This is a genomic window from Micromonospora sp. KC721, assembly GCF_004348355.1.
Taxonomy (GTDB): domain Bacteria; phylum Actinomycetota; class Actinomycetes; order Mycobacteriales; family Micromonosporaceae; genus Micromonospora.
Genome location: NZ_SMJY01000015.1, coordinates 1 through 54,767, shown reverse-complemented (window position 1 = coordinate 54,767; position 54,767 = coordinate 1). Strand labels below are relative to the sequence as shown.

At 70.3% G+C, this 54,767-nt stretch carries 53 protein-coding genes, 1 tRNA gene and 2 pseudogenes; 28 read left to right on the top strand and 28 right to left on the bottom strand.

The window, feature by feature from the left end:
* The 5 genes from E1182_RS04940 to E1182_RS04920 form a co-directional block, all read right to left on the bottom strand.
* Positions 1-1,057, bottom strand: a 1,057-nt coding sequence (locus tag E1182_RS04940; RefSeq protein ID WP_132261429.1) for an NAD-dependent epimerase/dehydratase family protein, incomplete at its 3' end; no start/stop codon positions are given.
* A 45-nt stretch (positions 1,058-1,102) separates the two neighbouring features.
* Positions 1,103-1,402, bottom strand: a complete 300-nt coding sequence (locus E1182_RS04935) for a hypothetical protein (protein WP_132261428.1) — start codon at positions 1,400-1,402, stop codon at positions 1,103-1,105.
* Positions 1,403-1,573: 171 nt separating this feature from the next.
* Positions 1,574-2,149, bottom strand: a complete 576-nt coding sequence (locus E1182_RS04930; protein ID WP_132261427.1) for a hypothetical protein — start codon at positions 2,147-2,149, stop codon at positions 1,574-1,576.
* Positions 2,149-3,288 carry a PEP/pyruvate-binding domain-containing protein gene (locus tag E1182_RS04925; RefSeq protein WP_243706036.1) on the bottom strand — a complete coding sequence of 380 codons (1,140 nt, stop codon included), beginning with the start codon at positions 3,286-3,288 and terminating at the stop codon, positions 2,149-2,151. Before E1182_RS04925 ends, E1182_RS04930 begins: the two co-directional genes overlap by 1 nt.
* A complete protein-coding gene (locus E1182_RS04920; RefSeq protein WP_132261426.1) occupies positions 3,285-3,674 on the bottom strand; it encodes a hypothetical protein in 390 nt (129 codons plus the stop codon). The genes E1182_RS04925 and E1182_RS04920 overlap by 4 nt, the downstream gene beginning before the upstream one ends.
* Before the next feature lie 79 nt (positions 3,675-3,753).
* Between E1182_RS04920 and E1182_RS04915 the strand changes: the two genes are divergently transcribed.
* Positions 3,754-4,269, top strand: coding sequence for an HAD domain-containing protein (locus E1182_RS04915; protein ID WP_132261425.1), 516 nt, complete (start codon positions 3,754-3,756; stop codon positions 4,267-4,269).
* 223 nt (positions 4,270-4,492) lie between these two features.
* Here E1182_RS04915 and E1182_RS04910 read toward each other — a convergent pair whose 3' ends face one another.
* Positions 4,493-4,705 (bottom strand): DUF397 domain-containing protein, encoded by a 213-nt coding sequence (locus E1182_RS04910; RefSeq protein ID WP_132261424.1) that lies wholly within the window; start codon positions 4,703-4,705, stop codon positions 4,493-4,495.
* Between the two features lie 75 nt (positions 4,706-4,780).
* On the opposite strand from E1182_RS04910, the gene E1182_RS04905 reads away from it, so the two are divergent.
* Complete coding sequence (locus E1182_RS04905) at positions 4,781-5,074, top strand: hypothetical protein (RefSeq protein WP_132261423.1); 294 nt, start codon at positions 4,781-4,783, stop codon at positions 5,072-5,074.
* 177 nt (positions 5,075-5,251) lie between these two features.
* Here the strand turns inward: E1182_RS04905 and E1182_RS04900 are convergent.
* The 6 genes and pseudogenes from E1182_RS04900 to E1182_RS30880 form a co-directional block, all read right to left on the bottom strand.
* A pseudogene (locus E1182_RS04900) lies at positions 5,252-5,422 on the bottom strand (NADAR domain-containing protein); the annotation flags it as partial.
* A 153-nt stretch (positions 5,423-5,575) separates the two neighbouring features.
* Positions 5,576-7,744 carry a VCBS repeat-containing protein gene (locus E1182_RS04895; protein ID WP_132261422.1) on the bottom strand — a complete coding sequence of 723 codons (2,169 nt, stop codon included), beginning with the start codon at positions 7,742-7,744 and terminating at the stop codon, positions 5,576-5,578.
* Between the two features lie 110 nt (positions 7,745-7,854).
* Positions 7,855-8,430: a peptidase inhibitor family I36 protein gene (locus E1182_RS04890; protein WP_165942517.1), complete on the bottom strand. Its 576-nt coding sequence runs from the start codon at positions 8,428-8,430 to the stop codon at positions 7,855-7,857.
* Between the two features lie 8 nt (positions 8,431-8,438).
* Positions 8,439-9,041, bottom strand: a complete 603-nt coding sequence (locus E1182_RS04885; protein ID WP_165942516.1) for a peptidase inhibitor family I36 protein — start codon at positions 9,039-9,041, stop codon at positions 8,439-8,441.
* A gap of 240 nt (positions 9,042-9,281) precedes the next feature.
* Positions 9,282-9,611 carry a hypothetical protein gene (locus E1182_RS04880; protein ID WP_132261419.1) on the bottom strand — a complete coding sequence of 110 codons (330 nt, stop codon included), beginning with the start codon at positions 9,609-9,611 and terminating at the stop codon, positions 9,282-9,284.
* Positions 9,604-13,536, bottom strand: coding sequence for a hypothetical protein (locus tag E1182_RS30880; protein WP_165942515.1), 3,933 nt, complete (start codon positions 13,534-13,536; stop codon positions 9,604-9,606). Before E1182_RS30880 ends, E1182_RS04880 begins: the two co-directional genes overlap by 8 nt.
* 176 nt (positions 13,537-13,712) lie before the next feature.
* Here E1182_RS30880 and E1182_RS04870 point away from each other — a divergent pair, with 176 nt between their 5' ends.
* Positions 13,713-14,795 carry a hypothetical protein gene (locus E1182_RS04870; RefSeq protein WP_132261418.1) on the top strand — a complete coding sequence of 361 codons (1,083 nt, stop codon included), beginning with the start codon at positions 13,713-13,715 and terminating at the stop codon, positions 14,793-14,795.
* A 66-nt stretch (positions 14,796-14,861) separates the two neighbouring features.
* Here E1182_RS04870 and E1182_RS04865 read toward each other — a convergent pair whose 3' ends face one another.
* Positions 14,862-17,033 carry a VCBS repeat-containing protein gene (locus tag E1182_RS04865; RefSeq protein ID WP_165942514.1) on the bottom strand — a complete coding sequence of 724 codons (2,172 nt, stop codon included), beginning with the start codon at positions 17,031-17,033 and terminating at the stop codon, positions 14,862-14,864.
* Between the two features lie 302 nt (positions 17,034-17,335).
* Positions 17,336-17,649, bottom strand: a pseudogene (locus tag E1182_RS31955) (SitI3 family protein); the annotation flags it as partial.
* 576 nt (positions 17,650-18,225) lie between these two features.
* Between E1182_RS31955 and E1182_RS04855 the strand changes: the two are divergent.
* Positions 18,226-18,297: transfer RNA gene (locus E1182_RS04855), tRNA-Lys, on the top strand.
* Between the two features lie 64 nt (positions 18,298-18,361).
* On the opposite strand, the gene E1182_RS04850 is transcribed toward E1182_RS04855, so the two are convergent.
* The 8 genes from E1182_RS04850 to E1182_RS04815 form a co-directional block, all read right to left on the bottom strand.
* The gene (locus E1182_RS04850; RefSeq protein WP_132261416.1) at positions 18,362-19,600 is read right to left on the bottom strand and encodes a site-specific integrase; all 1,239 of its coding nucleotides are present in this window, start codon (positions 19,598-19,600) and stop codon (positions 18,362-18,364) included.
* A gap of 1 nt (position 19,601) precedes the next feature.
* Positions 19,602-19,790: an AlpA family transcriptional regulator gene (locus E1182_RS04845; RefSeq protein ID WP_132261415.1), complete on the bottom strand. Its 189-nt coding sequence runs from the start codon at positions 19,788-19,790 to the stop codon at positions 19,602-19,604.
* A complete protein-coding gene (locus E1182_RS04840; RefSeq protein WP_132261433.1) occupies positions 19,787-21,082 on the bottom strand; it encodes a replication initiator in 1,296 nt (431 codons plus the stop codon). Before E1182_RS04840 ends, E1182_RS04845 begins: the two co-directional genes overlap by 4 nt.
* A gap of 137 nt (positions 21,083-21,219) precedes the next feature.
* On the bottom strand, positions 21,220-22,122 hold the full coding sequence (locus tag E1182_RS04835) for a hypothetical protein (protein WP_243706035.1): 903 nt from the start codon (positions 22,120-22,122) through the stop codon (positions 21,220-21,222).
* Between the two features lie 2 nt (positions 22,123-22,124).
* Positions 22,125-23,213: an FtsK/SpoIIIE domain-containing protein gene (locus tag E1182_RS04830; RefSeq protein WP_132261432.1), complete on the bottom strand. Its 1,089-nt coding sequence runs from the start codon at positions 23,211-23,213 to the stop codon at positions 22,125-22,127.
* A 381-nt stretch (positions 23,214-23,594) separates the two neighbouring features.
* Positions 23,595-23,831: a hypothetical protein gene (locus E1182_RS04825; protein WP_132261413.1), complete on the bottom strand. Its 237-nt coding sequence runs from the start codon at positions 23,829-23,831 to the stop codon at positions 23,595-23,597.
* Positions 23,831-24,106, bottom strand: a complete 276-nt coding sequence (locus E1182_RS04820) for a hypothetical protein (RefSeq protein WP_132261412.1) — start codon at positions 24,104-24,106, stop codon at positions 23,831-23,833. The genes E1182_RS04825 and E1182_RS04820 overlap by 1 nt, the downstream gene beginning before the upstream one ends.
* Positions 24,107-24,510: 404 nt before the next feature.
* Entirely contained in the window at positions 24,511-24,840 is a 330-nt protein-coding gene (locus E1182_RS04815; RefSeq protein WP_132261411.1) for a hypothetical protein, read from the bottom strand.
* Positions 24,841-25,088: 248 nt separating this feature from the next.
* On the opposite strand from E1182_RS04815, the gene E1182_RS04810 reads away from it, so the two are divergent.
* Both E1182_RS04810 and E1182_RS04805 read left to right on the top strand, forming a co-directional pair.
* Positions 25,089-25,928 carry an AAA family ATPase gene (locus tag E1182_RS04810; protein ID WP_132261410.1) on the top strand — a complete coding sequence of 280 codons (840 nt, stop codon included), beginning with the start codon at positions 25,089-25,091 and terminating at the stop codon, positions 25,926-25,928.
* Positions 25,925-26,470, top strand: coding sequence for a kinase (locus tag E1182_RS04805; RefSeq protein WP_132261409.1), 546 nt, complete (start codon positions 25,925-25,927; stop codon positions 26,468-26,470). Before E1182_RS04810 ends, E1182_RS04805 begins: the two co-directional genes overlap by 4 nt.
* Positions 26,471-26,865: 395 nt before the next feature.
* Here E1182_RS04805 and E1182_RS04800 read toward each other — a convergent pair whose 3' ends face one another.
* Complete coding sequence (locus tag E1182_RS04800; protein WP_132261408.1) at positions 26,866-27,888, bottom strand: kelch repeat-containing protein; 1,023 nt, start codon at positions 27,886-27,888, stop codon at positions 26,866-26,868.
* Between the two features lie 647 nt (positions 27,889-28,535).
* Between E1182_RS04800 and E1182_RS04795 the strand changes: the two genes are divergently transcribed.
* Complete coding sequence (locus E1182_RS04795; RefSeq protein WP_132261407.1) at positions 28,536-29,075, top strand: nuclear transport factor 2 family protein; 540 nt, start codon at positions 28,536-28,538, stop codon at positions 29,073-29,075.
* Between the two features lie 25 nt (positions 29,076-29,100).
* On the opposite strand, the gene E1182_RS04790 is transcribed toward E1182_RS04795, so the two are convergent.
* Positions 29,101-29,340, bottom strand: a complete 240-nt coding sequence (locus E1182_RS04790; protein ID WP_132261406.1) for a hypothetical protein — start codon at positions 29,338-29,340, stop codon at positions 29,101-29,103.
* A gap of 203 nt (positions 29,341-29,543) precedes the next feature.
* Here E1182_RS04790 and E1182_RS04785 point away from each other — a divergent pair, with 203 nt between their 5' ends.
* From E1182_RS04785 to E1182_RS04725, 10 genes are all read left to right on the top strand, one after another.
* Positions 29,544-29,801: a GntR family transcriptional regulator gene (locus tag E1182_RS04785; protein ID WP_132261405.1), complete on the top strand. Its 258-nt coding sequence runs from the start codon at positions 29,544-29,546 to the stop codon at positions 29,799-29,801.
* 293 nt (positions 29,802-30,094) lie between these two features.
* Positions 30,095-30,349: a hypothetical protein gene (locus E1182_RS04780; protein ID WP_027656217.1), complete on the top strand. Its 255-nt coding sequence runs from the start codon at positions 30,095-30,097 to the stop codon at positions 30,347-30,349.
* Positions 30,331-30,747, top strand: coding sequence for a type II toxin-antitoxin system VapC family toxin (locus tag E1182_RS04775; protein WP_132261404.1), 417 nt, complete (start codon positions 30,331-30,333; stop codon positions 30,745-30,747). Before E1182_RS04780 ends, E1182_RS04775 begins: the two co-directional genes overlap by 19 nt.
* A 335-nt stretch (positions 30,748-31,082) precedes the next feature.
* Entirely contained in the window at positions 31,083-31,922 is an 840-nt protein-coding gene (locus E1182_RS30870; RefSeq protein WP_165942513.1) for a hypothetical protein, read from the top strand.
* A 589-nt stretch (positions 31,923-32,511) separates the two neighbouring features.
* Positions 32,512-33,036 (top strand): DUF6244 family protein, encoded by a 525-nt coding sequence (locus E1182_RS04755; RefSeq protein ID WP_132261401.1) that lies wholly within the window; start codon positions 32,512-32,514, stop codon positions 33,034-33,036.
* A 235-nt stretch (positions 33,037-33,271) separates the two neighbouring features.
* Entirely contained in the window at positions 33,272-34,369 is a 1,098-nt protein-coding gene (locus E1182_RS04750) for a winged helix DNA-binding domain-containing protein (RefSeq protein WP_132261400.1), read from the top strand.
* A 76-nt stretch (positions 34,370-34,445) separates the two neighbouring features.
* Entirely contained in the window at positions 34,446-35,252 is an 807-nt protein-coding gene (locus tag E1182_RS04745; RefSeq protein WP_132261399.1) for a trypsin-like serine protease, read from the top strand.
* 135 nt (positions 35,253-35,387) lie between these two features.
* Positions 35,388-36,065, top strand: a complete 678-nt coding sequence (locus E1182_RS04740; protein WP_132261398.1) for a response regulator transcription factor — start codon at positions 35,388-35,390, stop codon at positions 36,063-36,065.
* Positions 36,066-36,070: 5 nt separating this feature from the next.
* On the top strand, positions 36,071-37,411 hold the full coding sequence (locus tag E1182_RS04735) for an ATP-binding protein (protein ID WP_132261397.1): 1,341 nt from the start codon (positions 36,071-36,073) through the stop codon (positions 37,409-37,411).
* A 164-nt stretch (positions 37,412-37,575) separates the two neighbouring features.
* On the top strand, positions 37,576-38,295 hold the full coding sequence (locus tag E1182_RS04725; protein ID WP_165942512.1) for a carbonic anhydrase: 720 nt from the start codon (positions 37,576-37,578) through the stop codon (positions 38,293-38,295).
* A gap of 111 nt (positions 38,296-38,406) precedes the next feature.
* Here E1182_RS04725 and E1182_RS04720 read toward each other — a convergent pair whose 3' ends face one another.
* On the bottom strand, positions 38,407-39,618 hold the full coding sequence (locus tag E1182_RS04720) for an MFS transporter (RefSeq protein WP_165942511.1): 1,212 nt from the start codon (positions 39,616-39,618) through the stop codon (positions 38,407-38,409).
* 143 nt (positions 39,619-39,761) lie between these two features.
* On the opposite strand from E1182_RS04720, the gene E1182_RS04715 reads away from it, so the two are divergent.
* The 4 genes from E1182_RS04715 to E1182_RS04700 all read left to right on the top strand — a co-directional run bounded on the left by E1182_RS04715 (position 39,762) and on the right by E1182_RS04700 (position 44,073).
* Complete coding sequence (locus tag E1182_RS04715; protein ID WP_165942510.1) at positions 39,762-40,907, top strand: ROK family protein; 1,146 nt, start codon at positions 39,762-39,764, stop codon at positions 40,905-40,907.
* A 223-nt stretch (positions 40,908-41,130) separates the two neighbouring features.
* Complete coding sequence (locus E1182_RS04710; RefSeq protein WP_132261392.1) at positions 41,131-41,559, top strand: hypothetical protein; 429 nt, start codon at positions 41,131-41,133, stop codon at positions 41,557-41,559.
* A 124-nt stretch (positions 41,560-41,683) separates the two neighbouring features.
* Positions 41,684-43,489: a serine/threonine-protein kinase gene (locus E1182_RS04705; RefSeq protein WP_132261391.1), complete on the top strand. Its 1,806-nt coding sequence runs from the start codon at positions 41,684-41,686 to the stop codon at positions 43,487-43,489.
* Positions 43,489-44,073: an FHA domain-containing protein gene (locus tag E1182_RS04700; protein WP_132261431.1), complete on the top strand. Its 585-nt coding sequence runs from the start codon at positions 43,489-43,491 to the stop codon at positions 44,071-44,073. The genes E1182_RS04705 and E1182_RS04700 overlap by 1 nt, the downstream gene beginning before the upstream one ends.
* 336 nt (positions 44,074-44,409) lie before the next feature.
* Here E1182_RS04700 and E1182_RS04695 read toward each other — a convergent pair whose 3' ends face one another.
* Both E1182_RS04695 and E1182_RS04690 read right to left on the bottom strand, forming a co-directional pair.
* Positions 44,410-44,895: a GNAT family N-acetyltransferase gene (locus tag E1182_RS04695; protein ID WP_132261390.1), complete on the bottom strand. Its 486-nt coding sequence runs from the start codon at positions 44,893-44,895 to the stop codon at positions 44,410-44,412.
* Between the two features lie 50 nt (positions 44,896-44,945).
* On the bottom strand, positions 44,946-47,300 hold the full coding sequence (locus tag E1182_RS04690; RefSeq protein ID WP_132261389.1) for a glycoside hydrolase family 65 protein: 2,355 nt from the start codon (positions 47,298-47,300) through the stop codon (positions 44,946-44,948).
* Between the two features lie 168 nt (positions 47,301-47,468).
* On the opposite strand from E1182_RS04690, the gene E1182_RS04685 reads away from it, so the two are divergent.
* Complete coding sequence (locus E1182_RS04685; RefSeq protein WP_132261388.1) at positions 47,469-48,089, top strand: phosphatase PAP2 family protein; 621 nt, start codon at positions 47,469-47,471, stop codon at positions 48,087-48,089.
* Here E1182_RS04685 and E1182_RS04680 read toward each other — a convergent pair whose 3' ends face one another.
* Positions 48,090-48,872: an A24 family peptidase gene (locus E1182_RS04680; protein WP_132261387.1), complete on the bottom strand. Its 783-nt coding sequence runs from the start codon at positions 48,870-48,872 to the stop codon at positions 48,090-48,092.
* Between the two features lie 435 nt (positions 48,873-49,307).
* Here E1182_RS04680 and E1182_RS04675 point away from each other — a divergent pair, with 435 nt between their 5' ends.
* The 6 genes from E1182_RS04675 to E1182_RS04650 all read left to right on the top strand — a co-directional run.
* On the top strand, positions 49,308-49,871 hold the full coding sequence (locus E1182_RS04675; protein WP_132261430.1) for a hypothetical protein: 564 nt from the start codon (positions 49,308-49,310) through the stop codon (positions 49,869-49,871).
* A complete protein-coding gene (locus E1182_RS04670; RefSeq protein WP_132261386.1) occupies positions 49,865-50,824 on the top strand; it encodes a hypothetical protein in 960 nt (319 codons plus the stop codon). Before E1182_RS04675 ends, E1182_RS04670 begins: the two co-directional genes overlap by 7 nt.
* The gene (locus tag E1182_RS04665; protein ID WP_132261385.1) at positions 50,821-51,471 is read left to right on the top strand and encodes an SAF domain-containing protein; all 651 of its coding nucleotides are present in this window, start codon (positions 50,821-50,823) and stop codon (positions 51,469-51,471) included. The genes E1182_RS04670 and E1182_RS04665 overlap by 4 nt, the downstream gene beginning before the upstream one ends.
* 2 nt (positions 51,472-51,473) lie before the next feature.
* Positions 51,474-52,274, top strand: a complete 801-nt coding sequence (locus tag E1182_RS04660) for a ParA family protein (RefSeq protein WP_132261384.1) — start codon at positions 51,474-51,476, stop codon at positions 52,272-52,274.
* A gap of 101 nt (positions 52,275-52,375) precedes the next feature.
* Positions 52,376-53,908, top strand: a complete 1,533-nt coding sequence (locus tag E1182_RS04655) for a CpaF family protein (protein WP_132261383.1) — start codon at positions 52,376-52,378, stop codon at positions 53,906-53,908.
* The coding region (locus E1182_RS04650) for a type II secretion system F family protein (RefSeq protein WP_207921269.1) at positions 53,860-54,767 on the top strand (908 nt) is incomplete at its 3' end. The genes E1182_RS04655 and E1182_RS04650, both read left to right, overlap by 49 nt.

Sequence of the window (54,767 nt, the reverse complement as noted above, 5' to 3'; positions counted from 1 at the left end):
GGCGGGACCTGAGCAGCGCCGCGGGGCGGCCGGGGAGATCGGGGGCGGCGCTCATCGGCGGCGAACCGGTGCCGGCCCGGTGCGCCATGCCGGCGAAGAGATCCTTCAGGGCGGCAACCGCGTCCACCGTCGGCCGCCAGCCGAGTTCGGACTCGGCGCGCTCACTGGACATCAGCGGCACGTTCAACGCCAGATCCACCCAACCCGTGTCGACCGGTTGCAGCCGGGCCCGCCAGGTCAGCGCGGCGGCGGCCCGCAGCACCGGGGCGGCCACCGGCACCGTCCAGCCCTTGAAGTGCCGGGCCACCAACTCCGGGGTCAGCACCGGGTCCGCGGCGACGTTGAACGCGCCGCGCGCGTCACCCAGAATCGCCCTGGCGTACGCGTCCGCGACGTCGTCGGCGTGCACCGCCTGCATCCGCAGCCGCCGGTTCGCCGGTACGACCGGGAGGCGCCCGAAACGCAGCAGCCGCACCGGAGCCAGCGGGCCGAGAAAGTAGCGGCTGATCTCGGTTCCCGCGTCCCGCTGGAAGGTCAGACCGGGGCGCAGCCGGACCACCCGCAGCCACGGATGCTCGGCCTCCAGAATGTCGAGCATCGCCTCCACCTCGGCCTTGTCCCGGCTGTACGACGACCCGGCCACCCCCGTCGCCGGCCAGCGCTCGCTGACCGGGTGGTCCTTCGGCCCGGGTGCGTACGTGCCGACCGACGAGGCGTACACCAGGGCGGGGACGCCGGCCCGGACGACGGCGTCGCTCACCGCGCGGCTGCCGCCGACGTTGGTCCGGCGCAGGATACGTTGGTCGTGGGTGGGCTGGATCTGCCAGGCCAGGTGCACCACCACGTCGGCTCGGGCGAAGATCGCGGTGAGTGTCCCGACCGCGTCCGGCGCCCCGATGTCGCAGGCGTGCCACTGGATCCCGTCGTACGGCGCACCGGCGTCCGGGCCGGGCGGTCGCCGGGCGACCCCGACCAGTTGCCCCTCCGGCTCCCGACGCAGCCGGCGCAGCAGCGCCGTCCCCACGTTGCCGGTGGCTCCCACGATCACGATCCGCATACCGGCTGCGGTACCCGCTGTGCCGGGTGCCAACCCCGGCACCGATCAGGGCCGCGGCGAGTGGCGTACCCAGGCTTTCTCCTGCCGGCGGCGACCCTGGGTGGCGGCCAGACAGCGCGGGCAGACGAAGCTCACCGGGTCGGCCTCGGTGAGCTGGTCGGTGGCGGTGTACTCGAACCGGACGTGCGGGAAGCGGCGCAACCGGGTACGACTGAGTTGGAGGCCACAGACGGTCGAGTTCTGGCCGGGCTGCCAGGCGTGCACCTCACCGCCCGGCTCCCGTACGCCGTCCGGCCCGGTCACCTCGCTCGACGCCACGACGGCCGGGGTGCTGGTCATCCTCATGCCCCCTCCGTTCCCCGCCCGGGCCCCACCACGCCTGTCGCCCCGGGCCCGACCGCCGGTATCCCCCGTTTACGCCATGCTGTGCCGTCCCGAACAGCCGACACCGCACTTCACCGCGGACGGGGGTCGATCACCTCGACCGCGACACCAGCACCATGTCCCGCGCCTCGCTCACCGGGAGAGGTTGAGCGTGGCGACCAGGTCCTCGTGCAGCTCGAACCAGACCCGGTGGCAGGAGTCGACCTCCATGCCGGTGATCCAGGCCGGGTCGTCGCAGGCCCGGGCGAGTGCCTCGGCGAACCGGCCGTGATAGCCGGTGAACCGGATCAGGTGCGCGGTCAGGCAGTCTTCGAGGTGGCGGAGCGCCTCGGCGATGTCGGCGAGCCGGCGGATGTCGGGATCCTGCCCGGCACCGAGCTGCCAGGTGGTGAAGATCTGCGCCGCCTCGGCATTCAGCGGCAGGAACCGTTCGTGGACACCGGCCACCGCGGCGCGCGCGGCGACCTCGTCGAGTTCGGCGCGGAGCCGACTCTCGTTCTGCCCCCGGCCGGCGTCGGTGAGCGACCACCCGACCAGGTCGGCGAAGGAGGACCGGGTTGCCCAACCGTGGGCCTGGGCATCGAGGAGTTCCTCGGTGGTCTGCCGGGCGTCGAGCTCGAAACGCGCCGCGACGGCCTCCGTGTCGGCGAATCCCTTGAGCCGGACCGCGTGGAGCACGAGGAGATCGGTGGGCGACTGGTGGGCCATCAGGAGGGCCTTGCGGTGATCGTGCCGCGTGCGCCGTCGATGGTGATCGGCGATCCGTCGGGAATGCGGCGCAGTGCGTCGCGGGCGCCGGCGACGGCGGGGATTCCGTACTCCCGCGCGACGATCGCCGCATGGCTGAGGATGCCACCGGTCTCGGTGACGACGCCGGCGGCGAGGCGGAACAGCGGTGTCCAGGCCGGATCGGTGGTACGGCACACCAGGATGTCGCCGCGCCGTACCCGCGAGAACCCGTCGACCGAGCGCACGAGCCGCGCCGGACCGAGCGCCTGGCCGGGACTGCTCGGTACGCCGGTGGCGAGAACGTGGCCGGAGCCCGCGTCGCCTGCCGGCGTCCGCGACGCCTGGAGTGTGGTGATGGGACGTGACTGGACAAGCCAGATCTGGCCGTCGGCTGCCGCCCATTCCACGTCCTGAGGCCGACCGAAGAGGGCCTCGCACCGGCGGCCGAGCGCGACCAACCGCTCGATCCCGCCGACGGTCAGGCAGCCCCGTACCCGGTCCGGCTCTGCGACGGGCGAGCCGACCAGACCCTGGTCGGACAGGTCGAGCCGGGTCTGTTTGGTACCGATCGTCACCCGGACCGTGTCCGCCGGTGGGGTCACGGTGACCTCGTCCGGAACCACCGTGCCGGAGACGACGGACTCACCGAGGCCCCAGGAGGCGTTGATCACGACCGTGTCGTCGCCGGTCCGCGGGTCGCGGGTGAAGAGCACGCCGGCGTGGTCGGCCTCGACGAGTTCCTGCACGATCACCGGGACCCTCGCCTCACCATCGAGGTCGAGGTGGGTCTGGTAGGCCCGTGCGCGCTGGGTGCCGGCTGAGGCGGCGCACCGCCCGATCGCGGCCAGCACATCGTCGACGACGCGGGCGCCGAGAACGGTTTCCAGCTGACCGGCGTAGGACACCGTCCCGGAATCCTCGGTCCTGCCCGACGATCTGACCGCGACCGCCCGGGCCGCCAGCCGGCGCAGGGACGCCGAAATCCGCCCCGGGTCGGTGGCCGGGTCGGTGACGACGAACCCGTCCGGTACGGGAAGGCCGGCACGCATCAGGGTGGCCAGGGCGTACGCCTTGCGACCGCAGGCGGCATCCGCCTCGATCAGCGGGACGACGCTCACGAACGCCCACCGAGCCGGGTGACAACGCGGTCGTGCCGCTGCTGCGCCGCCTGGGCCGTCCGCACGCCGAGCGCATCGGCGATCTGGGCCCAGGTCAGCCCCTCGGCGCGGGCGACGAACAACAGTCCTGCCTCAAGCTGGTCGAGTTCGCTGCGCCCGGCGGCCAGCAACGCGATCGCGGCGAGGAGGTCCTCGGGCAACTCCAGCGCACTCCGGTCGGTGTTGGCCCGCCACAATGCCTGGCGGATCAGCGTGACGGCGTCGTGCGGCTGGCCGTCGGCCAACCACGGCAGCCGTGGCAGCTCGTGGCCGCCACGTGCCATCAACCGTTTCCGGGCCTGATGCTCGGCGGCGCCCGCCGCCTGGTCCGCCGCTCCTCCGGTCATGCCACCACCATGCCTTTCAACAACCTGTTTGTCAACATCTTGTTGATGCCTGGGCGCGTTCGGGCTACCGTCGTACTCCGTGCACACCGTCCTCGTCCTCGACATCGACGGGGTCGTCTGCCCGGCGTCGGAGGTCAGTCCATTCGGCGGACTGGTGGAGGTCGGTGCCGTCCTTCGGCCGGTCCGCGTCCCGCCGGCGCTGTGCGCCGCGCTCGACCGCCTCGCCGCACTGCCTGACGTGACTCCGGTCTGGCTCACGAGTTGGCTGCCCGAGGCACGCCGGGCGATGCGACCGCCGTTCCCTGGACACGACTGGGAACAGATCGACCTGCACCCCGCCGAAGGCTGGCCGAAATGGCCGGCGCTGAATGCGTGGCTGGCGAACAACCCGCGCATCACCCGGCTCGCCTGGGTCGACGACGACCTCGATGGCCGCCCGCCGACGAGCCGCATTCGGTCCTACACGGATGAACTGGGTCGCCGCGGTATCGAGGCCCTGCTCATCGCCCCCGCCACCGAGCACGGCCTCGGCCCCCACCACATCGCCTGCCTGGAACACTGGATCGGGCGACCTCAGGCGCAATCGGAGCCGTGACTGCCCCTTGCCGGCTTCGGTCGGGCGAAGTATCCGGCGGCGATCGAGCAGGTAGTGGCGAGTTGGACTCTCGTTGCGGCTCGCACAGTGACGCGAGGGCCGGAAGCCGAGTCGAGTCGGTCGCCACGGCCAGGGCCGGCGGCTGATGAACGCGGCCCAGACCGGCAGAACCCCACGGCCACCCCGAGCCGCTCGATCATGGCTGCCAGGTTACGCACAGGCCTCACGTGCCAGGGCGGAAACCCTGGTGCTTGATCGCGCCGATGAACATCGTCCACCCGGGGGCGTCCACCACCAGGGCTGGACCGGCGGGGTCCTTGGAGTCACGGATGCCGACCGCGTGCGGGGTCAGCGCGACCTCGACGCACTGGGCGTTCTCGTTCAGGCTGCGGCTGCTCTTGCGCCACACCACGTGGTTCAGGAAGTCGCGGCTCATGCTGTCTTCCTCCGGTTATGGGTCGAGGTGAAGCATAGATTGACATCGACATACAGCGAAGGGGAGGGAGTGCGGATGGCTGAGGATGGCCGGGGGCGGAATGGAGGGTGGCTTGACAACCTGGGAACGTGGAGTGAGCAGCAGGCCGCCGACTTCGAGTTGGCGAGGGCGGTGATCGGCTCGGTGATCGCGGCCTACAGCAGTCGTTTGGGCCGTACCGAGGACCCCGCCGAGCGTGATGACCTACTAGCCGCGCAGCAGCGGTATATGCGGGAGAGACGCCTGCTGACCCTCGACGATCGAGAGCAGATCGAACGGATCCTGCGCGACTACCCAGCGGCGGCTCGAGAGGTGTCAGGGCTGCGATGACTACGAGCGCGGACAACTCGCCAGACCCATCATCGTGAATGCGGTGCGGGCGTTGAGTTCCAGCACGTACCACGGGTTCTTGTCGGTCAGGGCCGTGCCGGGGCACAGCGTCGGCCGGGCGGATGACTCGGAACTGTCGGGCACCGAGTCGCACGTGATGCGCGCGAATCTTCAGGTTCATCCCGTGGCGAGCTGGGCGCGGGCGTGCATGAGCGCGAATCCGAGCAGGTTCAAGCCGCGCCACTGGGCGGGGTTGCACGTGCGTGGATCCGTCGCGGCCAGGCCGATGCCCCAGATCCGGTCCACCGGGCTGGCCTCGGCCAGTATCCGGTTGCCGGTACGCGCCACGGCAAGCAACGCCGCGCCGACCGAAGCGACATCCGCAACGAGCGCACCCGGCCGGTACTTCTCGCCGCCGTACTGACGTCGTCGGCATCTTCGACTGCTTGGTCCGCCGCACAGCACGGCGGGCACCCCCTTTGGGGGTGCCCGCCGTGGACGTCAGCGAGCGATACGCAGGTCGGCTATCTTGTTGCTGTCGATGCCGGCTTGCTTGATGACGTTGAAGCCGCTGGCGCTGTTGAGCACGACATACGTCCGCGTCTGGTCGTCGACAATCGCGTAGTGCACCAGCAGGTCGACGTAGTCGTCGCCGTTGACGTCCGCAGGAGTCGGCAGGATGATCTTCGCCGCGCCCAGGCCGCCCTCGATCCGCCACGCCTCGCTGCGTACGACCGTGCCAGAGAGCCTCGAGAAGAGGTGCAGGCTGGCGCCGTTGTCGGAGAACTTCTCCTTCTCCTTGCGGAAGAGGGCGAGTTCGGCCACGGCGTCCTTGTTGAAATTCGCGACGACCGGCTCGGTTGTGGTGCTGACCGAGAAGTTCTTGTCGGCCCACTTCGCCACCGCAGTGCCGGGTGCTCCGGCGGCGGAGGTCAGGGCGACCCAGATCTGCATGCCCTTGGTGGCATCCTGGTTGATCGTGATCAGATCGGCCTTCTTGTCGCCGCTAATGTCACCGGCGACGAGCCGGCCGCCGACGAGCGCGTCCGGAGCGGTGATCTCCTTGGCCGCCCAGGTGCCGTTGGCCGCCGGGGTCAGCGTCAGCAGCACCGACTTGGCGGCCGCGTTCTTGCCGTAGATCGCCAGGTCGGTCCGGCCGTCGCCGTTGATGTCGCCGGCTGCGGCGGACTTCAGGTCGTAGCCCTTGCCAGCGGAGTTGGCCGGGGAGTCCCACACCAGCTTCGGCGTCGGCGCGGTGGCGTCGATGTTGCTGAAGAACTGGACCCGCCAGGAGGCGCCCGCGCCGTAGAGGACGGCCACGTCGCGCTTGCCGTCGCCGTTGAAGTCACCGTTGTACGGCCGCGACTTCTTCAAGTCCCAGCTCGAGCCGGACTTGTACACCTGCCGGTCGGTGCTCCACCAGCGGCCGAGCTGGCCACGGTTGATGACGGCCGTGGTGTTGGTGCCGGCCGCCTTCAGCAGCGTCATCTCCGTGGCGTCCGGAGGCAGCGACTCGCGCTTCTCCAGGTACGACCAGAGGGCACTGATCGAGTTGCTGGCCAGGGCAGCGGTGCCGGCCCGGGCGATGTTCTTGTAGCCGTCGCGGATGGCGGCGTCACGGACCTCGGTCACCCGGGCCTTGTAGCCGTCGATGATTTCCTTGTTCCGGCGTAGGCGGTCGAGTTCGACCTGCTCGTAGATGCCGGTGGCGATCATCGTTCGCCAGGACTCCGGAGAGCCGTTGAGGACCTCGTCGGCCAGCTTGGCATAGGTCAGCGACCAGAACGGCACGCCCTTGAGGCGGCGGGCGACGTCGCGGAGGAAAACGTCGTCGGTGCTGGCCATCCATGCCTCGTCGTCGACCTTGATGTCGACGCCGACGGCGTTTGCCGCCTTCTTGCGGTCGAAGCGGCGGTTGGACTCGGCTTTCTGCGCCTCGTCCTTGTCAGCGGCCTCGGCGATCAGACGGCGCTGGTCGGTGGCGTACTCGTTGGCCAGACCGGCGTTCAGGAAGGAGTCCAAGGCAGCGGGAGTCGTGGTGAACGCCTGCTCCGCAGCAGCGATGGTCCCGGTGAATTCGGCCTTGTTGTCCTTGAGGAACGACCACAGCGCAATGACGAAGTCGCGGTCGTTGGAGCCGACCAGGCGCGGCGTCACAGGCAGCTCGACGAGTTCGGCGGCCCGCGTGCGGCGCCGCTCGGCGACCTCGGCGTTCTGCCGGTCCCGGATCTCGTTGTGCAGGTCACGGCCGGCGGCCTCGTGGATGCCGCGCCGGATGTAGAGGCTGCACGCCACGCACGCCTGGAGGTCCGGATCCCAGTCACCGAGCGCGAGCAGCGCAGCACCCTTGACCTCGGTGCCCGGCCTGGCGAGCAGCCACAGTTCGAAGACGAAGTCCCGGTCGGCGAAGCCGAGCGGGTTGCTCGGTTGCGACAGGTCCAACCCGACGACCGGTGCCGCCCTCAGCTTCTCGTCGTCACTGGCGGCCGGGACGGTGCCGTCGTCGGAGATCGCCAGGGTGCGCGAGGTGCCGCGGCCGGTTGTGTCCTTCGCCGAGCCGGCGCTCGTCGACGGGGCGGCGGTGGGCGCGGGCAGTGGTACCGCGCTGTTCGGCTTCTTCTGCTCGGCGGCGGCCGCCAGGGCCGGAACCGTCAGGATGGTGGCCAGCAAAGCGATGACCGCAATGGCCCATCTCGTACGTAACCTGATTGTCAACGGTGTGCTCATCGGATCCCCCGAAGAAGTGCAACGAGTAATTGACGGTGGGCTGGTCGGTCGGGTCACCACGGACCGGGACACGGTCGCACCACGTTGACCATGTCGTTCCTGGGCATCCAGGCGACGCCCTGGGCCAGACCCTTGCCGGCTGCCCTGGAGCCCTCGATGAGCTCCCAGTTGTTCCGGTCCGCCGTGTCGATCGCGCCGTAGTTGTTCCACATGAAGGCCCAGGTGCCGGCCTTCTGGTTGTTGATGTAGCTGCTGACCTCGTTGCCCCAGTACCGGCCGTTGGACATCTTGAGCTGCCAGATCGGAAAGACATCGCAGTCAGTGCCGACGGTGAGTTTCTCTCCGGAGAATTCAGCGTCCGAGAAAAGGCAGAGGTGCTCATACGAGCAGAGAGTGTCGGGCACGCCGGCGGCCTTGGCGTTCGCCTTCGTCGACGACGGCAGCGACAGGGTCACGCCCTGCTCGGTGATGATCGAGTCCGGGCCGGCGAGCCGCGATCCGGGGTTGTGAGCGAGCAACCGCTGCAGGCGGTCATCGGGTGCGGCCTCAGCGGACGGCCCGACTCCGAATCCGATGGCTATCAGTGCCCCGGCCAGCAGGGCGCTGAGGGTACGACGACGAAAACGCACGGCTTCTCCTAGAGGCATTGAGCGGTAGGTATCCGGGCGGGCTTGACGACCTCGGCCCGGTCGTTCCACCCGACCGTCGGGAACTGCTGTGCCGGCTGGTCCGCGGCCACAGCGCGGGAGGAGTGCAGCAACTCCCACTTCGCCATGCCCTCCTCAGCCGGCGGGGCGCCACCCTTGTGCCAGATGTGGGTCCAGCTGCCCGCCGGCAGGCGGTTGATGACGCTGCTGACCTGGGTGCTCCACAGGCGCCCGTCGGAGAGGCTGTAGTGACGCAGCTCGTACACCGCGCACAGGCTGAACCGCAGCCGTTCGCCGCCGAAGTTCTCGTGCTCGAACAGGCACACGTCCTCGTACGAGCATTTGTCCTCGGCGACTCCTGCCATCGGGAAGGACAGGACCACCCCGTCGGGCAGCCGCACCGCGTTCGGCGCCAGCTTCCGCGCCCCCGGGTTGTGCTGCACGAGCCGGTCGAGGCGCACCGCCGCGTCCCGTGCCTCGGACAGCGGGCCAGCGGCGGTGGCGGCGTTGATCCGGACCACGGCCATCGATCCGGCCAGAACCAGGCTCGCGGCCAGGAACGTACGCAGCGCCGATAATCGGAAACGCTTCACGAAACCTCCTTCGGGCACACGGCGGCCCGACTGTCGTCTATGGAGGGGCATCACGGGAAGCCCTCACTATGAATGCCGAGAAATCGATGCGGGTGCCCGTACAGGTCGATCGTCGGCTACCTGACACTGAAGGTCGGCGTGAATGTCGGTCACGCCCGGCCTGCTGGCACGGCCGGCGTCGGTGGCGCTGGCGGCTGCGCCGGGGTGCCACCCCGGCGCAGCGTCGCCTCGCCGTTATGGTCAGCGCACGATGAGCCGCAGGTCCGCCCGGACCACCTGCTCAGGGGCGTTCCCGGCCACCACGGCCCGCAGCGCCGCCTCGTCGATCGAACCGGTGACGGTGACCAGGGCGGTCCGGCCCAGGTCGACGAAGTCCATCGGGATGCCGCCGGCGTACTCGATGGCGGAGATCGTCAGGTTCTCGGCGACCGGCCGGTCGGCGGCGGCGGGTACCAGGTCCGCCGCCTCTCCCCGCCGGACCGTCCCGGCGACGCAGCGCACCGTGGCGGTCAGCGAGCCCGACGTCAACTCGACGATCTCGTTGAGCTGCAACTGTGGCTGGTCAGCCATTGCCTGCCTCCCGGACGAAACGCTCGATCTGTTCAGGCGACAGCTTCGGCAGGTCGAGCAACGCCGGGGAGATGTCCGCCGTGGAGATTCGGATGGGCACTCGGAAGCCCATGCCTTTGAGGATCTCCCGGGCCCGCTTCAGCGGGATGATAATCGTCGACCGGCGCTCGAAGTCGGCGGCCGACATCTTGAGGCCAACCTCCGCCTCCTGCGGGATGAGTCCACGCATCTTCACGACGTCCTGCAGTTTACTGACCGGAACGATCACCACGACGCCCTGCCCGCTGAAGCGGTCGGAATCGGTGGCGAAGACCGTCGCCACGCCCGGGTCCCATGACGAGGGCAGCACCCCGCTGGCCACCGTGCCGGCACCACCCGGGAACCCGAGCGTGGTGCCGCGGAAAAGCCAGTTGCACTTCGGCTCGTCATCGTCGTCGCGCGGGCCGGGGTCGGCACACGTGAGGGTCGTCGACGGCACCTTGCACTTCTTCTTCGGTCCGGCAGCGGTCCGAACCAGGCCTGGTCCGGCAGCGCCGGCCCCGGCCATGGCGCCGACGAGGTCACCGGTGATGTCCTTGATCAGGCCCTTCTTGCAGTTGTCGATCTTATTGCTGACATTTCGGATGATCTTGCGGGCCTTCTTGACCGCGTCCCAGAACGCCTTGACCGACTTCGTCGCCTTGTAGAGCAGTTTCAGGGCCTTGAACGCCCGCACCGGACCCAGCTGCTCGGCCACCAGAATGAGGCAGGACAGAATCTTGCCGCTGAAACAGGCCTTGATGTCGTCGACGCTGAAGAAGTCGCCGATCAGCTGCGGGCCATACTGCACCAGGAACTGCGACGCGTCGCCGCGAGATGCGGCGATGAACGGCTCGATCGAGGCGAACTGCTCGGTGGTCAGGTAGTCCTTCGCGTCGGCCAGCATGGCGGGCGAGAAGTCGAAAACCCCGTCCAGGTCGGCGTTTTCCGACGCCCGAATCTCGGCCTCCAGCTGGGCTGCCTCGGCCTCGGCCTCGTCGGCGTACCGGTTGGCCTGCTCGGCGTACGTCGCGGTTTCTGTCGCGTACTTCTCGGCGTTGGCCGCTGCCGTGTCGGCCGCCGTCGCGTGCTTCTGGGCCTCGCGGGCGAACCGCTGCGCGTCGTCGGCGTCCTTCTGCGCCTTGTCCGCCATGGCCCGCGCGTCGGCGGCCAGGCTCTCGGCCTGGCTGGCGGTGAGACCGGCGATCCGCGCGTCCTCGTATGCCCGGTTGGAGGCCGATCGCGCCTCCCGGGCGTCCTGCCGGGCCTGGGCGTCGGCGTTGCGAGCGCTCGCCGCCGCGTCCCGGGCCAACCGCGCCGACTCTTTGGCCCGCAACGACGCCCGCTTGGCCCGGGCATTGTCCAGCGCCGCCGCCGCCGCGGACCCCGCCGCGTCGGCCGCCGCCTGGTACGCCTCCTTCATGTCCGCTTGCGCGGCCTCGGCCGCCTGCCGGGCCCGGACCGCGGCCGCGTCCGCCTCGGCGGCGCGGGTCTCGGCCGCTCTGGCCTGTTCCTCGCTGATCTGGATGGCGAGGTTCGACACCTGGGTGGCGAAGACTGCGTTGATGTCGGTGGCCGTGAACGGTGCCAGCAGCTCGACCGCAGTGGACGCCGGAATCAGCGCCGCCGTCGCCGACGAGCGCGCCGACGCCGCTGAGCGGTACGCGTTTTCCGACTGCACAGTGGCCGACGCGGCCTCGTTGGTCGCGGCGATGGTCTCGTCGCGGGTCCGGTCGGCCGCCCACAGGCTCTTGACCGCCTCGGTGGCGGCGCCCTGCGCGGCCCGTTCCGCGGCCTGTGCGGCCTGCGCCGCCTTGACCTCCTGGGCCGTTGCGGCGGCGGCCTCACGCTCGGCGGCACGGGCCGCCTGGCGGGTCTTCGCCGCCTCCGCCTCGGCCGCGCTGGCCGCCCGGTCGGACGCAGCAGCGGCGGCAGCGGCCCGACTCGCCGCCTGCCGAGCACGGGCCGCGGCCCGTTCGGTTTCAGTCGCCGCCGCACTCGCCCGCGACGCCGCTGTCGTAGCCGCGTCGGCGTTCGCCCTGGCCGTATCGGCATGCCGCTGGGCCGCGTCGGCCGCCTGCCGTGCTTCCAGGGCATTGGCATCGGCGTCGCGTTTGTCCTGGCCGGTCAGCCCGGCCGCTGCTGCGGCCTCCGCCGCCCGAGCCTGCGCCAGCGCCAGATCGCGTTCCTCTGCCGCGTCCCTGGCGAGGTCCCTCAGACGGCGGGCGTTCTCCGTCCGGGTGTACGCGTTGTCGCGGGCGGTGCGCGCCTTGTCCTCCGCGCTCTCCGCTCGGACACGTTCGGCGGCGGCGTTGTTTTTGTCCACTTCGGCCAGACCACGCAACCGGTGCGCCTCGTCGGCCTGGGCCTTCGTGGTGGCGTGGTGTCGCTCGGCGTTAGCCCGCTCGGCCTCGGCGATCTCCCGCTGGTCGGCGGCGATGTCGGCCTGCCGGATCGCCTCGTTGCGGTGGTTCCGCGCTCTGGCGGCGTGTTCCCACGCCTCCGCGGTCCGGGCGGCCGCCGCCCGGCGGTGCGCGTCTGCCCGCTCGGCAGCCTTCTCGGCGGCGTCCGCCTGCTTCTTCGCCACCGCCGCCAGCTTCGCGGCCGCGTCCTTGTGTTGGATCGCCTGCAGCTTCCACCGGCGCGCCTGCTCGGCGCGCTTGGCGGCCTCCTCGGCATTTCCGAGCGCCTTGTGGGTGGCGATCGTGGCGTCGATCGCGTGCACCGCGGTCTGCGTCGCCTGGTGCGCCGCTTCGGCCGACAACGACAGGCCCGCAGCCATGTCGGCCCACTCCGTGCCGTAGGGCAGCTTCGCCTCGTTGACCAGGACGTTCGCCGCGTCCTGCGCGACGGCGGCGGCGTTCCTGGCCTCCGTGGCGAAGTTCCGGGCGTCCGTGAGGTTCACCGCGGCCGCCGTCTTGACCGCTTCCAGGTCGCGCAGCGGGCCCCGGGCCTCGAGGATCTGCGCCGCCCGCCGGCCGTTGATCGCACCGCTGGTCATCGCGTTCGCGGACTGCTGCAACGCCTTCACACCGGCGCCGTGGGCCTGAATCAGCCGCGCCCGCGCCTCGTTGGCCTTGCGGGAGCGCACCGCCAGATCGGCGGCCTCCTCGATCGCCTTCAGCTCGGCCTCACGGGCCGCGGTCAGCTCCTCACGCAGCTCCGCGTCCAGGATCCCGGCCTCCGCCAAACCCCACTCGAAGAACTCCGTGACCGCCGCGTCCCCGCCGGCCAGAGCGTCAACCGCGGCGGCGTGCACGTTGGGGCTCTCCGCCTCGTCGGTGGAGTCGATGATCAGCTGCACGCGGCCGCGCAGCTCCGCGGCACGATCCGCCTGCTGCTTGGTCAGCTCAGCGTCGCGCTCGCGGGCGATCTGTCCGCCGTACGCCTTGAACGCCTCACGGTCACGCGGCTTCGCCGTGGCCGCCAGGACCCGCTCGACCTCGGCGTTGAACGTCGGACCGCCCGTACCCCGTAGGGCCCGGATCTCGGCAATCAGCGCCTGGTCGGCCCTCTCCCGGCGCTGCGCCGCCTTCTTGACCGCCTGGGTGTAGCCACCGTTGGGAGCCAGGAACGCGACGATGGCGGCGTCACCGGCCGCCAACGCGGCGGCCGCCGCCTCCCGCACCTCCGGGTCGGCGTGTGCCTCGGCGTACCAGCACATCAACTGGTATGTGGCGTCGTCGGTGCTGCCCGACCGCGCTGTCCTCGGCGCGAACGTCGGGTACTTGAACAAATCGTTCAGCGACTGCCCGGCAGGCTTGGCCGGTGCCGGTGCCGGTGCCGGTGCCGGTGCCGGTGCCGGTGGGGCCGGGGGTGCGGCGATGGCGCCGTCCGGTGTCAGGCCGACCAGCACGGCTGCCGCCATCGTGGTGACCACGAGGCGGCGCAGACGTCTTTTCAACAATGCGGCTCCAGTCCGTCATCGGACCCCCGTCCGGTCCGCGAGCCGCCTCAACATACGACATGATCTATGCGCAGCCGAGATTCGGACGAGTCGGAACAACGACACACGTCAGTGTCGAGTTTTGACCGATGCCACGATGGACGGTCTGAATTTCACGGAAACGGGGAGAGAAAAGCATGATCCGCACCTGGCTGGCCGGCACTCTGGTCGCCGCTACCGCTGTCACGGGCGTCGCCCTGGGCACGCCCGCGTCCGCCGCCGACGCCCGTATCGATCCCTGCGAGTTCGCGAACGGGACGTTGACCAACCTGCTGACGCCGCGGTCGCTGGCCACCCACCTCGCGGTCGCCTCGCCCTACGGCGCGGTGCGCGCCGCGGCCCTGACCGCCCTCAACTCGCCGCGTGGCGAGATCGCGGTGAAGGAGTTCATCCCGGCTGGCTGGTGCCAGGCAACGACGCGCGCCGAGCAGGACGCCGCGATGAACGACCACATCATCGCGCGGGTGCTGGCCACGCACGCGTACGAGACGTCGCCGTGGGTCTGGAGCGCCGCGAACGCCGCCAAAACGGCCTCCGCCGCGGAGAAGGAGTACTTCGTGCGCTTCGGGTTGGAGGAGGCGCGGGCGGCCGACCAACGCGCGCGGGACGAGGACGGCGCGCACGCCGCCGCGCTCAGGCAGTACGACCGCGACTACGTTGCCACCCTCCGGGACACCGCGCAGGGTGAGCAGGTACGGCTCGCCGCGGCCTGGGCTCTACGGCCGGGGGCCACCGACAGCGACATCGTCGAGTTCTACACGTACGCGTGGGCGCGGTTCGGCAAGCTCGACGTGGAGCGGTTCCAGTTGACCACGGCCGACCAGGAGATGCGCTGGTTCGCCGCGGTGGACCGGCTCAAGCAGTCCGCCCTGGAGGCCCAGGCGGCCGCCGAGACGGCCAGCGGTGAGGCGCAGAAGGCGTTGCAGCAGCAGGCGGCCGACGCGTGGGGGCAGGTGGCCGCAGGGGCCGCGCCGTCGGCGTCTGGCTGGTTGGCGGCCAAGCAGACCGCCGACGCGCAGGCGCGGCAGTGGGCGGCGGTCTACCAGTTGGCGCTGCGGCAGTCCGGTCCGAACTGGAAGGCGATGACCAAGCCGGCACGGGCCAACCGGGACTCGTGGGAGCGGGACGCCCGTAACGCCCGCGACCGGGCGGCGTACTGGCAGCAGGTGGTCACCGACGCGCTCGCCGCGGAGGAGCACATCCGGCCCGACGAAATCTAGGCCGGACCACCGAAAAGGGCCGGGTCTCCACGAAGGTGACCCGGCCCTTTCCGTGCTTCCCGAGCGTTAGCGCGAGAGCCGGGTGTTGGCCATCCGCCAGGTGCCCTTCGCCGAGGTCCACGGCTGGACCGCCGGGTCGAAGCCGCCGGACTTGGCCCGGACCGCCCAGACCGATGCCTTCGCGACGTCGTCGCGGCGCATCAGCGCCAGGTCGGTACGCGCGTCGCCGTTGACGTCGGTGGCAACCGGGAACAGCGCGTCGAACGTCCAGCCGGACGGTGAGGTCCATTTCTCCGCGAAGCTGACCGTTCCCGAGGCGATGCTGTCGTGTAGCCACACCGCTACGGTCGTGGCTGACTTCTTGCGGAACATGGCCACCTCGGCCCGGTTGTCCCGGTCGAAGTCGCCCATCACCGGGGTGCCGGCTTCAGCCAGCTTCACCGACGTGCTCGACCAGCGCTCCACCGGCGTCCCGAGACCGGTGTCCGCGCCCAGGGCCAGCCACATCTGGGCTCCCTTGGTGGCGTGCTGGACGAACGTCACCAGGTCACCCTTGCGGTCACCGTTCACATCGCCGGCCACCGCCCGGCCCGTCACCAGTGCGGCCGGCGCGGTGGCAGTCGTCTGCCGGAACGCCCCGCCCGCCTCGCCGTACAGCGTGATGAGGACCGGCTTCTTGGCCGCGTCGGTGCCGTAGACCACGATGTCGGTGCGGCCGTCGCCGTTGACGTCGGTGGCGACCGGTGTCTGTAGGGTGTGGCCGGTGGTCGAGGTGGCTGGCTTGAGTTCCCAGACGGTGCGCGGCGCGCCCGTGAAGGCGTCGACGTTGCCGAACACCTCGAGCCGGTAGTTGAAGTTGCCTACCTTGTAGAGCACCGCGCTGTCCTGCCCAGCCTTGCCGTCGAACTCGCCGTTGACCGGCTGTGCGTTCAGTGCCCGCCACCCGGCTGGCGCGCTCCACACCCGGCGCGCGGTGCCGGTTTTGCGGCCGACGTGACCGAAGACCCACAGCGTCGACGCCGCAGTGCCGTTGTCGTAGAACGCCGTCAGGTCGCTGGAGTCGGGCGGCAACCGGTCGTAGGTTTGCTCGAAGGTAATCAACGCACTGAGCTTGCCGGTCGCCAGCGCCGCGTTGGCGGCGATGGCGCGATTCTTGAACCCCTGCCGCTCCGCGTCATCCCGAATGGCCGTAACGACCGCGCGCATCTTCTCGTAGCGCTCCACGCGGCGGCGCTCCTCGTCCTGCGCGGCTACGTCGTGGATGCCCTTGTTGATGAACTCACGCCACTGGGTCGGGCCCTCGTCGTACAGCACGATGGCGATGGCGTGCGAGCAAAGCGTGTAGAACGGGTCATTCTCGATCCTGGTGTAGAGGCGATCCAGGAAAACGCTGTCGCTGACCAGGTACCACGACTCGTCCTCGTTGCCCGGCTGGCCGAACGAGATGCCGACCGCGATGCCCGCGTACTTGCGCTTGGCGCGCCGCTCGGCCTCGGCCTTTTTCTCCTGGTCACCGGCGTAGATGTCGGCCAGGTGGTCGGCCTGGTCCGGATAGAAGTAGGCGGCCCCGAACGAGGTCAGGAACTCGACCCGGGCGTCCGGCGTTGCGGTCACCGCGGCGGCCGCCGCAGCGATCGATCGGGTCGCCCAGGGCTTGGTGGCGCGCAGGTGCTCCCAGATGTTGAAGGCGAAGTTTCGGTCGCCGGAGCCGACCGCGGACGCGTCCGGGAAGGTGTAGTCCACGATGTCGGCGACCGCCTGGCGCCGATAGCGGGCCTCGAACGCGGCCGTCCGGTCCCTGGTTTCCTGTCGGATGTCCCGATCGTTGGCGGCGTAGATGTTCGTGCGGACGAATGTGGTGCAGGCGTCGCACCGATGCGTCTCCGGGTCGTAGGTGCCGATCGCCAGCTCCGCGCCGGCGCGTACCTCGGTGTCGAAGACCGCCCGGCGCCACAGTTCGATGGTGAACTGGTAGTCGTTCTTGGCGTACTCCTCCCAGGAAGACGCCGGCATGTTGACAATCAGCCCGGCCTGCTCCTTCTCCAAGATGGAGGCCTCCGGCGGCGGAGGCAGCTCCGCGGGATCACTCGGAACCTCGACGTCCGGCGGATCGTCCACCGAGGTGACGACGGCCGCGCCGGGCAGCCGGTCCGGTAGCGGAGCACCGGCGGCCGCGCCCGGCGCGGCCCAGATAATCGACGCCGCCGCAGACGCGCCTATGATCTGGCGTAGCCCCATGCTGACCCTCCCCGTCGTGGTGCCTGGTTCATTTACGACCGTGAACGCAGGCGGCTCGGATTCTGCCGGACCGAAGCTGCGGTGCGTGCCCCGAAACCACAATGTGTCGGGTTGGTGACATGCGATAACCGTCATCATGGCGGTACCCGCACAAGCCTCGTCGCACCCGGCGGGACGCCCGGGGACGGCGGGCCGCGCCCTTCCGACCGGTGTGCGTCGGCCGGGCAGGTGCTGCGCCGTCACCCTTGACTGGGAACGTCGTCACCCAGGGCAGGCGAGCGCCGGAGTCACTCGGGGTCTGCTCACTGGAGGACCACGGCGGCGACGCCGTAGTCGTCCCACCACGATGGCCGGTGCTTGCGTACGTTCCCGGCGACTCGTGTGAGCAGGAGCCAGTTGCCGTTTAGTACCAGCGCGGCGTCCTCCGGCCGGCTGGAGAGTAGGCGACCGACAGTCGTCACCATGTCGGGGATCGCGGCCTCGGGCCGGTCGTTCTTGCGCATGTGGAAGACGACGTTGACGTACGCGTCTGGTTCCCACCCCCACTGACTGCCGTCGTCGTCTTCGGCGTCGAAGTAGCCGTTGCTAACCCCGAGACGGTGATGGTGTACCCGAGCCGCCCATCGGGGCTGGCGCTGTTCGCGATCATCGAGATGGACATCGAAGACCGCAAGGTCGGACCACACCGACACATCAACTTCGTCTACGTCTGCCGAGCGAGCGGCGGCAGCCTGACGGCACAAGTGGAAGAAGTCGGCGGTGCCAGGGGGTACCTGTTGAGGACAGAACCCAGCGGAGGACGCTGGCGCAGTTTGCTCGGCGTCCTCCAGGCCAGCTCGTGCTCGCCAGCGAACTGCGGCGACGGCACACTCATCGCCGTACTGGCCTGGCGGGGTCCGCTCACCAAACCCTCTGCGTAGCCCCATAAGCGTCGGTGCCCGTTAGCCAGACGTCGGCCCCTACCTCACCCGCGTGCGTGGGCGGGACCGGCTCAACGCTCGTTGGCGAGCGCCCCACACCGCAGCCCTCAGCATCGGCGCCGACGAATGCCCTGCCCCGGCTTGCAGCCCAGCGGGCACAGGAGCAAGTGCCGGCTTGCAGCCCAGCGGGCACAGGAGCAAGTGCCCGCTGGGCCGCAGGCCGGGCGGATATCAATCCGAGTCGGGGTGATCGGGTAACCTGGTGACACTGCGGGCCGTTAGCTCAATGGCAGAGCTGAGGACTTTTAATCCTTAGGTTCTGGGTTCGAGTCCCAGGCGGCCCACTCTGCAAGCCTCCGACCAGGGCAAACGCTCGACGAAGATCATTCGGCACAACCAGGGCACAACTCAGCTTCGAACCTGGTCGGCGGAAGGTTCCCGCCGCTTGCCGTCTGCCTGCCGGAGGAGGCTGCCGACCAGGCCGCGCGGCCGGTCTTTCTTCGGCAGCCAGTGGACGTAGGTCTCCAGCGTGATTCGCAGGTTGGCGTGCCGCAGCGCCTTCTGTACCTCTTGGGGCTCCACACCGTTGCTCATCAGCGTCGTGGCGAAGAAGTGGCGCAGGGAGTGAAAGGTGCCTTCCTTGGGCCAACCGGCCGCCTCACGCCACTCCGCCCACAACTGCGACCAGTAGGTATCGTTCAGCAGCTTTCCCCGGGACGAGGTGAACAGAACCGCCACCGGACGAGTCAGCCGCTCCCCCGTCGTGATGTCAGGAAGCTCGAACTCGACGGGGCCGACATCGCTCACATGGGCGGCCAGCTCCTCAGCTACCACCGCGTCAAGATCCACGGTTCCGACCGATCCGCTCTTGGGCGTCGAGAGGTAGAAGCCGCCGAAGTGCTCCGGCGAGTGTCGCAACTGCTGGATGACGTGCAACTCCCCGTGGTCGTAGTCCACGCAGCGCGACCCGGCTTCCATGCCCAAGACCTCACCGAGACGAAGCCCTTCCCCTGCACCCAGCCAGATAGCCGCCCGAAAGCGGCGCGGCACTACCTCGGCGAGCTTGAGAACCTGGTCCTCAGTGGGAACCCACTTCGGCGCACGCGAAAGACCACGCAGGATCTGGGCGAGATTCACCCCGTTACAGGGGTTGTCGGCAATCACCTTGTCGATAACAGCGGCGTTCATGATGGTTTTTAACAGCCCAAAGTACAGGCTTACCGACGATTTCGGCGTGCCGTTATCGAGCAGCCGACTAAGCCAGGCCATCACGTCGGTCAGGTTGATGGAGCGAATTGCCTTTGCGCCGAACACAGGGAGAAGGTGCTTTCGCAAGTTCTGCGGGATGCGCCGTCGCGTTTCCGTGGCCCACCCGGATTCGCGCGATTCCCTCCACCGCTGCGCGTACTCGGCGAAAGTGAGTCGGTCCGTCTCACGCTTAGCCTTTACCTCCGCAGCGACGCCCGAACGGCATTCGAGGTCAAAGGCGTCGGCGTCGACCTTGCGCTCAAACAGCTTCTCCCGGGGTTCACCAGCGGCATCGGTGTAGCGCACCCGCCAGCGTTTGCCCCGGCCATGCCGCTTGGAGGGCAGCCGCTTCTTGTCTGGCCCGCGTTTGGTCAGGTACCACAGGTCATCGATGGGCATGTCAGGCCGCCTTCTTGTCGAACCAGGCCCGCACGTCGGCGGGGTCGTATCGGAGGTGCCGGCCGACGCGGGACGCGCGGGGGCCGACGCGGCGGTGACGCCATTGGTAGAGGGTGCCGACGGGGATGCCGAGGAACGCCGATACGTCGTTGACGCTCCACAGGCGTTCGGTAGTGGTGGGGGTGGTCATCGGGGCTCCTTCCTGGCTTGCTGTCGGGCCGTTCGAATGCGGTCACCGATCGCGGTGGCGAGTTCGAGTTGCTCCGGCGAGTCGTAGCCGATGCCGAGGATCTGCCAGTCGTTGACGACCAGGACGTCGGTGTCATCGGGCAAACCGGCCTCAGTGAGCGCGGTCTGAAGCTGATGCGCGCGACGCTCCGCGCGAAGGTTCTTGAAGGTCGTGCTGTAGATCCGGGACTTGGTGAGGAAGTGGCCCCGGAAGCCGAGCATGTGCGCCCAGTGACGCAGCTTGAGATCGGTGTACTGGTCGAGGCCGCCGAGGTCCCACGCCGCCTGGATCATCGCCCGGTGGTGATCGGAGACCCGCAGTCGGTCGATGTGCATCTGCGAGCGGATACGCCGGTCTCCGGTCTCGGTCGCACCGGTGCCCTTGGTGGCGTACTTGGCGATGTAGCCGGCAAGCCGGGTATCGGCCACGGCCTGGTCCCCGTCGTCGTCTCCGTCATCGATGTCGACGTCGGTGGCGGTGATGTCCTTGACGTCGACCTGCTTGCCCCACCGCAAAGCCAGCGTGGTCCCATCGGGGCGGGCGGTCTCCAGCTGGACGAATGAAGCCGCGGTGCGTACCGCGTCGGCCAGGACGTCGGGGGTGAGCCATACCGGGGGTGCCGAGTCTGGACCGGTCGGGCCGTCGGCGCGGATGACGGCGTGGAAGTGGACCAGGCCGCGCCGTTGGTATTCGGCGACCTTGGCGTAGGAGATCCGTAGGTGCGCGCCGGATGCGCGGACGGTGAGGCCACCGGCGGCGGCGACGGCCCGGCGTAGGGCGATGGTGAACCGGTGCCAGAGTTGGCCGCTGTGTGCCTGCCACAGCACCGCCCCGGTGTAGTCGTACGAGTCCGGGTCGACCGGGCTACCCAGGAGCCGGTACCCGTCCGGGTGCCACTTGCCGCAGGAACAGGGCCGCTTGTCGGGCCGGTTGTGGACGGCACCGAACGACGGGGCGGTGAGGGTGACGAACAGGCGGGTGGACCGGGCCACGGTGTCGGGGACGCCTTTGCCGCCGGACATGCCCGCGTGGATCAGGTGCCAGGCGTCGGCGGCGTACCGGTCGGCGCAGGTCGGGCAGACCGCCGCGCGGCGCGTACCACAGGACGCCCACACTCGGCCCTGCCGTGAGGCGATCAGGTCACCGGTGCCGAGGTGGCGGACTTCGAACTTGCCGACAAGCCGGACCGGTTGCAGGCAGCCCTTGACGCTCTCGACGCCGGCGCGCCACTGCTTGTAGGCCGGGGTACGCATCCACTGCGCCAAGGCCGCTTCACCGTCATGAACGGGCCGAGGTGGTAATGCCATGGGGGTCTCCTCCGAAGACAGACCTGCCGTGCCCCGGAGCGAGGAGCACGGCAGGTCAGAGCGAGCGAGAGAAGGTACGAAGATCAGTGCGCGTAGCCGTTAGCCGTGACCGGAGCGAGCCGGTCAGCGACCTTCGACGCGATCGGCAGCGGTAGCCGGGTAGCGCGTTGAATGTCGACGGCGGTTACCGGAGCGGTTGAGCCGGCGACGAGTTGCCGGATCTGGGCTTGCATTCCGGCCGGGATGCCCAACCCGTCCAGCTCCACGGCGGCAGCCGGGACCGGTGCCGGGGTTTCTGCTGGGGCGGCCGGGGCCTCGATGGGTGCCGCCGGCGGGGTCACCGGTGACACGGCCGGGGGTGAGGCTTCCACCGGGGGAGCCGGAGTCTCGACCGGGGCGGCCGGGACCGGGTCGATGGGTTCCGGCGTGCTGTTCTCGGGTTTGGTGAGGGTGATGGCCCGGCGTGCCTGGGTGCATCGGGCTTGCACGATGGGCATGACTTCGGCGAGGAAGAACACGAGGACCGGCACCATGAAGTGCGCCGCGAGCATTCCCGCGCTGATCCCGCCTTCACGCGGCCACAGCGCCGGCACGACGTTCATCACGAGCGTGGAGCCGAGCAAGAACCGCTTCAGCCAGTCGACCGCCTTGGAGTCGATGTCGATGCCCCGGGCGATCATCGCGGCTTCCCATCGCAGGATCGTGATGAGGATGCCGACCAGGCAGGGTTCGACTCCCCAGCAGCCCCACCAGACCGGGTCGGCCGGGGTGAGGTGACCGGCGAGGAAGTCTTGGACGCCGGTGGTGGTGAACACCGACCCGACCGCCAGGAACACCCATAGGGATCGAGTGACGCTCACTCGGAGCCGTTCGATGTCCACGATGTCGAGCGCGGCGTCTTGCTCCAGGTCGTGAAGCTGCCGCGCCACGTCCAGGCGCTTGCTCAGCTTGCGAACCGGCCGAGGCGGTTTGGTAGCCCGCCGCATGTTCATCCCTGCCCCGCGTTGGCCAGTTCAGAGACCGGCCAGCCGGCGACACGGACGAGTTCGGCGATGTCGCTGTCGTCGCAGTACGCGGCCCGGACCCGCACGGGGGTTCGTGACCGCTGCTTGACGACGAAGCCGATCCCGGCCGAGTCCGGCACGTTTGGGATCTCGTCGGCCAGCGCGCCCCGGCGCCGCATGTCCTCACCAAGCACCATGTCAACGTGCCCGGCCGAGGTAGCCCGCAGGCACACCCGCAGGGAGAACAGGTCACGCTGCGGGATTACGTCCTTGGTGGGCTCCTGAAGCGCGCCGATCACGCTGCCGCCCAGCGCCCGAGCCTGAGACAGGATCAGCGGCAACGCGGCCTGAGCGCCCTTGGTCATGGACCGGTCTCCGTACCCGGTCACCGCGCCCAGCTCGTCGACGAGCAGGAGGTCCAGCGGGGTGTCCCGCGACATGGCGAAGGTTCGCCGGCCCTGTTCCGCCAAGACCTTTTTGCGGTCCTGCATCGTGGCCCAGAAGCCCTGGATGACTTCCACGATGTCGCCGTCGGTTTCGGCGTACCGGTGCGACACCGGCCGAAGGGCGTTCAACTCGGTGCCCTTGGGGTTGACCACGTGCAGGCGCACCAGGCCGTCACGGATCAGCGGAGCGCACGCCCGCGCCGCCATCCACGTCACCGAGTTCTTACCCGACCCGGTGGCACCGGCGACAAGCCAGTGTTGCCCGATCAGCGGCGCGTACCAGTCGGTGCCGTACTCGGTCTCGCCCAGGTACACCCGCGACAGGTCCACCGCGTCGGAGTCAGCCATCAGGTCCGGCGGGATGATCTGCTCAGTGAACGGCTCCGAGCGCTGCACGACCAACGCGATCACCTGAGGCCGGACCCGCTCGACGCCCACCCGCTCAGCAGACAGCCCGACGGCCAGGGCCTCAGCGGCTTCCTCCCACATCTTCGGCGTCTGCCCGAGCAACAACCGCACGTAGACCGTCTCCGTCGACGGCGAGTGCGACCGCACCCGGATGATCCGAGGGTGGTTAATCACCCCGGTGGTCCGGTGAACCGTCACCAGGTTGCACGCTTCCGTCACCCGGCCCCACCACGGCCCGAGGTAGGCCCGCGACAGCCACCGGCGACGCACCGCCCGCAACCGAGGGGCCGCCACCGTCGACCACGAATCCGGGTGACCCCGGTACCAGCCCACACCGGCCGCTACCGCACCGGCCAGCACACCACCCGTCGTCACCGGCCCGAACTCGACCACGCTGGCAGCGGCAGCGGCCGGAGTCGCCACGAAACCCGGGTGCCGCGCGGCCCACCCCGCGACCCGCCATTCCCACCCCTGAGTACGCTTACCCATTTCCCGCACCTACCTTCACCAGTTCGTATGCAATTCCGTCGCTACTGTTTTCGGGCAAGGAAAGGCCCGGATCGGATCACCAACCCGGGCTTTTCCGTCGAACAACTACCGTCAGCGAACCGCCGCGAGCATCTTTTTCGCGGTCGTCGTCGCCTGCTTCGCCTTGTCCGTCTCATCCATCCACGGTGTCGCCTCTTCGAGGAGGATCAACAGCACCGCCACCGACCGACGAAGCTCGTCGTAGTGCTTCATGTAGCGATACCGCTCCGGCATTCCCTTCATCGACCGCCGCAGCAGCCGCATCGCCTGATCAATACCGTCGTAGGTGTCACTGATCCGGTACGACATCAACTCACCTTCCACGGCTTAGCGATCAGGTCCGCCTCGTACGTCTTGACCCGCAGGTGAAACGCCCGCAGCGATTCCACGGCCTGCTTGTGTGCGTCCTCCAGGTCCTCGACCCGGGCAGCGAACTGGTACAGCGTCCCCGGCGGTGGCTCACACGCCTTAATCAGGCTGTTGACGCCATCCAGCAGCATCGCCAAGCCCTGCACGTTGCCCACCAGCGCCTCATACCTCGCCCGGCCGGTCCACGACTTCACAAGCTCCGGCACCAAATCCATACACCGCCCCTTCCCGGTCCGACCCACCCGAATCGGTGAGCACCACCCACCCCCGGAACAAGGCTCCAAGGGGCGGATAGAAACCACCGAGCCGTAGCTACTCCCGACCGGACAGACGCCACACCCGACGCACCCGACGCGCCTCACGACGCAGCAGGCCGTAATTCATCGACGCCGACGCAACCAGCAACACAATAAGAACAAGTTCAAGGTTCGACATAGCAACCTCCCTTCACATGTCGAAGCGAAAATGGCTGTTTTTAGGCAAGGTTGTATCCACTGTGTAATTCTCAATGAACAATCTGCCGATGATGCAACCTCACCGAGTTCGCATACCTTCGACATGAGCGCCCCGACCCGACTCGAACGGGTCACCCACCAGAAAGGGGCGGGGCCAAAGGCTCTTACGCGCCGACCGGCTTGAGGGCCTGCGCCTTCCACGACAACCCCGACCGACCCTCGTTCTCCCAGTGCGACACCGTCGGGCCGATCAGCTCGACCACGTCGCCCTCCTCGATCCCCTCCGGGACGGTCGAAAGAGTGATCTTCAGTTCCTCACCCTTGCCCCGGTAGCCGTCCTCCGTCGCCACCGGCTTGGCGAACACCGCCACGACGTACAGCGGGTCATCGGTCCCATACGCCGTCTTGACCTTGCCCTCCTGGTCCGTCTTGATCGACGGCTCCTCCACCACCCGCAGCTTGAAGCCAGCCAGATTCACCGGGATGTTCCGCATCTCGCTCGTTCTCCTTCGTCTCTTGGTGCTTGTGTCGTCGGTGAAATGGGCACTTTGGCCCTGATGAACCCTGCATCCGTTGTAACAGAGCGGATCAGCTTGGATCAGAGGCTAACAGTTTGGTTCAGTCTGCGTCAACTGATACACTCAGATTCACGTTAGTGACCTGTTGACCTGCGGAAACATCGACCTGCGAGGTTGGTTCGAGCACTCTTCGTGGCCGCAGGTCGTACGAGACAAGGAGTCCGATGAGCACCCAGGCAGACCCCCGAGGCGAGTTGCAGCGAGGGACGAGCGCGCTCGTCATCGCTCAGACCATCCGGAACGACATCCAGTCCGGGCGGTTGGCGCACGGGCGGCAGCTGCCCGGCACCAGGGCTCTTGCCGACTCCTGGAACACCAGCGTTGCCACGATCAATCGAGCAATGGCGATGCTGGCGGACGAAGGGCTCGTCATCAACCGGGCTCGTTCAAGCCGAATCGTGCACAACCCCGGCGGAACCCCGAACAAGTCAGGTCCCCGAGTAATCCTCATTGGAGGATATCCCGGATCGGGCAAGACGGAGTTCGGGCGCGTTCTAGCTCGTCAAACCGGCTGGGCGATTCTCGACAAAGACACAACAACACGGCCTGTGGTCGAAGCAGCGCTAGAGCGGTTGGGGCGGTCGCCCCACGATCGAGAGTCGGATACCTACTTGTCGGCAATCCGCCCTGCGGAGTACGAAGCCCTGACGGCTACCCTCACGGAAAATTTGCAGTGCGGGGTGTCGGTGGTCGTGACTGCGCCCTTCACCAAGGAGCTGCGAGATAAAGCATGGTGTGATCGTCTGGCCGCCTTGGTGGCGGAGCACAGCGGAACTCTCCAGGTTGTTTGGGTGTACTGCGATGCCGATACCATGCACACCTATATCCGTCGTCGTGGAGCCGCCCGGGATGATCACAAGCTTGGGAACTGGGCCAAGTACCTCGATGGCCTTGACCTTATGTTCGAGCCCAAGATCCCCTACGTAAGCGTCGACAACTCCGCAGGTGCTAGGCCGCTGCAGGAGCAAGCCAAGGAGCTGCTTAGCAAGATGGCCGCACTGTGAAAACGGGCCTGATCCTTTACGGTGCTCCCGCTACTGGCAAGGACACGGTAACCGCCGAACTTGTCAGCCGGAAGTCTCAGTTCGAGCACTTCAAGCGGCTGAAGGTCGGCCCTGGTAGGACCACGGGATATCGGATGATCAGTTCGAGACAAGCCGACGATCTACGCCAGAGGCCAGGTGAAATTCTGTGGGAAAACAGCCGGTATGGCGCGACATACTTCGTTGACCGTTCGGGACTAGAGCAGCTATGGGACTTAGGGCATTTACCCGTTGTACACCTTGGCCAGGTCGAAGCGGTCGAAGCGATAACCGGTGATGCGAAGAGTGGCGCGAACTGGACCGTAGTCGAACTGTACTGTCGGCCCGCGATACTCCGTGACCGCATTCGCTCTCGGGCCACAGGAGACGACGAACAGCGCTTCGCAGCCATCGAACAGACGCCGCGTCTACCTGAAGCAGACATCAGGATTGACACCGAGCTCGTATCGGCAACCGAGGCAGCCGAAATGATTGTTCGGCGGATCGATCGCAGCCTTGCCTAAGCCTGCGCTGTGGCCGAAGCATAGTGTGTTCAGACTTTCTTTACTTGGTCAAGGGCGGGCCGCAAGCGGCCCGCCGCCGCGCCAGCGCCGGGCCGCGCATGCGGCCTGGCGGCCGGTCACGTCCCGGCGCGCGCGGCGCGACATGCAAGTCGATGGAACACAACGCAGTAGCCAGCCGGACAGAACAGCGATGAGACGCCAAGGAACTGCCGGTGCCCGCCGAGAGGAGGTCCGAGACCGCGGCAGGGTTGACCGGCAAGTCCCAAGCATGTGGGCGGTGGCCGTGGCGGGACCGCAGTGGCTCGGGCGCGGAGTCGACCGCATCAATGTCCACGTGCCCTTCCTGCCTACGTGGGCTGTCAGGTCACCCGCGCACTTTCGGCACCCAGCCGTTGCTAACGTCCGGTGCGCGACGCGTCCGGCGGAGGCTGGAGATTGCGGGAAGAGTCGCCGACCGGAGGCTGGGGAACCCGACGGCGGGCAGTCACCCGCATGGACTCCACCGCGGCGGTGTGCCCGCCGATGGCGTAGATCCTCCTGCCGCTCGTGACCACCGCCCCTTCACTATGGGCGATGGTGGTGCCGGTGACCGTCTCCCAGGTGTCGGTGTCGGGTGAGTACACGTCCACCCGGGTGGTAAACACGCACTGTTCCCCTGGCGGGGCTTCGAGGTCCAACTCACAGCCCCCTATCACGTAGATGCGGCCGTCCGGGCCGGTCGTGGCTTCTACCCCAGCCCGCGGGCGGGGAAGTGGCGCGAGAGTCGTCCATGCGCCGGTGGCGGGCGAGTACGCCTCGACGACATCGAGGATGCTTCCGACACGGGCTCCTTGGCCGCCGATTGCATAGATCCGTCCGTCCGGTCCGCCTGCCACTCCCATTCCGTAGCGCGGCGCAGGCATCGGCGCTCCGGTGGCCCACCGGTCGACCGTCGGGTCGTAGATTTCGAGGGTAGCGAGCACGTCGTAGTAGCGCCCGCCAACGGCGTAGATGCGGCCGTCGGTGCCGGCTGCCGCGGCGAGCAATTGTCGTCCGGTGGGCATCGGCGCCACGGGCACCCAGTGGTCGTCGCCCGGCGTCAGGGCGAGCACGGAGCGGAGGAACACGCCCTCGCCGCCGGGAGAGCCGCCACCGATCGCGTAGATGCGCCCGTCTCCGCCGGTGGCAGCCGCGTGGCGGTATCTCCAGTGGGGCAGCGACGGACCGGCCTTCCACTGTCTCGTTCGAGGTGAGTAGACCTCCACGACTCCGGTCTTTGAATTGTCGGAGCCCCCGATCGCAAAAATCGACCCGTCCGGCGCCGTGGCCGCTGCCAGTGCGTAGCGAGGGCTCGACAGCGGGTCCTCCGCCCGCCACTCGACTGCGGGTCGGCCGCCCCTGCCCGCGGCACCGGCGACAGGTGACAGAATCTGGGCCATTGCGACGGCAATGGCGAGGCACAGTGTCCTACGTGGCGCGGCACGGCCGAGAATACGAGTTGTCGTCACGACTACGGCGCTCCCTTCGCGATGTGTCGGCGGGCGCTTCCGCTTTTCGGCAGGCTAACAGCCTGACGGACGCGACAACTGCGGGAAACCTGTCACTTTCCACCGAGAGCGAAAATTGCGCCGTGGCTAACTACTCCTAACGGAATGACGGTGGGCGCGGCCCTTGGGATATGAGGATTATTCTGCCTAAGGGCCGCGCTGTTCCTATACGGTCGGATCCGCCTGGAGCGGGTCGTGTTCGACCGGCTGTCCCGCCGCCGCGTTATCGCGACCGTCACCCCGGTCGTGCTTGCGGTGCCGCTCGCGTTTACCAACGCGTTGGCCGTCTCCCTCGCCGCCGCCGCAGTCCTGATCAGCGTGTCCAGGCTATGCGAGTCGCCCAGGAGCCGACTTACAGCCGCTCAGGGTCAGTTCAACTGCTCACCTGGGAGGGGAGGGGTGGCCGCCGGGGGCCAGCTTCGACCTCGGGAGCCGGGTCCGTGTCGGTCGAGGTTTAGGTCAACTGCGCCACTGTGGCGGTGTCCGTCGGGGGCGGGGTCCGCGACACGAAAGCCGACTAGTCGATCTATCGTGCGGGAATGACCTTGGGGGAGGACGGTCGTCGACGGCCGCGCCGGTGGGTGCTGTACCTCGCCGCCGGCCTGGCGCTGTGCGTGGCTGGTCCGGCCGCCGCCGGGGTGGGGTGGGTGGCCGTGAAGACGCACCAGGCGGACCAGGGGCAGCCGTCGCCGGACGCTGCGGCGAACGTGTTCATGCTGGCGGTGTCGTCGGGTGAGGAACTGGGCCTACGGTCGGCGCTGGCACCGCAACACCGTGACGAGCTGGTCAACGAGTGGCGCGAGATCCGGCAGGACATCAGCCGGACCGAACCGGCGGTGTCGAAGGTGACCGCAGCGGCTTTCGTTGTTGAACACCAGGACGACGACCGCGCCCAGGTCGTGACCGAGGTCCGGGCGGTGTGGTGGCCGACCGATGGCGGCGGACTCATGATGCACGGCAGTCCGTACCCGTGGCGGTTCGAGACTCGCCGTGATGACGGCGGATGGCGTGTGTGGTCGGTCGACCCACACCCATGGTGCGGGGGCCACGTCCGCGCCAGTGCTTGCGAGCAGCCGTAGGGCGTCCAGGACGTGATCCCGCTCGCTACCGGACGAGGCATTGAGCTGGGCGAAGACCGACCAGCCGCACGTAGATCTCTCGCTTGTCCACCGCGATGCCCCGGCTGTCCAGCACGTATCCGGTCAGCCAGGCCCAACCCTGGTAGGTGGGCTTTGGGCACACCGAGATCACTCGAAACAGGAAGCATTGGTCTACGAACTGCACCGAGGCTTCACGGGTGATCCAGAACTCCTGGCCAGGGGCCGGGGGCTGGACTTCGGTCATGGTGCCGTATCTCCTCGCCGGTGAGCCCTGCCCGGCCGAGCTGGAGGAGCTCAGCCGGGCAGGGGTACCGCCGCACCGGGGCGAGTTCGGGTTCTCTACGACCGGCACAGCGGGTTGGCCGCACCGTACCAAGCTTGGTCTACAGACGTCTAGGTACGTAGAAGGTCGAAGCGGCTCGTGTCGAGACTTCTAGCGTCAGGTTCATGGAGCCTGACCCGGACGCCGGCATCGACCACGGCGCGCCGCTGCCGCCCTATCGCCAACTGGCCGGCATCTTGGCGGCCCGGATTCGTCGCGGTGACTGGCAGCCCAACCGAGCCATCCCGTCCGAGTCTCAGCTGGTCCAGGAGTACGGCCTTGCTCGCGCGACCGTGCGACGCGCGATCGCCGTACTGGTGGATCAGGGCGTGCTGTTCGTGGTGCCGCAACGCGGGACGTTCGTCCGACCCGAGAGTCAGTAACCCCATCGATGCCCGGCGCAAGATCATCGGGCACAGATCCGGCACAACTGAGCCCGGAAAGGCCTGTAAAACGCCGAGAGGCAATGAGGGTTCCCGCCCTGGTCAGGGGCCAGATCTGCCCGATTCGGGACGATCTATCGGCGGCCTGCGGGATTCTGGGTTCGAGTCCCAGGCGGCCCACGCACTTCTCTGACCTGCGGTTCTTGGCCGTGCCGCAGTCGTCATGCGAACCGGTTGATCGAGGGTTCGAGTCTTTCCTGGCGAGTGAGCGATGCTGCATGCATAATGAATGCATGGTTGCTCTCCAGATTCGGGACGTACCGGAAGAGGTGCGGGACGCCTTGGCGGCCCAGGCCAAGGCGCGCGGGCAGTCACTCCAGGCGTACCTGCTGGAGTTGGTGGAGACGCAGGCTCGACGGCTGCGCAACACGGCGGCCCTTGATCGCTTCGCCGGCCGATCGGACGGTGCTCGCTCCCTGCCGGGGGAGAGTGCCGCCGAGTTGAATGACCAGCGTGAGCAGCGCGGACCGTGGGGAAGCGCCGCGTGATCGTGGTGGATGCGTCGGTTCTGGCCGATGCCCTGGTCGATGACGGGCCGGTCGGCGATGCGGCGCGGGCGGAGCTGACCGGCGATCCGCACTGGGCCGCGCCGAGTCATCTTCTGGTCGAGGTCATGTCCGTGGTCAGAGGCAAGGTCCTCGGGGGGAAGCTCGGCCTTGCTCGGGCGCAGGAGGCGATCGATGCCCTGCCCTCGTTGGTCATCGATGCGGTTGGTGTCGCGATGCTGCTTGACCGGATGTGGCAGTTGCGGGGCAATGTCACGGCGTACGACGCGGCTTACGTCGCGGCGGCGGAGTTGCTGGCCTGCCCACTCGTGACCGGTGATGGTCGGCTTGCCAAGGCCAGCGGTGTTCGCTGCGAGATCCGGCTGCTCGTGGCGTCCTGACGGTGGCCGCCCGAGGATCATCGGCCTGACGCCCTTGGACCGGCCGACCTGAGTGGAAGCGGATCACCGACGATCGTCGCACTGTGGTTCGCATGGCGGTACCTCCGCCCCCCGGCTACGACCTGCGGTACATCGGGTTCGAGCTGTGGATCGGCTCGTTCGAGTGCAACTCGACCTTCTGGTCGGACGCCTCGTGCACTCGCGCAACCCCATCGACGTGAGTCGATTGCGAAGGGTCGGTACGGTTCGAACGAGTGCGGGCGCCGCAGGAGGTACGAATGACCGTCTGGTGGATCCTCTACGGGCTGGCGGTCGGCGGTGGGCTGGTCACATCGGTGGCGATCGTTGTCCGCGACCGGCGGCCGCGTCCCGAGGTTGCTCGTTCGCTGGTCGCAGGCTATGGCAATGACGTGGACCTCGCGGTCCTGAGTGGCGGGATCGTCCGAGGCATCGATGTCGGCGTGGTCCGGATGATCGATGACGGACTGGTCCGGGCCGACCCGGGGCGGCTCGGCCTGACCCCGGCCGGCGAGGCGCGCCTAGCCGAGGCGTCATATCGCGACGACGGGCTTCGGCTGCTCGAAGCGGTCCGTGACGTCGGCGAGCGCGGCCTTGCCGCTGTCCGGGACCGGGCCCCGGTGGCGGGCCTACGGAGGGCGCTGGACCGGGCCGCCGTCGACCGGCTGATCGTTAGCCCGCGACGCCGGAAGTGGGAAGCGATGACGGTTGCCGCCCCGATGGGGGCCGGTGTCCTGGTCTTCCTCATCGGCATGTTGAGCACGGCCCGGACCTACCGGGAGTTCCAGGAACTGGAGTCGTCTCCCGGCCTCGGGCTCGCGATCTTCCTCGGTCTCATGGCAATGATTCCTGCCGCAGTCATCTACGTACGCAAGCACGGTTACACCGGACCCGACCCCACCACGACCCTGGGACGCGAGGTGCTGAGGCAGCTTGGTGACGGCCTACCGGCGCGTGCGGGTGAGGCTCCTCGGGTCGCGCTCGGCGGCTTGGCGGCAATCAGTGACGACGGGCTGCGCCGCAATCTCGCATCGGGAATCACCGACTCACGGTGGAACATCCGGCCGAAGCGCGACGACGTCACCGACGTGAACGCATCGTTCGCGGTGTATGCGATGGACGCAGGCGGGGACGGGGGGGCAGATGGCGACGGCTGACGGGTGGACATTGCTATCACCACGCTGTCGAGTCGCGAGTTCAACCAGGACACGGGCCGAGCCAAGATCGCAGCGAAGCGGGCCGGTCTTTATCACCGACCGAGGACGCTTGGATGCATGACCTCGCGGTTTGGACGTCTCAGTGGTCGGCGAATCGGCGCGAGACCAGCAAGGCCACCCCAACCAACTAACCCTCACCGCTGACTCCGACTCGCGTGAGCCTGCTGAATGCCGGGACGATCTTCGGGCCGGGCCGGGCCGGGCCGGGCCGGGTCGGCTATCGGCGGCGCGGCACGGGATTCCTGGCCAGGACGAGCTTCCCGCTGCGGCGAGCCGGGCCCGCGTAGCAGCATAAGGAGTTGCCTACGCTGGCGCGGCAGCGGTGTTGGGCGCCTGAGTCTCTGGAGCGGCTCGGTCAGGCGTAACGTCCGACGTAACTGGCGCGTACAGCGCTCAAGCGGGTGGCTGCAGTCGACCGTGACCTCGCACAGGCCGTTGCCAGGACTCACGGGAGGGATCGCACCCGGGCCCCAGGTGCGGCGTCGGGTAGTTTGGACAGCCTTCACGAGGGTCATCGACAGGAGACACCGTGTCGCACATCGAGATGGTCACCGGTGAACTGCGGGCCCTGATGACCGGTGTGGAAAAGGCCCAGGGGCTGGCCGCCGCCGCCGACGGCCAGGCGCAACAGGTGACGCTGCGTGCCGCGGGCGCCGGGTTCGCCGCGGTGGCGGCGGGCATGGCCCGGGTACGGGGTGCCATCGCGTCGATCCAGGCCGGGCTGGGCGGCCTCGCCGGATCGATCGGCGAGGCCACGAAAATGACCGCTGCCGTTGCCCGCGAAGCCACCCCCCAGGAAACCATCCGCGGACTGGCACCGGTCCAGGATCGGGTCGACAGCGCCCGTGAGGCGGCGGCTGCGGTCATCACCCAGGTCGGTGCGGCGCGGCAGCTCGCCGCCGTGGTGCTGCAGGGCGGGCAACCGGGGCCGCTGCTGCAGTCACTGGAGAACATCAAGCAGGTCCTGGTGTCAGTGGTCCAGCGTGCCAACTCCGCCCGGCAAGCCGTCGAGGTGGCCGTCGCCGAGGCCCGACAACTGGGCTCGGGAAACTGATCGGGGCTGGCGGCCCCAGACCGGCCAGCCGTTACCCTCACCCCTTTTGTGCCAGCCTGCGCTGGCTGGGCCGCGGTGTCCAGGAAGAAGCTCTCGACCCCGTTCGGCAGGGGAACGAGGACACGTTATGACCGCTTTCGATGAGAGGATTGCCGCGGCCCAGACATCCGCCCCGAAGGCGAGGAGCTGAAATGCCCGGCCCGACCATGCTGCCCCTGGACTGCGGCGTACCGCGATGACCATCCTGGACGCCCGGGCGCTCAACCGTGCGACGTTGGCCCGCCAGTTGCTGCTCGATCGTGCCGACCTGTCGGTGCCCGACGCGCTCGCCCACCTGTGCGGCCTACAGGCGCAGGAACCACAGGAACCGTTCGTCGGGCTCTGGTCCCGGCTGCGCGGGTTCGCGCCGGGGACGCTCTCGGAGTTGCTGACCCGGCGGCGTCTCGTCCGGACCCACCTGATGCGTCGTACCGTTCACCTACTCACCGCCGAGGACGCCCTGGCCTGGCGGACCCGCCACGACACGATGCTGCGCCAGCGCGTCCTCGGTGCCTACCGGCGACAGCTCGACGGGGTGGATCTCGACGAACTGGCCGCGGCGGGCCGGGCGGTGCTGGCCGACGGGGAGCCGCGTTCGATGTCCGCGCTCGCGCGGGCGCTTGCCGACCGTTGGCCGCAACCAGCGCCGCAGGCCCTGGGCGAGATGCTGCTCGCCCTGATTCCGATGGCGCAGCTGCCTCCGCGAGGGTTGTGGCGCACGAGCGCGGGGGTACGCAATCTGCCGCTGTCCACCTGGCTGGGACGCGACGTCGACCCCCCGGCTCCCGACGGTTCCGACCCGGTCGGCGCGGCGCTCGTACGGCGTTATCTTGCCGCGTTCGGTCCCGCCGCCAGCGCCGACCTGCGCGCCTGGTGCGGCCTCGCCGGACTGCCCACCGCGGTTGCCACGCTACGCGACCAGCTCGTCGGTTTCCGCGACGAGCGCGGCCGAGAGCTGCTGGATCTCCCGGACGCGCCGCGACCGGATCCCGACACACCCGCCCCGGTACGGTTCCTGCCCGCGTTCGACAACGTGGTCCTCGGGTACCACGATCGCAGCCGGATCATCGACGACCAGCACCGTGGGCTGTCGGTCACCGGTGCACGTCTCGTCCTGGTCGATGGCCGGGTGGCCGGCACCTGGGACGTCGCGGCGGGCACCGTCATGGTCACTCCGTTGCGCGGCTTCTCCCGTGGTGAACGCACCGCCGTGACCGAAGAGGGACGGAGGTTGGCGGCATTCCTCTCCGACGGCGAGAGTCACCGCGTACAGGTTGCGGCGTCTTCGCCCTGACGCGCGCGAGCCTGCTGCACCGTTCGTCACCTTTTGCCCCCTGGCGGCGGCAACCATGATCGTTTTATCATTTCCCATGATCAGTGCCAAGGTAGGCAATTTGCCCTCCCCCCGCCGGGCGGGACGGTTCGCCGCCGCGTTCCTCGGAGCGGCCGTGTTCCTCGGTCTGGGGGTGGTGCAGGCGGGGCCGGCCCACGCGATCGCCAACGGGCAGCCGGTTCCCGAGGGCAGCTACCGTTTCTCGGTCAAACTGACGATGACCGGTATCCCCACCGCCAACGGCGGACGGCGCAACAGCGCCTGCTCGGGCGCGCTCATCCACCCCTCCTGGGTCATCACCGCCGGCCACTGCTTCCGCGACGTCAACGGGGTGCGGGTGGAGCGGCCGGTGGCCGACCTGACCACCGCCACGGTGGGTCGCGCCGACCTGTCCGGCACGAACGGCCACGTGGCCACCGTTGTCGCGGTCCGGCAGTCACCCACCAACGACATCGCGCTGGTCCGGCTCGACACGCCGATCACCGACATCCAACCGCTGCGGTACGTCCGCACGACGCCGCAGGTCGGGCAGGTGCTCCGCATCACCGGTTACGGCGCGGACAACTCGGAGAACCCTCAGCCGTCGACGATCCTGCGGACCGGGCAGGTCAAGGTCGCCTCGGTGGCGACCTCGACGCTCGGGGTGACCGGTTACGCGCCCGCGCCGGACACGAGCGCCTGCCCGTACGACTCGGGCGCGCCCTACTTCGCCGAGAGCAAGGGCAAGCGCCCCGTCCTCGTCTCGGTCGAGAGCACCGGGCCGAACTGCCCGCACGCGGACGTCGAGACGACCTCCCGGGTCGACACGATCGTGCCCTGGATCAAATCGGCGATCGGCGGCTGAGGGCGGCCCTTCCGGTGACACTCTGGTCAGGTGCCAGCCAGGTTCGGCCCTAACAGCACCATCACCTGCCTCGGGTGTCACCGGGAGAGCCGGTCCCCGGTCGCCGTCGCATCCGCACCGGCTACCGTGCTGTGCGTGCGGCTACTCCTGGTCGAGGACGACGTGCGGATGGCGGCTCTGCTCAAGCGCGGACTCGAGCGGGAGGGCTACGCCGTCGACCTCACCGTGACCGGGCAGGAGGCCCTGCGGGCCGGCACGCAGTTCCCGTACGACGGGGTGGTGCTGGACGCGATGATTCCGGCGCCGGACGGGTTCGAGGTGTGCCGTCGGCTCCGCCAGGCCGACCGGTGGATGCCGGTGATCATGTTGACCGCCCGTGGCGCGGTCGACGACCGGGTACGCGGGCTCGACGCCGGCGCCGACGACTACCTGCTCAAGCCGTTCTCCTTCGCGGAGCTGTTCGCGCGGCTGCGGGCGCTGCTGCGCCGTGACGTCGGCGAGCGTCCGGTGGTCCTGGCCGCGGGTGACCTGCGGCTCGACCCGGCCAGCCGGGAGGTCAGCCGGGGTGGGGTCGCGGTGTCCCTGTCGGCCCGGGAGTTCGCGCTGCTGCATCTGCTGCTGCGGCGCAAGGGGGAGGTGCTCAGCCGGACGGCGATCCTGGAGCACGTGTGGGAGTCCGCCTACGACGGCACCTCCAACATGGTGGACGTCTACATCCGCTTCCTGCGGGCGAAGGTGGACCGGCCGTTCGGGCGGTGCGCAATCGAGACCGTACGGGGGACCGGCTACCGGCTGCGCCCGGACGGCGGCTGACCGGCATGCCGCCGTGGTCACTGCGCGCACGCCTCGCGGTGGTGGCGGCGCTGGGATCGGTGCTGGTGTTGACCGTCGGGTCGCTGCTGCTCTATCAGGATCTGAGCAACCACCTGAGCACCGCGATCAGCAACGAACTGGCGGTGGCCGTCGACGACGTCTCCGCCGGTGCCGCATCCGGCGAATCCACCCTGGTGACCGTCCAGCTGATCGAGATCGACGGGGACGTGCGAATGCCGGCCGGCGCGGAACCGCTGCTGACCCGGGATGAGCTGACCCGGGCGAGCCGGGACCAGATTGTGGTGAACCGTCCCGTTCCCGGAGTGGGCGCCGAAGCCCGGTTGCTCGCCCGCCCGGCCGGCACGGCAGGTGGCGGGCAACTGGTCGCCGTCGCGGCGACCGGCACCACACCGCTGACCGAGGCCCGGCACCGGTTGGTGGTCGTGCTGGCGTTCGCCGGGCCGGTGTTGACCGTCGCGGTGGGGGTCGCGGCGTGGCTGCTGACGGGGGCGGCGCTGCGGCCGGTGCGCCGGATGGCGGACGAGGCGTCGACGATCTCCGCCGCCCAGGTGGGTCGCCGCCTTCCGGAGCCGGCCGGCACGGACGAGATCGCCGCGCTGGGCCACACTCTCAACGCCATGCTGGAACGCATCGAGAAGGCCGTCGCCAACGAACGCGCCTTCATCGACGACGCCGCGCACGAGCTACGTACCCCGATCGCCGTGCTCCGCGGTGAGCTGGAACTCACCAGCGGCGAGGAACTGCCGGAGCCGGTCGCGGAGAGCCTGGCCAACGCGCTGGAGGAGACCGATCGGCTGACCCGGCTGGCGGAGAACCTGCTGACCCTGGCGCGCGCGGACGCGGGTCAGCTCGGGCCGGGCGAAGCCACCAGCGACCTGTTCGCCACCGCCCGGGCCACCGTACGGCGGGTGGTGCACCGTAAGGAGGTCCGCGTCGAGGTACGGGGGGAGCCGCTACTCGTCCGGGGCGACGCGGAGTGGGTCGGGGCCATCATCGGCAACCTGGTCACCAACGCCGACCGGCACGCGCGGAGCCGGATCCTGGTGACTGTCACGCAGGCCGATGGGTGGGCCCGGCTGGTGGTCGCGGACGACGGCCCGGGCTTCCCGCCCTCGTTGCTGCCGCGCGCGTTCGACCGGTTCGCGCGGGGCGAGGGCACCCGGGGCCGCCCAGGTGGCGGTGCCGGCCTCGGGCTGGCGATCGTCGCGTCGCTCACCGACGCCCTCGGCGGTGCGGTCACCGCCGGCAACGGCCCGCCGTTCGGCGGCGGCCGGATCGTGACCGATCTGCCGTTGGCCGTCCCGCCGCCGGCCCACGAGAGGTGAGCGGATGGGTGGTGGGCCACCGCTTTTAATCGTTCTTTCATATTGTCTGTCAGATCACGGTCCCATTCGCGCGCGCTTCTTGGCCGGGAAAGCCGACCGGGTTTAGTTTCATGGCCATGGCTGACACCTCCCTTTTTACGGGAAACCTTCACCGGCGTAACGTGATGCGTCTACTCATGGCCGGCGCCGCCAGCGCGACGCTCGCCGCCTGCGCCTCCACCACCGACCGCGCCACCGCCGCGGCGGCAACCACCGGCTCCACCCCGAGCGCCGCGGCCAGCGAACCCCCGGTGACCAACCCCCAGCAGGCGATCGACCGACTGGTGCAGGGCAACGCGCGGTTCGTCAGCGGGCAGATGCGGCATCCCCGTCTCGGCACCGACTACCGGGCTCAGCTGGCCAAGGGGCAGCACCCCTTCGCGCAGGTCCTCACCTGCGCCGACTCCCGGGTCGCCCCGGAGTTCGTCTTCGACCAGGGCCTCGGTGACCTTTTCGTGGAACGCAACGCCGGCAACATCGCCGACGCGGTGGTCGTGGGGAGCATGCAGTACGCGGTGCACGAACTGAAGGTGCCGCTGATCCTCGTGCTCGGGCACCAGAAATGCGGTGCGGTAACCGCCGCCGTGGAGGCGGTCGAGAAAAACAGCAAGCCGACCGGCACCGATCTGGATTCAATTATCACCGCGATCCGACCGGCCGTGGAGAAGGTGAAGCATTCCGGCGGCGACCTGGTCGACCAGGCGGTACGCCAGCACGTCGCCGACATGGTCGCCCGGCTCCGCGCCAAGCCGGTGCTCCAACCCGCGATCAAGGCCGGGGCGCTCCAGGTGATCGGCGGCCGGTACGCCCTCGACTCCGGGAAGGTCGAGATCACCGTCCAGTGATCGTGGTCGGCTCGGGACGCGGGGCTGATCCCGGTGGCAGCCGGGTCGGCGCGGCATCCCGAACCGTCCCGCGTGTCGCTGGCGCGGCATCCCGAACCGTCCCGCGTGTCGCTATCGGGTCGCGGCCACCGGCGTCCGCTCGGGCGTCCGGCCCTTCAACAGGCGACCCACGGTGATCGGGCCGGCCAGAGCGATGAACACCGCCAGGGCGGCGGGGACCAGCAGGCCTACGGTGAGGTCGGTGGCCTCGGCGAGGTAGCCGATCGCGGCCGGGCCGAGCAGCAGGCCGGCCGAGCCGGAGATCGAGATCAGGGCGATGTGCGAGGGCGGTCCTCCGGCCTCGCCCATCGCGCTGAACAGCACCGGAACGACCACCGCGATCCCGCAGCCGGCGAGGATCCAGCCGGCCCACGCGAGGGGTAGCCCGCCGGCCGCACCGGAGACGAGCACGAGCGCGTACCCGGCGGCGGCCAGGGCTCCCGCGCTCAGCAGGGTGCGACCGGGTCCGAGCCTGGCGCGGATCGGGTCGCCCAGGAGACGAAAGACCGTCATCGCGCAGGCGAACACCGTGTACGACAGTGGCGCGAGCGCGTCGTCGGCCCGCAGGACGCGTGCGGCGTGCAGGTTGGCCCAGTCGATCGCGCCCGATTCGATGAGGTGGCCGCCGAGGCCGAGGACGAACATCGCGCCGAGCAAGCCCACGCCGATACGGACGGTGCTCGCGGGTGTGGCCCGACCGGCACCGTCGGCCTGGACCGGTGGCGGCAGCAGCGGACGGGTGCACACGGCGAAGACGGCGGTGCAGGCCAGCGCGGCGATCACCAGCATGACCTGGCTCCCCAGCCCGAGGGTGAGGCCGAGCGAGGTGAGCGCGCCGGCGGCGGCTCCGCCGAGGCTCCAGAAGCCGTGGAAGGACGAGATCACGGGCCGCTGGTAGTAGCGCTCCAACTCGACGGAGTGGGCGTTGAGCCCCACCTCGACGAACCCGACGCCGAAGCCGTAGACCGCACCGCAGATCAGGAGGGTTTCGTAACTCGGCGCGAGTGCGGGGGCGATGAGGACCAGTTGGGTGGCGGGGCCTGTTGCGCGCAGCAGACCCCGGGTGGTGATCCGGCCGGCGAGCTTCCCGGCGGCGACCATGGTGATCAGCCCGACGACCTGGATGAGCAGAAGCAGAGTGCCCAGGCGTGCCTCGCCGAGGTGGAGGCGGCGGTCGACCGAGGGAAGGGCGGCGGCCCAGGCCCCCATGACGAAGCCCGAGGTCGCGAAGGCACCGAAGAGACCGACGCGGGCGCGGCGCAGGGCGTGGCTGTCGGGGTTCATGTCCGTCCTTGAAGCGCGGTTTTGTTCTTGGTGAGAACTTAACGCCTGGCGAGGTTGCCGTCGAGGGTTTTGTTCTCGGCGGAGACATAAGCCACCATGGGTGCGACGCCGACGAGGAGGAACCGCCTGCCATGCCACAGACCATGACGAGCGCGGACCTGCGCGTACACAACCAGGCTCGCCTGCTGCGCGCCGTCCACGACGCCGACGCGCCACCCACCCGCGCCGACGTCGCCCGACTACTGGGCATCGGCCGCAACACCGCCGCCGCCCTCGTTGGTGAGCTGGCGGCCGCCGGGCTGTTGCACGAGGCTCCCGCACAGGTCACCGGCCGGGGCCGACCCACGACGCTGCTACTTCCCCACCCGCACGGGCCCGTCGCCCTCGCCGCGGACATCCGCGAGGACACCTGGACCCTCGCGCGGATCGAGTTGGGGGGGCGGCTCACCGCACTGGACAGCGGCGAGCACGACCGGACACCGGCGGTGTTCGACGACATCGGCCGGGCGATACGGCGACACGCCAGCGACCGGCTCGCCGCGCTCGGCATCGCCATCGCCGGGCCGATCCAGGACGGCCGCCGCCTGCACATCTCCCATCTGGGCTGGGACGACGTGGACCTCGCCGAGCATATCGGCGACGACTGGCCGCCGACGGTCGTCGACAACGACGCCCGGCTCGCCGGGCTCGCCGAAGCCAGGCGCGGAGCGCTGCGGGCAACGGGGACCGCGCTGCACTTCCACATCGACTTCGACATCGGCGGGACCCTGCTGCTGCGCGGCGACGCCCAGCGCGGCGCACACAACATCGCCGGGGAGTTCGGGCACCTGCCGCTCACCGGCTCGGGATTGCGGTGCATGTGCGGTGTTCGGGGCTGCTGGAGCCTGGACGTCGGCACCAACGCGCTGCTGCGGCGACTCGGCCGGGAATCCGGCTACGGAACCGGGCGGGCACTGGGCCGGGAGATTCTGGCCCGCGCCGAATCCGGCGAGGCCGAGGCGGGCCGGGCGGTCGACGACAACGCGGTCGCCCTCGGACGCGGGCTCGGTGCGCTGACCAACGCCCTCGACCCCGAAGCGATCACGCTCTCCGGACTGGGGGTGGAGCTGATCCGGTTGCGGCGCAGCCTGATCGAACGCGCCTGCGCCGAAGGACTGATGGCGTTCCGGCGGGCCCGGCCGCCGCGCATCCTGGCCGGGACGGTCGGCGAACTCGGCCCGCTGCGCGGCGCGGCCGAAATCGCCTTCGACGCCGTTTTGAACCCCGAGTGGCTGCGAACGCGGCTGTAGCGTGAAGGCGGCCAGCAGCTCAGCGCCTGTCGGCCGGTCCGGGCCGCGCGGGCCGGTCAGCGTTCGCGCATGACCAGTAGCTCTCGCCCGACGCCCGTATCCCACCTGGGCCGAGCACGGCCCCCACAAGGGGGAGGAAAACGTCCCCGCTTCGTCACCTGTCGGCCGCCTCCGCGCCCTGGTTCTCTCACGGACGACACATCACCACGGAAAGCAGGCTGACATGTCGATACTCCGTCGAACCCTCGCCGCCACGGGCGCGCTCCTCGCCGCCGGCACCATCACGCTGGTCGACGCCGCCCCGGCAATGGCCAGCACGCCGCCGAGCTGCGGCAACGTCAGCCAGATCGGCACCACCCGGGTGCTGACGATGGGCGGGATGCAGGCCGCATCGGTGAAGCAGTTCTACGGCTGTGGCTACAACTACGCCTACATCTACGTCTGGGAGCAGTACCGCAACACCCACTCCAACTGGGATCTGTACGTCCACGTGGTCAACCACAGTGACAGCGGCAACGACTACGGCGCGGCCCGGCTCGACAACACGACCCGGGCGGAGCTGTGGGGCCCGCCGGCCGACACGGCCCGGTCCTGCACCCACGTCACCGGCTACCTGAACAGCACGGGCGGCTCCACCAGCAAGGTCTGCTGACCTGGTCGTCACGACCCGAGCCCGTCGGATGCCTCTCCGGCGGGCTCTTCGTGCCACACGGGCCAGCCTGACCGCAGCGCCGGACGACGGGAGGATCACCGCCCCTCGGTAGCATTCACCGGCGATGGTCCACAACGAGCAGTTGGTCGACCCCGGGCGCGGTCGCGCCCTCGGGGTGGACGGCTGCACCGACGCCGTCGAGGTGGGGCGGGGCGGGTTCGGCGTGGTCTACCGGGCCTGGCAGCCCGACTTCTCCCGCTGGGTGGCGGTCAAGGTGCTTGCCGCCGACTGGCACGGCCCGTCCCGGGCCCGCTTCGAGCGCGAACTGCGCACGCTGGGCCAGCTCTCCGGTCACCCGCACATCGTCACCCTGCACCAGGCCGGCCGGACCACCGCCGGCAATCCGTACCTGCTCATGGCGTACGAGGAGGGCGGCTCCCTCGGCGACCGACTGCGCGCCGGCACACCGGGTGACTGGCGGGAGGCCGTCGCCGGTGGGATCGCGATCGCCGGCGCGTTGGAGACGGCCCACCGGGCCGATGTCCTGCACCGCGACGTGAAACCCGAGAACATCCTGGTCTCCGGGTACGGCGAATTGAAACTGGCCGATTTCGGACAGGCCCGGCCCTTCTCCGCGGGGCGTACCGACCCGCGCGGGCGGGTCACCGCCAGTGTCCTGCACACCGCGCCGGAGGTGCTGCGCGGTGAACCCGCCTCGGTGGTCGCGGACGTCTACGCCCTCGCGTCGACCGTGCTGCACTGGATCCATGGCGCCCCCGCCTTCGCTCCGACCCCCGGGGAGCCGCTGGCGTCCCTGCTGCGCCGCGTCGCCGTCGACCCCGTGCCCGACCTGCGACCGCTCGGCGTACCCGACGAGGTGTGCGCCGCACTGGAACGGGCGATGGCGAAGGACCCGGCCCACCGGCCCGCGACGGCCGCCGCGTTCGCCGACGAGCTACGCGCCACGCAGGCGGCGGCCGGTGTGCCGGTCAGCCCGTTCGTCCTCGGTGGCGGCGACAGCGTCGCACCGGACACGCCGGACCCGGACCGCCCCCCGGCGGCGCTGTCCCTGACCGAGCGCCGCCGGGCCGCCCTGGCCCTGTCGGCCACCGTCGCGCCGCCACCCGCCCGGGTGAGCCGGCACGCGCTGGTCCGCTCGCTGGGGCTGCTCACCGCCCTGGCGGCGGTGCTGGCCACCGGGTACTCCGAGGCCCTGCCGGTGCCCGACCCGGTGGAGCTGCCGTCCGCGGTGGTCCTCGGCGAGCTGGAGCTACACGTCGAGTCACCCGAGCGGACGCTGGCCGTGCGCAACCGGACGGACCGGCCGCTGCGGATGGCGGGCGTGACGTTGACCGGGCCGTCCCGTGACGAGCTGCGGCTGGTGGCGGACGGGTGCAGCCCGCACCCGTTGGCCCCGGGCAGCCGGTGCGAGGTGCGCCTGGTCGCCGTGCCCCGCGCCGCCGGCCCCGTCCGGGCGACCGTGGCGTTCGACACGGCCGGCCGAACGCTCACCGTCCCGGTGACCGGAACCGGCCGGCCGCGACCGGCCAGCCGCGACGACGCCCCGCCAGGCTCCTGCTACGCCGACGCCTACCAAATCGGCACGTCCGCCTACGGGCACGCGGGCGGCCTGAAGGCGATCTCCGTGAAGCAGTACTGGTCGCCGAGCTGCCGGGCGAGCATGGCGTACATCTGGGTGTGGAAGCAGTACCGGGACAACGTCGCCGCCGACGGCGGCACCTGGACGGTGGACCTGTCGGTACGCGGCGACCGGCCGGTGGCGCCACGACGGGCGGTGGGCCAACCGTACGAGCTGTGGACCGAGCCGTACCGGGGGGCGGGTGGGTGCACCAGCGCGACGGCGACGGTGACCGCCGACCGGACCAGGATGGTCACCACCGCGACCACCGAGCCGCACTGCGACCGGTGATGGACGGATACTTCGAGATCCACGGTCTGGGCCCGCTGCGGTTGGTGCCGTTGACCGCCGACGCGCTGACCGTCGGCCGTGCGCCCGGCAACGAGCTGACCGTCGACAGCAAGCTGGTCTCCCGCCTGCACGCGCTGGTCGAACGGTTCCCGCCCGGCTGGACGATCCGCGACCTGGGCAGCACCAACGGCACCAGGGTCAACGGGTTCCCACTGCGTGAGTCGCGGCTGCTGCGCGACGGTGACCGGGTGGAGATCGGCCCGGCCCGGCTGGTCTTCCACGCTCCCGGACACCTCAGCGGCACCCGTACCGTCGGGTTGGAACCACCTTCACCGCCTCCGCCGTTGACCCGGCGCGAGCAGGAGCTGATCGAGGTGCTCTGCCGACCGTACGTCGAGGGCGGCACCGCCTTCCCCGAGCCGCCCAGCGTCCGGGCGCTGGCCACCGCGCTCGGCGTCAGCGAGAGCGCGGTGAAGAAGCACCTGGCCAACCTGTACGACAAGTTCGGGCTGGTCACCAACGACGACCGGCGGCGGGCCCGGCTGGCCGGTGAGGTGGTCCGCCGGGGCGCGGTCGGGACCTGACGCAAGGCGACCCCCCGGGTGGTCGGGATGCCGCCCCGGGTCGCTCGGCCTGCGTGTGTGCCCTCCGGGTCCGGGTCGCGTGGACCCGGACCCGGAGGGCACACACCCCCCGTTTCCTCGTGTGCGCGTCGTGTCCCGACGACGGCGGGGTGGTCCTGCCCCCGACGCGGAGTGCGCGGCAGACAGCCTGCCCCGGACGACCCGGCCCGAGGACGCGACCGGGGCCATCCACCGAACATCACACCAGGTTGGATGAGGCGCCGGCAGGTGTCGGAAAGGGGAGGTTCTCCGCTCCGGTCACCGGTGGCGGTACGCGGATCCGGACGGACGGCGGCGTCAGTCGCCCAGCTCCCGCACGTGGCGCAACCCCGGCCGGCCGTCGAGTAGCAGCTCGCCGACCGGCGTGAACCCGGTGCGTCGCAGGACGGCCAGCGAGCCGGGATTGTCCAGTGTGGTGACGGCGGTCAGCCGGGTCAGGCCGTACTCGTCGCGGGCGAGGTCGCAGACCTGCCGTACACCCGCCGTGGCGAGGCCACGGCCAGCGGCCCGCTCGGCGACCCGGTAGCCCAGCTCGGCGCCGCCGTCGACGACGTCGACCAGATTGAACCGGCCCAGCACCGCACCGTCGTCGTCGACCATGACGTGAAAGTGGCACCCGCCGGTGGCCTGCTCGGCGAGGAGCGCCGCGTGCCGCGCGTCAAAACCGGCGAAGTAGCCGTCACCCCGGTCTGGAATGGTCCGCGCGAACCAGGCGCGGTTGTCCCGTTCGAAACGGAGCAGCGCGGCGGCGTGGCGGTCGGCGAGCCGTTCCAGGTCGGGCATCCGGTCAGGGTACTCGTCCGGCACGGGCGTCGACGCCGAGCGGATCACCGTCAGCCGGCGCTGCGGCGCTGCGGACGGCGTCCGGGCGGTGACGGTGGCTCCGGACCGAAGTCGGGTACCGGTGGCATGGGCAGGGTCACCGGAGCCGTCCCGGTGACCGTCACCGGCTCACCTGCGTGCCGCAGCGTCACCTCGCCGTCCGGATCGTCGGGCAGTTCGTAGCGGGCCTCGCCTGGGGTGAGGGTGACCCGCAGCCGCTGCCCGCGCCAGCGCAGCCCGAACGCGAGCCGGTGGATCCGGGTCGGCAGACGAGGGTCGAAGGACAGCTCGCCCCGGTCGTCGCGGAGCCCGCCGAAGCCCTCCACCACCGCCGTCCAGGCACCGGCGAGGGCGGCCAGGTGCAGCCCGTCGCTGGTCTTGTCGCCCAGGTCGGCCAGGTCGTGCAGGGCCGCCTCGGCGAACAGGTCGTACGCCAGGTCCAGGTGCCCGAGTTCGGCGGCGAGCACCGCCTGCGGGCCGGCCGACAGCGACGAGTCGCGGACGGTGCGAGCCTCGTAGTAGGCGAAGTTGCGGGCCTTCTCCTCGGCGGTGAAGTCGCCGGGACACCGCTGCATGGCCAGCACCAGGTCGGCCTGCTTGACCACCTGCTTGCGGTACAGCTCCAGGTAGGGAAAGTTCAACAGCAGCGGGTAGTCGTCGTCGCCGAGCGCGGCGAAGTCCCACTCGGGCTGGGTGGTGAAGCCGGCCGACTGCTGGTGTACGCCGCGCTTCGGGTCGTACGGGATGGCGACCGCGTCGGCGGCGGCCCGCCAGCCGGCGATCTCGGCGGCCTCGACACCCAGCTCGACGGCACGTTCGGGGTGCCGCTCGGCGGCGTCGGCCGCGCCGCGCAGGGTGTGCCGGACCATCAGGTTGGTGAAGAGGTTGTCGTCGACCAGGGCGGCGTACTCGTCGGGGCCGGTGACCCCGGTGACGTGGAACGCGCCGTCGTCCGACCAGTGCCCGAAGCCGTGCCACAGCCGGGCCGTCTCCACCAGCAGCTCCAGTCCAGCCTCGACGAGGAACCGCTCGTCGCCGGTGGCCGCGACGTACCGCAGCACCGCGTCGGCGATGTCGGCGTTGACGTGCAGCGCGGCGGTGCCGGCGGGCCAGTAGCCGGAGCACTCCCGGCCGCCGATGGTCCGCCACGGGAAGGCGGCCCCGGGCAGTTTCAGCTCGCGGGCGCGCTCGCGGGCCTCGGGCAGGTGGGCGTGCCGCCAGCGCAGCGCGGCGCGGGTCACCTCCGGTGCCAGGTACGTCAACACCGACAGCACGTAACTCTCGGTGTCCCAGAGGACGTGGCCGTCGTACCCGTTGCCGGTGAGGCCCTTCGCCGGGATGGTTCGGTCACCGTCGGCCCGGCCGGCCTGGAGCAGGTGGAAGACGGCGAACCGGACGGCCTGCTGGAGCTCGGGATCCCCGTCGAGTTCCACGTCGGCGGTCTGCCACAGCGCGTCGAGGGTGGCCCGCTGGTCGGCGAGGAGGGCGTCGAAGCCGTGCTTCCGCGCGTCGGCCGCCTCGCCGGCCACCAGAGCGGCCAGGTCGGCGGGCGGCGTGCCGTCGACCGGCGCGCACTCGTACGCGGCGAACTTGGTGATGCGCAGCCGGTCGCCCGGACGGATCCGGCCCTCGACGCAGGTCCGGAGACGGTCGTCGGTGCTGTCGCCCCGGCTGGTGAGGCCGTCGGGGACGGCGATCCGGTGGGTCACCGCGACGGCGACCCGCTGCCCGCTGCGCTCCGTGCGGTGCACCAGCACCCCGGAGCAGTCGTCGGAGCGGTGCAGCTCGGGGATCAGCGGGTCGTGGATGATCGTGGCGGCGCGCGGGTCGTCGGAGCGCTCCGGTATCCGCTCGTTGGCCTGCACGTCGGAGCAGAGGCGAAGCTCCACCGGGTCGTCGCCGAGCGGCTCGACCTCGTGGTGGACGGCGGCGACCGCGCGCCGGGGCAGTGAGACGAGCCGGGTGCTGCGGATCCGTACCGCGTGCCCGGCGGGGGAGACCCACTCGGTGTGCCGCCGCAGCACGCCGGCCCGCAGGTCGAGCACCTGCTCGTGGGTGCGCACCGTGCCGGTGCGCACGTCCAGCGGTTCGCCGGCCACCCAGAGCCTGATCAGGGCCGCGTTCGGCGCGCTGACCACGGTGTCGCTGCGCTGCGGGAAGCCGTACCCGTTCTCGGGGTAGGCCAGTTCGCGTTGTTCGTGGAAGCCGCTGAGGTAGCTGCCCGGCATCTCGACCGGCTCGCCCTCGTCGAGGATGCCGCGCCAGCCGACCCAGCCGTTGCCCAGCGCGAAGATCGACTCAATCTCGCCGAGCCGATCCAGGTCCTTCTGTGTCCGGCGGATCAGCCAGGTCTCGTTCTGCTGCACGGCTCCTGCGTTACCCACTCCGGCGGGTGACCGAATCCGCCTGATGGCTGCGGAACCGTCGAGCCGAAGGTGGGATCGAACCCGCGCCCGTCGCACGGTCCGCCCGGCTTCGGTGATTCGCAGCTTTCGCGCAGGTAAACGGGGTATGAACGGTTGGTGAGGTGATGGATGATGCAGACCGGCCCGGTGGATGTTCCCGACGTCAGCCTGGAGTGGTACCACGACATCGTCGAGGTCGCCGACTCCACCCCACCACCCGTGCAGTGGTTCGCGGGGCACTTCACCGAGGCGGCGGTCCTGCTCCTCGGGGCGCTGTTCCTGCTGGCCGCCGCGCCCCGGCTGCGCCGTGGCCGGCCCGGGGAGCGGGCGGTCGCGCTGGTCGCGCCGGTCGCCGTTGTGCTGTCGTACGTGTGCAGCGAGGGGTTGAAGACGGTCTTCGACGAGGACCGGCCCTGCCGGCAGGTGGCGCGGATCGTGGCAGGCCAGTGCCCTCCGGTCGGGGACTGGTCGTTCCCCAGCAACCACGCCACCATCGCAGGCGCACTCGCCGTGGCCACCCTGCTGCTCTCCCGGCGGCTGGGCCTGCTCGCCGCACCCCTGGCGCTGCTCGCCGCGTTCTCCCGGGTGTTCATCGGCGTGCACTATCCGCACGACGTCGCCGTCGGGCTGCTGCTGGGCGCGCTGGTGACCCTCGCCGTCACCCGGTTGGCCGCCCGTCCCGCCGCCGACCTGCTGGCCCGCCGCGCCGCCGACTCCGGCCGGATCCCGGCGGTGGCCGACCGCCGCTGATCAGCGCGCCAGGAGCAGGGCGGCACCGGTGCCGAGCACCAGGAACGGCCCGAAGGGCAGGTGGCTCGACCAGGTCACCTTGCGGGCCAGCAGTAGTCCGAGACTGGTCACCGCCGAGGACGCGAAGGTCAGCACCAGACCGGCGAGCAGCACCGGCCAGCCGTACCAGCCGAGCAGCGCACCCACCCCCACCGCCAGCTTGGCGTCACCCAGGCCGAAACCCCGCCGGCCGAGCAGCAGCGTGGTGGCGGCGAACGCCAACCCGAGCCCCGCACCGGCCGCCACCGCGCGCCACCACGGGTCGATGCCGGAACCGGTCGCCGCGGCCAGCCCGAGCAGCGCCAGCACCCCCGCCGTGGCAGGCCCGGTGAGCCGGTCCGGCAACCGGTGCACGGCCAGGTCGACCAGGACCAGTGGGATCGCCCAGCCGAGCCACCAGGCGATCGCGGCCCGCTCGGCGAGGGTCGCGTCGACCAGCATCAGGACCGCCAGGGCCACCACGAGGCACACCTCGACGCTGCCGGGGGGCGCCCCGACCCGCGCCCGGCAGCCCGGGCACCGGGCCGCCGGCCCGAGCGCCGCCCCGCCCACCGCGAGGGTCGTGCCGCAGCGGTCACAGCCGGTGCGGGGCGCCGATCCGGCGGGTACGGCGTGTCGGGCCACGGCGAGCCGCAACGGCGGGGTCAGGGCGAGGGCGGCGACGGTGCGTACGCAGCGTGACGTGGGCCGTGGTGTCGGGTATCGGTCGGGTCTCGGCCGGGCACCGGAGGCCGGTCTGCCCATCTGCGGGGAATCGCCTCCGGCGCATCTGTCATCGGACGAACGGATCGAGCCGCCTCCATCGGGAGGGGACATTTTCGCAGGCGGTGTCACCCGATCGGGGTGCTCGACCGACTGTCCGGCGGCGGCGGCGCGCTCGCCGGCTGCCGCCAGAGCCCGGGAGCGGTCCCGGTCGACACCGTCCACCCCTGATCACCTCCAACGATCACCCAGCGTGTTCGATTCGATTGCCTCTGTTGCATCGGCGCACGTCAGCCTATGCTCGCCCCTTGAGTAGGGTGCAACCCCGCCGACCGGCACGACCCTTCCGCTCGACATCTCACCCAGATCAGCACAGGTAGATGTGGCAGCACCGACCGACATGATCGGGCGCACCTGCCGCATTGCCCGCAGGCCCGCACCGTCGGGCCGACGGGCGGCACCGAGGAGGGCATGGCGATGCGTACACGGCATCCCCGCCAATGGACCGCCTCCCTGGTCATCGCCACGGTGGCCGGGGCCGCCGCCGGCTGCGGCGGCGGGCCGGAACCGGCCGGCGGGCCACCCGTCCGCACCGCCGCCGACAGCCGGCAACCCAGCGTCGACGAGCGGGCCGCCGAGCAGGCGGCGCTCACCGCGTACGCCGGGTATCTGGACGCGTCGCGGGAGGCGAGCCGGGCCGGCGACCCGCGCCACCCGGCGCTCGCCCGGTTCCTGGCCGATCCCCTGCTCACCCGGGTCCGGGTGGTGATCGACCGGGCTCGCCGGCACGGCGCGGTCCGCACCGGGACGCTCCGCTCGGACCCCACGGTGGTCGCGGTCGACCTGGCCGCCACCCCGCCCACCGTCGACATCCAGGACTGCCTCGACGCCACCGACTACCGGCTGGTGTACGCCAAGGACAAGCGGGTGGTGCCCGGTTCCGGCGGGAGCCGGCACCTGGCCACCGCCACCGCGACCCGCTACCCGGACGGCCGGTGGCTGATCACCGCCGGCACCGCCCACGAGGACCAGCCGTGCTGACCTGGAAAAAGGGCCGCCGCCCGGCCCGACCGCGGACCGGGGCGTCCCACCGGCTGCTCGCCGGCACGCTGCTCGCGCTGCTGGTCACCGCGCTCGTGCCGCCGCCGTCCGCCGCCGCGCGAGCGCCCGACTGTCCACCCGGGCAGAACGACTGCTCCATCTGGGGCGACGACCCGGGCGACCCGGGCGATCCCGGTGACCCCGGCGGCGGAAACGGTGGCGGTGAGAAGCCGCCGGCCGCCAGGTGCCAGTGGAACGGCAGGCCGGTGGCCTGCTACGACGAGTTCCTCGGCTGGTTCAACAACGCCGACGGCTGCTACTACAAGCTCCTTGAGCCGCAGAGGGAGGCGCCCGAAGGCAGCGTGTGGTACCTCCAGACCTGCAACGGCGGCGACCAGGGCCAGCAGAACCCGGTGCTGCTGGAGGCCCCGCCGCCCGGCTTCGGCGCGCCGCCCGACCCGGAGGAGTTGGCCCGCCGGGTGCTGGCCCGACTCTCCCTGCTGCCGCCCCCGATCGCGGTGGCGCCCCGCCGCGACACCGGCCCCGGCCTGGTCGGCCTGCCGGTCTGGATGTGGCTCGTGCTCCCCACCGACGAGCCCGGCGAACGCGCGAAGTACCTCGGGCCGATCGAGGCCAGGGACTCCGACCGGGGCCTCATGGTGACGCTCACCGCCAAGTTCGAGCGGATCGTCTGGAACATGGGCAACGACGTCAAGGTCACCTGCACCGGCCCGGGCACCCCGTACGACCCGAAGGGCCCGCGCGCCGGGAAGCCCTCGCCGGACTGCGGCTACGACTCCGGCTACCCGAAGGCCGACACCTACCAGGTCAGCGCCACCACGTACTGGTCGGTGAGCTGGCAGGGCGGTGGCGAGAGCGGCGTGATCCCGCAGACCCGGACCAGCGGGACCATTCCCATCGAGATCGACGAGCTTCAGGTGGTAACCCGATGAGTTTGGTCACCCGCGACGGCGTTCCGGTCGACGCCCCGATCGCCCCACCCAAGGTCGTCCGGCAGCGACGTACCCGCCCCGGCCTGCTCGGGCTGGCGGTGCTGCTGATCGCGCTCGGCGGCCTCGGCGCGGCCTTCGCGGTCACCTCCGTCCGCGCCACCGGCAGCTACCTGGCGGTCGCCCGGCCGGTCGAGGTCGGCCGTACGCTCAGCGCCGACGACCTGGTCAGCGTGCAGGTCTCCGGCGGTGCCGGGCTGTCGCCGGTGCCCGCGAAACGACTCGACGAGGTGGTCGGCAAGCGGGCCGCGGTCGGGCTGGTCCCCGGCACCCTGCTGACCATGGACCAGCTCACCGACGCCCCACTGCTCGGCCCCGGGCAGCAACAGATCGCGTTGGGGCTCGACCCGAGCCGGGTACCGGCCCGCAAGCTGCACCCGGGCGACAAGGTGCTGCTGGTCAGCACCCCGGCCGACAACGACGACAGCCAGGCACCCGGCACCCGGTTCACCGGCACGGTCATCGACACCAGCACCCCCGAGAACGACGACGTGGTGGTCTACCTGGCGTTGCCCGCCCGGGACGTACCGGCGGTGGTGGTGCTCGCCGCCCAGGAGCGGATCGCCCTGGTGCTGGTCGAGGCGGCCTGACCATGGCCATCATCGCGTTGGTCTCGGCGAAGGGCTCGCCCGGTGCCACCACCACGGCGCTGGCCTGCACGCTGAGCTGGCAGCGACGGCTGGTGCTCGCCGAGTGCGATCCGTCCGGCGGGACGATCCTCGCCGGCTACCTCGGCGGCGCGCTCGACGGGCCGCGGGGCATCGGCGAACTCGCCGTCGGCGAGCTGCGCGACGGCAGCCTGGAGACAGCGTTCTGGTCCCAACTGGTCGATCTGGACGCCCCGAAGCGGGAACGCCTGCTGCTGCCCGGCGTGGTCGACCCGGCCCAGGCCGGCAGCGTCACCCCGCTCTGGCAACGCTTCGCCGACTTCTTCGACCAGTTGGAGAAGGGTCGCCCCCCGTACGACGTGCTCGTCGACTGCGGCCGACTCCAGGTCGGCAACCCGCCCTGGCCGCTGCTGCGCGCCGCCGCGGTGGTGCTGCTGGTCACCCGGGCGCGGCTGCCGGAGCTGTCCGCGGCCCGGCCGACGATCCGGGCCATCGAACGGGACTTCGCCGCACACCGGGTGGCGCCGGACACGCTGCGGCTGCTGCCGGTCGGCGACGGCCACGGCACCGGCGAGATCGCCAAGGCGCTGCGGGTGCCGGTGATCGCCCGACTGCCGGAGGACCGGCGTACCGCCGACGTGCTCAGCCTCGGCGGCACCGTGCGGGGCAACCGGCCGCTGATGCGCGCCGCCGCCGGGCTGGAGGCACCGATCCGGGCCCTGCTGGACCGCCGGCGGGCCCGGCTGGCCTGGCCCGCGAACCAGGAGGTGCCCGATGCGGTGTGAGCCGGTCCAGCCCGGGCACCGTCCGTCCCCGGCGCGCCGGGAACGGCAGGCCCGACCGGCACACCGCCCGGTGCCGGCGCGGCGGGGACGGGAGGCACGCCATGCGGTTTGAGCCGGTCCACCACGACCCCCGTGGCCAGCAGCCCGGGGCGACGTCCACCATGCCGCCGCTGCCCGCGGCCAACGGCCACCACCCCGCGCCGCCGGTCCCACCGCCGCCCACGCCGGCTCCGCCGCCTAGACCCAAGGTGGACTTCGCGGTGGTCCGCGAGCTGCGCCGGGAACTGAGCGAACGGCTCACCCACTGGCAGCGGGGCCGGGAGTTCGACGGAGATGCCGAGGAGGTCGAGCGGGCGCGGCTCGCCGTCGCCGTCGTCTCCGGATACGCCGACTCGGTACGCCGCGCCGGCACCCCGCTCACCGCCGATGAGGAACGGCTCCTGCTCGACCAGGTCACGGCCGAACTGGTCGGCCTGGGTCGGCTCCAGACGCTGCTGGTGGACGACTCCATCGAGGAGGTGCACATCCTCGGCTGCGACCAGGTACGCATCACCCGGCACGGCGGCGGCGTGGACTGGGCCGAACCGATCGCCGACAGCGACGAGGAACTGGTGGAGATCCTCCAGGCGGCGGCCCGCCGGGCGGGAGCCACCGAGCGGTCCCTGTCGACGTCGAAACCGACGCTGGACCTGCAACTGCCCGACGGCAGCCGGCTCGCGGCCGTGTTCCTGGTCAGCCACCGCCCGTACGCGGTGATCCGCAAGCACAACACGCTGGACGTCAGCCTGGAGGACATCTGCGGCACCCGGGCCGACCTGGACGAGATGATCGACCCGCTGCTGCGGGACTTCCTGCGCGCCTCGATGCGGGCCGGGCTGAACATCATGGTCGCCGGGCTGGCCGGGGCGGGAAAGACCACCGTCATCCGCGCGTTGATGGACGAGATCCCGCCGGACGAGCCGTACGTGCTGCTGGAGGAGAGCCGGGAGCTGCTGCCCGCCCGGCGCGGGCACAAGCACCGGGCGGTGATGAGCTTCGAGGCCCGGGAGGGGCACGGCGAGCGCGGTCTGGACGGCCGACCGGCCGGTGAGGTGAGCATCGCCGACCTGATCCCGCTGTCGCTGCGGATGGGCGTGCTACGGATCATCGTGGGTGAGGTGCGGTCCCGGGAGATCGTGCCGATGCTCCAGGCGATGACGACCAGCCGTGGGTCGATGTGCACCATCCACGCCCGTACCCCGGCCGGGGTGAGCGAGCGGATCATCGAGCTGGCGCTGGCCCACGGCCGGGAGATGACGGTCGACCAGGCCCGCCGGATGGCCGGCAACGCTCTCGACCTGATCGTCTACGTGACCGTCGAGGACGAGACCGCGATCGGCGGGCGCAAGCACCGCTTCGTCTCCCACGTGGAGGAGGTGATCGGGGTCGGCGAGGGCAGCCGGATCATCACCACTTCCATCTTCGGTCCCGGCCCGGACGGCCGGGCGATCCCCCGCCACCTGCCCGAACGCATCCGTGACCAGCTCCTGCGGGTCGGGTACGACGCCCGACTGCTCAGCCGGTTCATCGAGGCGGGCGCCGGCGCGTGGCGTCGCCCCCGGCACAGCCGCCTCGGTCCGGTGGTCCGGCGATGAACCCGATCGAGCTGATCGCCGTCGTCTCCGGCGCGGCCTGCGTGGCCGGGTTGGTGCTGGCCGTGGTCGCGCTCACCGGCACCCGCCCGCCGGCCCGGTCCCGGCCGGGCGCCGGCCGTGGGCTGCGTCGGTTCTGGCCCAGATCGGGCCGACGCGAGCGACGGCTGCACCAGGCCCGGCTGGCGGTGGCGGCGGGAACGGGGGCGTTGGCCTTCCTGCTCACCGGGCTGCCGGTGGTGGGCCTGATCGTGGCCGCGGCGGTGCCGGGCGTGCCCTGGCTCTTCGCGGTCGGCAAGGCCGAGGAGCGGGCCATCGCCCGGGTCGAGGCGGTCGGCGAGTGGACCCGCCGACTCAAGGACGTCACCGCCACCGGGCAGGGCCTCCAGGCGGCCATCGTGAACACCATCGCCACCGTCCCGGAGGAGATCCAGGAGGAGGTACGGCTGCTCGCCGCCCGGCTGCAGGCCGGCTGGACGGCCCGCGCGGCGCTGCTCGCCTTCGCCGACGAGATCGGCGACCCGGTCTGCGACCAGGTGGTGGCCGCGCTCATCCTGCACCTGTCCGACCGGGGTGAACGCCTCGGTGACGTGCTCGGGGCGATCGCCTCGGCCGCCGCCGCCGAGGTGGCCACCCGCCGCGAGGTGGAGGCGAAGCGCACCCAGCCGAGGTTCGCCGTCCGCTTCCTCACCGGGATGACCCTGGTGGTGCTCGGGTACGGGCTGCTGAACACCGACTACATCCGCCCGTACGGCACGGTGGTCGGGCAACTGGTGATGGCGGTGCTCTGCGCGGCCTTCATCGGGCTGCTGGTCTGGGTGCGCGCGATGAGCCAGCCCCCGCCGCCGGCCCGCTTCCTGCC

Coding starts and splice junctions, on each gene's coding strand:
- E1182_RS04935 (WP_132261428.1), bottom strand. CDS start 1,402: ATGAGGATGACCAGCACCCCGGCCGTCGTGGCGTCGAGCGAGGTGACC.
- E1182_RS04930 (WP_132261427.1), bottom strand. CDS start 2,149: ATGGCCCACCAGTCGCCCACCGATCTCCTCGTGCTCCACGCGGTCCGG.
- E1182_RS04920 (WP_132261426.1), bottom strand. CDS start 3,674: ATGACCGGAGGAGCGGCGGACCAGGCGGCGGGCGCCGCCGAGCATCAG.
- E1182_RS04910 (WP_132261424.1), bottom strand. CDS start 4,705: ATGAGCCGCGACTTCCTGAACCACGTGGTGTGGCGCAAGAGCAGCCGC.
- E1182_RS04905 (WP_132261423.1), top strand. CDS start 4,781: ATGGCTGAGGATGGCCGGGGGCGGAATGGAGGGTGGCTTGACAACCTG.
- E1182_RS04880 (WP_132261419.1), bottom strand. CDS start 9,611: ATGGCTGACCAGCCACAGTTGCAGCTCAACGAGATCGTCGAGTTGACG.
- E1182_RS04870 (WP_132261418.1), top strand. CDS start 13,713: ATGATCCGCACCTGGCTGGCCGGCACTCTGGTCGCCGCTACCGCTGTC.
- E1182_RS04865 (WP_165942514.1), bottom strand. CDS start 17,033: ATGGGGCTACGCCAGATCATAGGCGCGTCTGCGGCGGCGTCGATTATC.
- E1182_RS04850 (WP_132261416.1), bottom strand. CDS start 19,600: ATGCCCATCGATGACCTGTGGTACCTGACCAAACGCGGGCCAGACAAG.
- E1182_RS04845 (WP_132261415.1), bottom strand. CDS start 19,790: ATGACCACCCCCACCACTACCGAACGCCTGTGGAGCGTCAACGACGTA.
- E1182_RS04840 (WP_132261433.1), bottom strand. CDS start 21,082: ATGCGTACCCCGGCCTACAAGCAGTGGCGCGCCGGCGTCGAGAGCGTC.
- E1182_RS04835 (WP_243706035.1), bottom strand. CDS start 22,122: ATGCGGCGGGCTACCAAACCGCCTCGGCCGGTTCGCAAGCTGAGCAAG.
- E1182_RS04825 (WP_132261413.1), bottom strand. CDS start 23,831: ATGTCGTACCGGATCAGTGACACCTACGACGGTATTGATCAGGCGATG.
- E1182_RS04820 (WP_132261412.1), bottom strand. CDS start 24,106: ATGGATTTGGTGCCGGAGCTTGTGAAGTCGTGGACCGGCCGGGCGAGG.
- E1182_RS04815 (WP_132261411.1), bottom strand. CDS start 24,840: ATGCGGAACATCCCGGTGAATCTGGCTGGCTTCAAGCTGCGGGTGGTG.
- E1182_RS04810 (WP_132261410.1), top strand. CDS start 25,089: ATGAGCACCCAGGCAGACCCCCGAGGCGAGTTGCAGCGAGGGACGAGC.
- E1182_RS04800 (WP_132261408.1), bottom strand. CDS start 27,888: ATGGCCCAGATTCTGTCACCTGTCGCCGGTGCCGCGGGCAGGGGCGGC.
- E1182_RS04795 (WP_132261407.1), top strand. CDS start 28,536: ATGACCTTGGGGGAGGACGGTCGTCGACGGCCGCGCCGGTGGGTGCTG.
- E1182_RS04790 (WP_132261406.1), bottom strand. CDS start 29,340: ATGACCGAAGTCCAGCCCCCGGCCCCTGGCCAGGAGTTCTGGATCACC.
- E1182_RS04785 (WP_132261405.1), top strand. CDS start 29,544: ATGGAGCCTGACCCGGACGCCGGCATCGACCACGGCGCGCCGCTGCCG.
- E1182_RS04780 (WP_027656217.1), top strand. CDS start 30,095: ATGGTTGCTCTCCAGATTCGGGACGTACCGGAAGAGGTGCGGGACGCC.
- E1182_RS04750 (WP_132261400.1), top strand. CDS start 33,272: ATGACCATCCTGGACGCCCGGGCGCTCAACCGTGCGACGTTGGCCCGC.
- E1182_RS04745 (WP_132261399.1), top strand. CDS start 34,446: ATGATCAGTGCCAAGGTAGGCAATTTGCCCTCCCCCCGCCGGGCGGGA.
- E1182_RS04735 (WP_132261397.1), top strand. CDS start 36,071: ATGCCGCCGTGGTCACTGCGCGCACGCCTCGCGGTGGTGGCGGCGCTG.
- E1182_RS04725 (WP_165942512.1), top strand. CDS start 37,576: ATGCGTCTACTCATGGCCGGCGCCGCCAGCGCGACGCTCGCCGCCTGC.
- E1182_RS04720 (WP_165942511.1), bottom strand. CDS start 39,618: ATGAACCCCGACAGCCACGCCCTGCGCCGCGCCCGCGTCGGTCTCTTC.
- E1182_RS04715 (WP_165942510.1), top strand. CDS start 39,762: ATGACGAGCGCGGACCTGCGCGTACACAACCAGGCTCGCCTGCTGCGC.
- E1182_RS04710 (WP_132261392.1), top strand. CDS start 41,131: ATGTCGATACTCCGTCGAACCCTCGCCGCCACGGGCGCGCTCCTCGCC.
- E1182_RS04705 (WP_132261391.1), top strand. CDS start 41,684: ATGGTCCACAACGAGCAGTTGGTCGACCCCGGGCGCGGTCGCGCCCTC.
- E1182_RS04700 (WP_132261431.1), top strand. CDS start 43,489: ATGGACGGATACTTCGAGATCCACGGTCTGGGCCCGCTGCGGTTGGTG.
- E1182_RS04695 (WP_132261390.1), bottom strand. CDS start 44,895: ATGCCCGACCTGGAACGGCTCGCCGACCGCCACGCCGCCGCGCTGCTC.
- E1182_RS04685 (WP_132261388.1), top strand. CDS start 47,469: ATGATGCAGACCGGCCCGGTGGATGTTCCCGACGTCAGCCTGGAGTGG.
- E1182_RS04680 (WP_132261387.1), bottom strand. CDS start 48,872: ATGGGCAGACCGGCCTCCGGTGCCCGGCCGAGACCCGACCGATACCCG.
- E1182_RS04675 (WP_132261430.1), top strand. CDS start 49,308: ATGCGTACACGGCATCCCCGCCAATGGACCGCCTCCCTGGTCATCGCC.
- E1182_RS04665 (WP_132261385.1), top strand. CDS start 50,821: ATGAGTTTGGTCACCCGCGACGGCGTTCCGGTCGACGCCCCGATCGCC.
- E1182_RS04660 (WP_132261384.1), top strand. CDS start 51,474: ATGGCCATCATCGCGTTGGTCTCGGCGAAGGGCTCGCCCGGTGCCACC.
- E1182_RS04655 (WP_132261383.1), top strand. CDS start 52,376: ATGCGGTTTGAGCCGGTCCACCACGACCCCCGTGGCCAGCAGCCCGGG.